This is a genomic window from Pseudomonas sp. CNPSo 3701 (assembly GCF_028674975.1).
Lineage (GTDB): Bacteria > Pseudomonadota > Gammaproteobacteria > Pseudomonadales > Pseudomonadaceae > Aquipseudomonas > Aquipseudomonas straminea.
In genome coordinates this window covers 342371-397296 of sequence record NZ_JAQZSI010000001.1, presented here as the reverse complement: position 1 = coordinate 397296, position 54926 = coordinate 342371, and the positions used below count along the sequence as shown (strand labels likewise).

60 protein-coding genes (2 of these 60 running past the window's edge) are annotated in these 54926 nt (G+C 64.6%); 34 read left to right on the top strand and 26 right to left on the bottom strand.

Annotated features, from left to right (window positions below; genetic code table 11):
* The 14 genes from tssA to PVA39_RS01735 form a co-directional block, all read left to right on the top strand.
* Positions 1–1028 carry the 3' portion of a type VI secretion system protein TssA gene (tssA, locus tag PVA39_RS01800; RefSeq protein WP_274123406.1) on the top strand. It extends 10 nt beyond the left edge of the window, so the window shows 1028 of its 1038 coding nt (coding positions 11–1038); its start codon lies beyond the left edge, outside the window; its stop codon occupies positions 1026–1028.
* 231 nt (positions 1029–1259) lie between these two features.
* Positions 1260–1778, top strand: a complete 519-nt coding sequence (gene tssB / locus PVA39_RS01795; protein ID WP_013789379.1) for a type VI secretion system contractile sheath small subunit — start codon at positions 1260–1262, stop codon at positions 1776–1778.
* Positions 1779–1790: 12 nt separating this feature from the next.
* Positions 1791–3284, top strand: coding sequence for a type VI secretion system contractile sheath large subunit (gene tssC, locus PVA39_RS01790; protein WP_027904019.1), 1494 nt, complete (start codon positions 1791–1793; stop codon positions 3282–3284).
* Between the two features lie 73 nt (positions 3285–3357).
* Complete coding sequence (locus PVA39_RS01785; protein WP_013789377.1) at positions 3358–3846, top strand: Hcp family type VI secretion system effector; 489 nt, start codon at positions 3358–3360, stop codon at positions 3844–3846.
* 166 nt (positions 3847–4012) lie between these two features.
* Positions 4013–4813 carry a type VI secretion system accessory protein TagJ gene (locus PVA39_RS01780; RefSeq protein WP_274122540.1) on the top strand — a complete coding sequence of 267 codons (801 nt, stop codon included), beginning with the start codon at positions 4013–4015 and terminating at the stop codon, positions 4811–4813.
* Positions 4801–5316: a type VI secretion system baseplate subunit TssE gene (gene tssE, locus PVA39_RS01775; RefSeq protein ID WP_013789375.1), complete on the top strand. Its 516-nt coding sequence runs from the start codon at positions 4801–4803 to the stop codon at positions 5314–5316. The genes PVA39_RS01780 and tssE overlap by 13 nt, the downstream gene beginning before the upstream one ends.
* A complete protein-coding gene (gene tssF / locus PVA39_RS01770) occupies positions 5313–7172 on the top strand; it encodes a type VI secretion system baseplate subunit TssF (RefSeq protein WP_274122539.1) in 1860 nt (619 codons plus the stop codon). The genes tssE and tssF overlap by 4 nt, the downstream gene beginning before the upstream one ends.
* On the top strand, positions 7154–8167 hold the full coding sequence (gene tssG, locus PVA39_RS01765) for a type VI secretion system baseplate subunit TssG (protein WP_443200929.1): 1014 nt from the start codon (positions 7154–7156) through the stop codon (positions 8165–8167). Before tssF ends, tssG begins: the two co-directional genes overlap by 19 nt.
* A gap of 11 nt (positions 8168–8178) precedes the next feature.
* Entirely contained in the window at positions 8179–10881 is a 2703-nt protein-coding gene (gene tssH, locus PVA39_RS01760) for a type VI secretion system ATPase TssH (protein ID WP_274122538.1), read from the top strand.
* A gap of 16 nt (positions 10882–10897) precedes the next feature.
* Positions 10898–12868, top strand: a complete 1971-nt coding sequence (gene tssI / locus PVA39_RS01755) for a type VI secretion system tip protein TssI/VgrG (RefSeq protein WP_274122537.1) — start codon at positions 10898–10900, stop codon at positions 12866–12868.
* 155 nt (positions 12869–13023) lie between these two features.
* Positions 13024–13269 (top strand): hypothetical protein, encoded by a 246-nt coding sequence (locus tag PVA39_RS01750; RefSeq protein WP_274122536.1) that lies wholly within the window; start codon positions 13024–13026, stop codon positions 13267–13269.
* Positions 13266–13730: a DUF6386 family protein gene (locus tag PVA39_RS01745; RefSeq protein ID WP_274122535.1), complete on the top strand. Its 465-nt coding sequence runs from the start codon at positions 13266–13268 to the stop codon at positions 13728–13730. Before PVA39_RS01750 ends, PVA39_RS01745 begins: the two co-directional genes overlap by 4 nt.
* A complete protein-coding gene (locus PVA39_RS01740) occupies positions 13727–14359 on the top strand; it encodes a hypothetical protein (RefSeq protein ID WP_274122534.1) in 633 nt (210 codons plus the stop codon). Before PVA39_RS01745 ends, PVA39_RS01740 begins: the two co-directional genes overlap by 4 nt.
* A gap of 23 nt (positions 14360–14382) precedes the next feature.
* Positions 14383–14970 carry a hypothetical protein gene (locus PVA39_RS01735; protein WP_274122533.1) on the top strand — a complete coding sequence of 196 codons (588 nt, stop codon included), beginning with the start codon at positions 14383–14385 and terminating at the stop codon, positions 14968–14970.
* Here PVA39_RS01735 and PVA39_RS01730 read toward each other — a convergent pair.
* Positions 14958–16019 (bottom strand): ankyrin repeat domain-containing protein, encoded by a 1062-nt coding sequence (locus tag PVA39_RS01730; protein ID WP_274122532.1) that lies wholly within the window; start codon positions 16017–16019, stop codon positions 14958–14960. The two genes, PVA39_RS01735 and PVA39_RS01730, sit on opposite strands and share 13 nt — an antisense overlap.
* A gap of 94 nt (positions 16020–16113) precedes the next feature.
* On the opposite strand from PVA39_RS01730, the gene PVA39_RS01725 reads away from it, so the two are divergent.
* From PVA39_RS01725 to PVA39_RS01710, 4 genes are all read left to right on the top strand, one after another.
* Complete coding sequence (locus PVA39_RS01725; protein ID WP_274122531.1) at positions 16114–16653, top strand: CbrC family protein; 540 nt, start codon at positions 16114–16116, stop codon at positions 16651–16653.
* A gap of 30 nt (positions 16654–16683) precedes the next feature.
* Complete coding sequence (locus PVA39_RS01720; RefSeq protein ID WP_274122530.1) at positions 16684–17232, top strand: hypothetical protein; 549 nt, start codon at positions 16684–16686, stop codon at positions 17230–17232.
* A 59-nt stretch (positions 17233–17291) separates the two neighbouring features.
* The gene (locus PVA39_RS01715; RefSeq protein WP_274122529.1) at positions 17292–18254 is read left to right on the top strand and encodes a hypothetical protein; all 963 of its coding nucleotides are present in this window, start codon (positions 17292–17294) and stop codon (positions 18252–18254) included.
* 63 nt (positions 18255–18317) lie between these two features.
* Complete coding sequence (locus tag PVA39_RS01710) at positions 18318–18965, top strand: HAD family hydrolase (RefSeq protein WP_274122528.1); 648 nt, start codon at positions 18318–18320, stop codon at positions 18963–18965.
* A gap of 20 nt (positions 18966–18985) precedes the next feature.
* Here PVA39_RS01710 and PVA39_RS01705 read toward each other — a convergent pair whose 3' ends face one another.
* Entirely contained in the window at positions 18986–19240 is a 255-nt protein-coding gene (locus tag PVA39_RS01705; protein ID WP_147175312.1) for a DUF1161 domain-containing protein, read from the bottom strand.
* A 33-nt stretch (positions 19241–19273) separates the two neighbouring features.
* Positions 19274–20350 (bottom strand): aminopeptidase, encoded by a 1077-nt coding sequence (locus PVA39_RS01700; RefSeq protein ID WP_274123403.1) that lies wholly within the window; start codon positions 20348–20350, stop codon positions 19274–19276.
* Between the two features lie 104 nt (positions 20351–20454).
* Here PVA39_RS01700 and PVA39_RS01695 point away from each other — a divergent pair, with 104 nt between their 5' ends.
* Positions 20455–20874 carry a PA0061/PA0062 family lipoprotein gene (locus PVA39_RS01695; RefSeq protein ID WP_147175308.1) on the top strand — a complete coding sequence of 140 codons (420 nt, stop codon included), beginning with the start codon at positions 20455–20457 and terminating at the stop codon, positions 20872–20874.
* A 62-nt stretch (positions 20875–20936) separates the two neighbouring features.
* Here PVA39_RS01695 and PVA39_RS01690 read toward each other — a convergent pair whose 3' ends face one another.
* The 8 genes from PVA39_RS01690 to tauA all read right to left on the bottom strand — a co-directional run bounded on the left by PVA39_RS01690 (position 20937) and on the right by tauA (position 26872).
* Positions 20937–21362, bottom strand: coding sequence for an OsmC family protein (locus tag PVA39_RS01690; RefSeq protein ID WP_274122527.1), 426 nt, complete (start codon positions 21360–21362; stop codon positions 20937–20939).
* Between the two features lie 85 nt (positions 21363–21447).
* On the bottom strand, positions 21448–22443 hold the full coding sequence (locus PVA39_RS01685; RefSeq protein WP_274122526.1) for an LLM class flavin-dependent oxidoreductase: 996 nt from the start codon (positions 22441–22443) through the stop codon (positions 21448–21450).
* 159 nt (positions 22444–22602) lie between these two features.
* On the bottom strand, positions 22603–22827 hold the full coding sequence (locus tag PVA39_RS01680) for a DUF1161 domain-containing protein (protein ID WP_093500659.1): 225 nt from the start codon (positions 22825–22827) through the stop codon (positions 22603–22605).
* Positions 22828–22935: 108 nt separating this feature from the next.
* On the bottom strand, positions 22936–23151 hold the full coding sequence (locus tag PVA39_RS01675) for a dodecin (protein WP_013789361.1): 216 nt from the start codon (positions 23149–23151) through the stop codon (positions 22936–22938).
* Between the two features lie 218 nt (positions 23152–23369).
* Positions 23370–24224 (bottom strand): taurine dioxygenase, encoded by an 855-nt coding sequence (gene tauD, locus PVA39_RS01670; RefSeq protein WP_274122524.1) that lies wholly within the window; start codon positions 24222–24224, stop codon positions 23370–23372.
* 4 nt (positions 24225–24228) lie between these two features.
* Positions 24229–25044, bottom strand: coding sequence for a taurine ABC transporter permease TauC (gene tauC / locus PVA39_RS01665; RefSeq protein ID WP_274122523.1), 816 nt, complete (start codon positions 25042–25044; stop codon positions 24229–24231).
* Complete coding sequence (locus PVA39_RS01660; protein WP_274122522.1) at positions 25034–25822, bottom strand: taurine ABC transporter ATP-binding protein; 789 nt, start codon at positions 25820–25822, stop codon at positions 25034–25036. Before PVA39_RS01660 ends, tauC begins: the two co-directional genes overlap by 11 nt.
* A 66-nt stretch (positions 25823–25888) precedes the next feature.
* Positions 25889–26872: a taurine ABC transporter substrate-binding protein gene (gene tauA, locus PVA39_RS01655; RefSeq protein WP_443200928.1), complete on the bottom strand. Its 984-nt coding sequence runs from the start codon at positions 26870–26872 to the stop codon at positions 25889–25891.
* Positions 26873–27155: 283 nt separating this feature from the next.
* On the opposite strand from tauA, the gene PVA39_RS01650 reads away from it, so the two are divergent.
* Positions 27156–28529 (top strand): uracil-xanthine permease family protein, encoded by a 1374-nt coding sequence (locus PVA39_RS01650; RefSeq protein WP_443200927.1) that lies wholly within the window; start codon positions 27156–27158, stop codon positions 28527–28529.
* Between the two features lie 61 nt (positions 28530–28590).
* On the opposite strand, the gene PVA39_RS01645 is transcribed toward PVA39_RS01650, so the two are convergent.
* Positions 28591–29115, bottom strand: coding sequence for a dihydrofolate reductase (locus PVA39_RS01645; RefSeq protein WP_274122520.1), 525 nt, complete (start codon positions 29113–29115; stop codon positions 28591–28593).
* A gap of 101 nt (positions 29116–29216) precedes the next feature.
* Here PVA39_RS01645 and PVA39_RS01640 point away from each other — a divergent pair, with 101 nt between their 5' ends.
* The 6 genes from PVA39_RS01640 (at position 29217) to PVA39_RS01615 (ending at position 33903) form a co-directional block, all read left to right on the top strand.
* Entirely contained in the window at positions 29217–30323 is a 1107-nt protein-coding gene (locus PVA39_RS01640) for a glycerophosphodiester phosphodiesterase (protein WP_274122519.1), read from the top strand.
* A 68-nt stretch (positions 30324–30391) separates the two neighbouring features.
* On the top strand, positions 30392–31768 hold the full coding sequence (locus tag PVA39_RS01635; RefSeq protein ID WP_274122518.1) for a DUF2868 domain-containing protein: 1377 nt from the start codon (positions 30392–30394) through the stop codon (positions 31766–31768).
* Positions 31769–31915: 147 nt separating this feature from the next.
* The gene (locus PVA39_RS01630) at positions 31916–33301 is read left to right on the top strand and encodes a GTPase/DUF3482 domain-containing protein (RefSeq protein ID WP_274122516.1); all 1386 of its coding nucleotides are present in this window, start codon (positions 31916–31918) and stop codon (positions 33299–33301) included.
* Positions 33298–33570: a hypothetical protein gene (locus tag PVA39_RS01625; RefSeq protein WP_274122515.1), complete on the top strand. Its 273-nt coding sequence runs from the start codon at positions 33298–33300 to the stop codon at positions 33568–33570. Before PVA39_RS01630 ends, PVA39_RS01625 begins: the two co-directional genes overlap by 4 nt.
* 15 nt (positions 33571–33585) lie before the next feature.
* Complete coding sequence (locus PVA39_RS01620) at positions 33586–33738, top strand: hypothetical protein (protein ID WP_274122514.1); 153 nt, start codon at positions 33586–33588, stop codon at positions 33736–33738.
* Positions 33739–33744: 6 nt separating this feature from the next.
* The gene (locus PVA39_RS01615) at positions 33745–33903 is read left to right on the top strand and encodes a cupin domain-containing protein (RefSeq protein WP_274123400.1); all 159 of its coding nucleotides are present in this window, start codon (positions 33745–33747) and stop codon (positions 33901–33903) included.
* Between the two features lie 199 nt (positions 33904–34102).
* Here PVA39_RS01615 and PVA39_RS01610 read toward each other — a convergent pair whose 3' ends face one another.
* Positions 34103–34984: a DMT family transporter gene (locus PVA39_RS01610; RefSeq protein WP_274122513.1), complete on the bottom strand. Its 882-nt coding sequence runs from the start codon at positions 34982–34984 to the stop codon at positions 34103–34105.
* 90 nt (positions 34985–35074) lie between these two features.
* Between PVA39_RS01610 and PVA39_RS01605 the strand changes: the two genes are divergently transcribed.
* Together PVA39_RS01605 and PVA39_RS01600 are read left to right on the top strand one after the other, a co-directional pair.
* A complete protein-coding gene (locus PVA39_RS01605; RefSeq protein ID WP_274122512.1) occupies positions 35075–35998 on the top strand; it encodes a LysR family transcriptional regulator in 924 nt (307 codons plus the stop codon).
* Positions 35995–36312: a hypothetical protein gene (locus tag PVA39_RS01600; protein ID WP_274122511.1), complete on the top strand. Its 318-nt coding sequence runs from the start codon at positions 35995–35997 to the stop codon at positions 36310–36312. Before PVA39_RS01605 ends, PVA39_RS01600 begins: the two co-directional genes overlap by 4 nt.
* Positions 36313–36407: 95 nt before the next feature.
* Here the strand turns inward: PVA39_RS01600 and PVA39_RS01595 are convergent, their stop codons facing one another.
* Genes PVA39_RS01595 through PVA39_RS01585 form a run of 3 tightly spaced genes read right to left on the bottom strand, consistent with a single transcriptional unit; the run spans position 36408 to position 38791 of the window.
* Entirely contained in the window at positions 36408–37202 is a 795-nt protein-coding gene (locus PVA39_RS01595) for a thymidylate synthase (protein WP_274122510.1), read from the bottom strand.
* Positions 37199–37999 (bottom strand): prolipoprotein diacylglyceryl transferase, encoded by an 801-nt coding sequence (lgt, locus tag PVA39_RS01590; RefSeq protein ID WP_147176319.1) that lies wholly within the window; start codon positions 37997–37999, stop codon positions 37199–37201. The genes PVA39_RS01595 and lgt overlap by 4 nt, the downstream gene beginning before the upstream one ends.
* A gap of 9 nt (positions 38000–38008) precedes the next feature.
* Entirely contained in the window at positions 38009–38791 is a 783-nt protein-coding gene (locus tag PVA39_RS01585; protein ID WP_274122509.1) for a sulfite exporter TauE/SafE family protein, read from the bottom strand.
* 196 nt (positions 38792–38987) lie between these two features.
* Between PVA39_RS01585 and PVA39_RS01580 the strand changes: the two genes are divergently transcribed.
* The gene (locus tag PVA39_RS01580; RefSeq protein ID WP_274123398.1) at positions 38988–39734 is read left to right on the top strand and encodes an NRDE family protein; all 747 of its coding nucleotides are present in this window, start codon (positions 38988–38990) and stop codon (positions 39732–39734) included.
* 128 nt (positions 39735–39862) lie between these two features.
* Here the strand turns inward: PVA39_RS01580 and ptsP are convergent, their stop codons facing one another.
* Positions 39863–42142 carry a phosphoenolpyruvate--protein phosphotransferase gene (ptsP, locus tag PVA39_RS01575; RefSeq protein ID WP_274122508.1) on the bottom strand — a complete coding sequence of 760 codons (2280 nt, stop codon included), beginning with the start codon at positions 42140–42142 and terminating at the stop codon, positions 39863–39865.
* A gap of 12 nt (positions 42143–42154) precedes the next feature.
* Positions 42155–42634 carry an RNA pyrophosphohydrolase gene (locus PVA39_RS01570; RefSeq protein WP_013793353.1) on the bottom strand — a complete coding sequence of 160 codons (480 nt, stop codon included), beginning with the start codon at positions 42632–42634 and terminating at the stop codon, positions 42155–42157.
* 165 nt (positions 42635–42799) lie between these two features.
* On the opposite strand from PVA39_RS01570, the gene PVA39_RS01565 reads away from it, so the two are divergent.
* Both PVA39_RS01565 and PVA39_RS01560 read left to right on the top strand, forming a co-directional pair.
* Positions 42800–43456, top strand: a complete 657-nt coding sequence (locus PVA39_RS01565) for an HAD family hydrolase (RefSeq protein WP_274122507.1) — start codon at positions 42800–42802, stop codon at positions 43454–43456.
* Positions 43457–43496: 40 nt separating this feature from the next.
* Positions 43497–44723 (top strand): MFS transporter, encoded by a 1227-nt coding sequence (locus PVA39_RS01560; protein WP_274122506.1) that lies wholly within the window; start codon positions 43497–43499, stop codon positions 44721–44723.
* Here PVA39_RS01560 and PVA39_RS01555 read toward each other — a convergent pair whose 3' ends face one another.
* Both PVA39_RS01555 and ilvA read right to left on the bottom strand, forming a co-directional pair.
* Entirely contained in the window at positions 44724–45155 is a 432-nt protein-coding gene (locus PVA39_RS01555) for a DUF2269 family protein (RefSeq protein ID WP_274122505.1), read from the bottom strand.
* 90 nt (positions 45156–45245) lie between these two features.
* The gene (gene ilvA, locus PVA39_RS01550) at positions 45246–46760 is read right to left on the bottom strand and encodes a threonine ammonia-lyase, biosynthetic (RefSeq protein WP_274123396.1); all 1515 of its coding nucleotides are present in this window, start codon (positions 46758–46760) and stop codon (positions 45246–45248) included.
* 131 nt (positions 46761–46891) lie between these two features.
* Here ilvA and rpiA point away from each other — a divergent pair, with 131 nt between their 5' ends.
* Positions 46892–47563 (top strand): ribose-5-phosphate isomerase RpiA, encoded by a 672-nt coding sequence (rpiA, locus tag PVA39_RS01545; RefSeq protein WP_274122504.1) that lies wholly within the window; start codon positions 46892–46894, stop codon positions 47561–47563.
* Positions 47564–47599: 36 nt separating this feature from the next.
* Here the strand turns inward: rpiA and PVA39_RS01540 are convergent, their stop codons facing one another.
* The 4 genes from PVA39_RS01540 to PVA39_RS01525 all read right to left on the bottom strand — a co-directional run bounded on the left by PVA39_RS01540 (position 47600) and on the right by PVA39_RS01525 (position 51295).
* Complete coding sequence (locus tag PVA39_RS01540) at positions 47600–48514, bottom strand: SdiA-regulated domain-containing protein (RefSeq protein WP_274122503.1); 915 nt, start codon at positions 48512–48514, stop codon at positions 47600–47602.
* 99 nt (positions 48515–48613) lie between these two features.
* Positions 48614–48961, bottom strand: coding sequence for a NirD/YgiW/YdeI family stress tolerance protein (locus PVA39_RS01535; protein WP_274122501.1), 348 nt, complete (start codon positions 48959–48961; stop codon positions 48614–48616).
* A 251-nt stretch (positions 48962–49212) separates the two neighbouring features.
* A complete protein-coding gene (locus tag PVA39_RS01530; protein WP_274122500.1) occupies positions 49213–49878 on the bottom strand; it encodes a fumarylacetoacetate hydrolase family protein in 666 nt (221 codons plus the stop codon).
* 25 nt (positions 49879–49903) lie between these two features.
* Positions 49904–51295, bottom strand: a complete 1392-nt coding sequence (locus PVA39_RS01525; RefSeq protein ID WP_274122499.1) for an FAD-binding oxidoreductase — start codon at positions 51293–51295, stop codon at positions 49904–49906.
* 184 nt (positions 51296–51479) lie between these two features.
* Here PVA39_RS01525 and serA point away from each other — a divergent pair, with 184 nt between their 5' ends.
* Positions 51480–52709 (top strand): phosphoglycerate dehydrogenase, encoded by a 1230-nt coding sequence (gene serA, locus PVA39_RS01520; protein WP_274122498.1) that lies wholly within the window; start codon positions 51480–51482, stop codon positions 52707–52709.
* 64 nt (positions 52710–52773) lie between these two features.
* On the opposite strand, the gene PVA39_RS01515 is transcribed toward serA, so the two are convergent.
* Positions 52774–53397: a 2OG-Fe(II) oxygenase gene (locus PVA39_RS01515; RefSeq protein WP_147176309.1), complete on the bottom strand. Its 624-nt coding sequence runs from the start codon at positions 53395–53397 to the stop codon at positions 52774–52776.
* Positions 53398–53479: 82 nt separating this feature from the next.
* On the opposite strand from PVA39_RS01515, the gene PVA39_RS01510 reads away from it, so the two are divergent.
* Entirely contained in the window at positions 53480–54211 is a 732-nt protein-coding gene (locus PVA39_RS01510) for a hypothetical protein (protein ID WP_147176308.1), read from the top strand.
* Here the strand turns inward: PVA39_RS01510 and PVA39_RS01505 are convergent.
* A protein-coding gene (locus tag PVA39_RS01505) for an alpha/beta hydrolase (protein ID WP_093501218.1) crosses the window boundary here: on the bottom strand, positions 54205–54926 show its 3' portion. Its footprint extends 220 nt past the window's final position; the window shows 722 of its 942 coding nt (coding positions 221–942); the start codon falls outside the window, past its right edge — the gene reads right to left on this strand; it ends in the stop codon at positions 54205–54207. The two genes, PVA39_RS01510 and PVA39_RS01505, sit on opposite strands and share 7 nt — an antisense overlap.

The window sequence follows — 54926 nt, the reverse complement described above, 5'->3', positions numbered from 1 at the left end:
TGTCGCACCTGCTCAACCCGGTATCCGACGAGACGCCGCACGGCGAAGACCTCGAATACGACGCCGAATTTCTCGAGCTCGAGCGTCTCGCCCTGGGCCAGCCTGAGCGCCAAATGGGCCAGTCGGTCATCGCTGCCGAGCCGCCGGACTGGCGCCAGGTGCGCGAGCGCGCCAGCGACCTGTTCGTCCGTAGCAAGGACCTGCGCCTGGCCAGCCTGTACCTGCAGAGCGCCATCGCCCTCGAGGGCCTGAATGGCCTGGCCCAGGGCCTGACCCTGGTGCGAGAGCTGCTGACCCAGTACTGGGAAGGCGTCTACCCGCAGCTCGACGCCGACGATGACAACGACCCGACCATTCGCATCAACGCGCTCAATGCACTGAGCGCCGAGCCGGTGATCGTGCTGTTGCGCGAAGCCAGCATCACCCGCTCGCGGGCCTTCGGTGCGGTAAGCATCCGCGCAGCCCTGAATGCCGCCGACCTGCAGCGCTTCGCCAGCGAAACCCTGTCGCCCGAACAACTGCGTGGCGCCTTTCTGGATACCGACGCCGAGCTGCTCGACAGCACCCGCGTAGCCCTTGACGAGGCCGCAGCGGCCCTGGCCGATATCGAAGGTCTGCTCAGCGATCGCGTCGGCTCGGCGCAAAGTGCCAACCTCGAATCCCTCAAGCAGGTGCTGCGCCACACCCGGCAGATCTTCAACGACCAGGCACCGGTGGCCGGCGATGACTCGTCCTACAGCGAAGAGATGTCCGCCTACAGCGACGCCGCTGATGACGCGAGCAGTGCGCCACCAGCAGCGCGCCAGGCGCCTGCCGCACCCGGTCGCATCGCCAGCCGCGACGATGTGCTGCGCACCCTCGACCGCCTGCTCGAATATTACGCCCAGCACGAACCTTCCAGCCCGGTCCCGGTCTTACTGACGCGCGCGCAGAAGCTGGTCACCGCGGATTTCGCGGAAATCGTGCGCAATCTGATTCCCGACGGTATGTCGCAGTTCGAAAACCTGCGCGGCCCCGAATACGACTAACAGGCCGTTGAAAAACGTAGGCGAGGCAGCCGACGCTAGGCGAAAACAGCCGAAAAAGCGGAGTGTACGAGTTGTACATGAGCATTTTGAGGCTGTTTTCAACGACGCGGCGGCAACGTAGGTAGTTTTTCAACAGCCTGATAACGTGCGGCGGATCTTCAGGGAAGCCCCACGCACATAGCTACCGGCCATTGGCCGCAGAAGCCAGTGCCCATGCACAGGAGGAGCAACATGAGTAACACCACCAGCAGCCAGAAATTCATCGCGCGCAACCGCGCCCCGCGGGTGCAGATCGAGTACGACGTGGAGCTGTACGGCGCCGAGAAAAAGGTGCAGTTGCCCTTCGTCATGGGCGTGATGGCCGACCTCGCCGGCAAGCCGGAAGAGCCGTTGGCCGCCGTCGCCGACCGCAAGTTCCTGGAAATCGACGCTGATAACTTCGACTCGCGCCTCAAGGCCATGAAGCCGCGCGCGGCCTTCCACGTACCCAACGCGCTGACCGGTGAGGGCAACCTGAGCCTGGACATCACCTTCGAGAGCATGGACGACTTCAGCCCGGCGGCCATCGCCCGCAAGGTTGATTCGCTCAACCAGTTGCTCGAAGCGCGCACCCAGCTCGCCAACCTGCTGACCTACATGGACGGCAAGACCGGCGCCGAAGAGCTGATCATCAAGGCGATCAAGGACCCGGCCCTGCTGCAGGCCCTGGCCAGTGCGCCCAAGCCCCAAGACAACGAGCCGCAAGCCTAAGAGGACGCCACGATGAGCCAACAGACCCAGGCGTCCGAACAGTCGCTTGCCACCTCCGAACAGACCAGCGAATTCGCCTCGCTGCTGCTGCAGGAATTCAAACCCAAGACCGAGCGTGCCCGTGAAGCGGTGGAAACCGCTGTGCGCACCCTGGCCGAGCATGCCCTGAGCAAGACCGACCTGATCTCCGACGACGCCATCAAGTCGGTGGAATCGATCATCGCCGCGATCGACGCCAAGCTCACCGCTCAGGTCAACCTGATCATGCACCACCCGGACTTCCAACAGCTGGAAAGCGCCTGGCGTGGCCTGCACTACCTGGTCAACAACACCGAGACCGACGAGCAGCTGAAGATCCGCGTGCTCAACATCTCCAAGCCCGAACTGCACAAGACCCTGAAGAAATTCAAGGGCACCGCCTGGGATCAGAGCCCGATCTTCAAGAAGCTCTACGAAGAGGAATACGGTCAGTTCGGTGGCGAGCCCTACGGTTGCCTGGTGGGCGACTACTACTTCGACCAGTCGCCGCCCGATGTCGAACTGCTAGGCGAAATCGCCAAGATCTCCGCGGCCATGCATTCGCCGTTCATTTCCGCGGCCTCGCCGACGGTCATGGGCATGGGCTCGTGGCAGGAGCTGTCCAACCCGCGCGACCTGACCAAGATCTTCACCACGCCCGAATACGCCGGCTGGCGTTCGCTGCGTGACTCCGAGGATTCGCGCTACATCGGCCTGACCATGCCGCGCTTCCTGGCGCGTCAGCCTTACGGTGCGAAGACCGATCCGGTCGAAGAGTTCGCCTTCGAGGAAGAAACCGACGGCGCCGACAGCAGCAAGTACACCTGGGCCAACTCGGCGTACGCCATGGCGGTCAACATCAACCGTTCGTTCAAACTGTACGGCTGGTGCTCGCGCATCCGTGGCGTGGAGTCGGGCGGTGAAGTGCCGAACCTGCCGGCGCATACCTTCCCCACCGACGACGGTGGCGTGGACATGAAGTGCCCGACCGAAATCGCCATTTCCGACCGCCGCGAAGCGGAACTGGCGAAGAACGGCTTCATGCCGCTGCTGCACAAGAAGAACACCGACCTGGCCGCCTTCATCGGCGCCCAGTCGCTGCACAAGCCCGCCGAGTACGACGACCCGGACGCCACCGCCAACGCCAACCTGGCCGCGCGCCTGCCGTACCTGTTCGCCACCTGCCGCTTCGCTCACTACCTGAAGTGCATCGTGCGCGACAAGATCGGCTCATTCAAAGAGCGCGACGAGATGCAGCGCTGGTTGCAGGACTGGATCCTCAACTACGTCGACGGTGACCCGGCGCACTCCACCGAAACCACCAAGGCCCAGCACCCGCTGGCCGAAGCGGAAGTGGTGGTCGAGGAAATCGAGGGCAACCCGGGTTACTACAGCTCCAAGTTCTATCTGCGCCCGCACTACCAGCTCGAAGGGCTGACCGTGTCGCTGCGCCTGGTATCCAAACTGCCTTCGGCCAAGGGGGCCTGAGGCTCGTCACTGTGGCGCCCGCATTGGCGGGCGTAGCTGAAACAGAGTGGCAGAAGCCACGAAAGGAGGAATGATGGCTGTTGATATGTTCATCAAGATTGGCGACGTCAAGGGCGAGTCCAAGGACAAGGCCCACGCCGACGAAATCGACGTACTGGCCTGGAGCTGGGGCATGAGCCAGTCCGGTTCCATGCACGTTGGCGGTGGCGGCGGTGCCGGCAAGGTCAATATCCAGGATCTGTCGCTGACCAAGTACGTCGACAAATCCAGCCCCAACCTGATGATGGCCTGCTCCAGCGGCAAGCACTATCCGGAAGCCAAGCTGACCGTCCGCAAAGCCGGCGGTGACTCCCAGGTCGAGTACCTGATCATCACCTTGAAAGAAGTGCTGGTGTCGTCCATCAGCACCGGCGGCAGCGGTGGCGAAGATCGCCTGACCGAGAACGTCACCCTGAACTTCGCTCAGGTGCTGGTCGACTACCAACCGCAGAAAGCCGACGGCGCCAAAGACGGCGGCCCGGTCAAGTACGGCTGGAACATCCGCCAGAACGTCAAGGTGTAACACCACCCGCCTTGCGGGTACACAGCGATGCCCGGCACTGCGCCGGGCATCGCTGGTTCTGACCAGAACGAATTTTCGATGATGCGCTGCTCACTGCCAACGCAGGCGCAGCGCCTCGAAGGATCACCGCACGTACGCGGTGACCGCGCCAGTACAGGGACCGACAATGACTGCCGAACAATACCTGCGTAACGCACAGCTCGACGATGCGCTGAAGGCGCTGCAGGACCAGGTTCGGGCGCAACCCGCCAAGGCCGAACTGCGCGTGTTCCTGTTCCAGCTGCTGGCCGTGATGGGCCAATGGGGCCGCGCGCAGAATCAGTTGAAGGTCGCCGGCGAGCTGGATGCCGCCTGCCTGCCGATGGTGCAGACCTACAGCACGGCATTGAACTGCGAAGCCCTGCGCGAGCAGGTGTTCGCCGGCAAGACCACGCCTGTGGTACTCGGCCAGCCGGCCGAATGGGTCGCGCCGCTGATTCTCGCCCTCGAACAGGACGCCCAGGGCAACGCCGCCGCAGCCCAGAGCCTGCGCGACCAGGCCTTCGAAGCCGCTGCCGCGGTGCCGGGCAAGCTCGATGACACCGCCTTCACCTGGCTGGCCGACGCCGACCCGCGCCTTGGCCCGGTGCTGGAGCTGATCGTCAACGGCCGCTACGTCTGGCTGCCCATGGAAAATATCGCCAGCCTCAGCGTCGAAGCGCCCAGTGATTTGCGTGACCTGGTCTGGCTGCCGGCCCAGCTGACCCTGACCAATGGCGGCAGCACCGTGGCGCTGATCCCCAGCCGCTACCCGGGTACCCACGCCAGCAGCGACGGCGCGCTGCGCCTGGCCCGCAAGACCGAATGGCAGGACGACGGCGTGCCGCTTGGCCAGCGCCTGCTGGCCTTCGATGGCGGCGACCAGGCGCTGTTCGATCTGCGCACGCTGAGCTTCGAGCACGGGAATGCAGCGGCATGGCCGACCTGAAACGTCAGGAGCGCCTGCAGCCCGCCCTGCTCGATCGTCTGCTCGACGACGACCCGAGCAACCCGGCAGAGAGCGTCGACAAGCGCGTGCTGACCCTCAACCAGCTGCGCGCCTCGGTGCTGCGCGACCTGGCCTGGCTGTTCAATACCATCGCCCCGCTGACCAGCGACGACGAGGCCCTGACCCGGGCCGGCAGTTCGGTGGTCAACTTCGGCCTGCCGCCGCTGGCCGGGCATAGCGCCTCGAGCATCGACATTCCCGCGGTCGAGCGCCTGCTGACCAAGGCCATCGCCGACTTCGAGCCGCGCATCGTGCGCTCGTCGCTGCGCGTGCGCGCCCGCCAGGAGGCCGAGGAAATGAACCACAACTCCCTGAGTTTCGAGATCGAGGGTGATCTCTGGGCCCACCCGATGCCACTGCGCCTGCTGCTGACCACCGAACTGGATCTGGAAACCGGGCACGTCCAGGTGCTGCCCGCCGACGCCTCACGGAGACGCCGATGAACCCGCGCCTGCTCGGTTACTACAATCAGGAGCTGCAGCACATCCGCGAAAGCGCGGAGGAGTTCGCCCGTGAATTCCCGAAGATCGCCAGCCGCCTGAGCCTGTCCGGCGTCGAGTGCGCCGACCCCTACGTGGAACGCCTGCTCGAAGGTTTCGCCTACCTGACTGCGCGGGTGCAGCTCAAACTCGACGCCGAATACCCGACCTTCACCCACAATCTGCTGGAAATCGCCTATCCGCACTACCTGGCACCAACGCCGTCGATGACCGTAGTGCAGTTGTGCGCCGACCCCAACGAAGGCTCGCTGAGCAGCGGCTTCACCCTCGAACGCGGTGCTTCACTGCGCGGCGCCCTGGGCAGCGAGGCGCAGACCGCCTGCGAATACCGCACCTGCCAGCCAGTCACTCTGTGGCCGCTGGAGGTCATCCAGGCCAGCTATTTCGGCAACCCGAGCACCCAGCTCGGCCGTCTGGCGGCCAGCGAACCGGGCGCCAAGGCCGCCGTGCGAGTGCGTCTGCGTACCGGTGCCGGGCTGCCGTTCAATGCGCTGGATCTGGATAACCTGACTTTCTTCCTGCATGGCGCCGACGAGCAGCCGTTCCGCCTCTACGAACAACTGATGGGCAACGTCTGCGCACTCTTCGTCCGTGCCGTGGATGGTTCCTGGGTCGAACGCCTGCCGCCGGACAACCTGCGCGCGCGTGGCTTCGATGACCAGGACGCCGCCCTGCCGGTAGTGCCGCGCGCCTTCCAGGGCTATCGCCTGCTACAGGAATACTTCGCCCTGCCCAACCGCTTCCTGTTCGTCGAGCTGACCGGCCTCAAGCGCGCCGTGCAGCGCAATGCCAGCCAGGAGATGGAGCTGGTAGTGCTGTTCAACCGCCTCGACAACAGCCTGGAAAACAGCATCGGTGCCGAGCAGTTTCGGCTGTTCTGCACCCCGGCGATCAACCTGTTCGCCCGCCGTGCCGACCGCATTCACCTGAGCGACCGCGTGCACGAGCACCAGATCATCGCCGACCGCACCCGACCGCAGGATTTCGAGATCCATTCGGTCACCGAGGTCAGCGGCCATGGCAGCGGCCCCGAACAGCCGTTCCAGCCGTTCTACGCGGTGCGCGACCCGTCGCGTTATGGTCGCGAACAGGCCTGGTACAGCCTGCGCCGCGAACCGCGGGTGCTGTCGAGCAAGCAACGGCGCAACGGCCCGCGCTCGACCTACGTGGGCAGCGAGACCTTCATCTCCCTGGTCGACGCCAACCAGGCGCCCTACCGCCATGACCTGCGCCAATTGGGCATAGGCACGCTGTGCACCAACCGCGACCTGCCGCTGTCGATGCCGATCGGCGGCACGCGCAGCGACTTCACCCTCGAAGACAGCGCCCCGGTGGTCGCCGTGCGCTGCCTGGCCGGCCCCAGCCGCCCACGGGCCAGCCGCGCCCACGATGCCAGCGCCTGGCGCCTGATCAGCCAGCTGTCGCTCAATTATCTGTCGCTCAGCGAGCAAGGCCAGGGCGCCGCAGCGCTGCGCGAACTGCTGCGCCTGTACGGTGATGTCGGCGACAACGCCCTGCAGCTGCAGATCGACGGCCTGCGCAAGGTCACCGCCCAGCCATGCACGCGGCGCCTGCCGATGCCGGGGCCGATCGTATTCGGGCGTGGCCTGGAGATCGGCCTGGAGTTCGACGAGAACGCCTTCCGCGGCACCGGCGTGTTCCTGCTCGGTTCGGTGCTGGAGCGCTTCCTGACCCGATACGTGTCGATCAACAGCTTCACCGAGACGGTGCTGCGCACCACCGAACGTGGCGAAGTGATGCGCTGGAGGGCCAAGCCCGGATGTCGGCCGACGCTGTGAACACATTGGCGGCGATGGCCGAAACGCCCTGGAACTACGACTTCTTCCAGGCCATGCGGCGCATCGAGTGCGAATACCCGCAAAGTCCGCGCCTGGGCCATTCCGTGCGCCTGGTCGACGACCCGCTACGCTTGGGCCAGAAGCCGGACTGCGGCTTCGCGCCCTCGACCCTGGCCAGCGTCATCCATGAGAGCACCAGCACGCCGCGTATCGAGCAGTTTTTCTTCGGCCTGACCGGGCCCAACGGGCCGCTGCCGATCCACCTCACCGAGCACGCCCGCGAGCGCCAGCGTCACCACGGCGACGCCACCTTCAAACGCTTTCTTGACGTATTCAACCACCGCCTGCTGACCCTGTTCTACCGCGCCTGGGCCGAGGCCCGGCCAACGGTGGCCCAGGATCGCGCCGCTGACGACTACTGGTCGCCGCGCCTCGGCGCGCTGTCGGGCCGCGGCATGGACAGTCTGCTTGGGCAGGGCCCGATCCCGGACGCCGCGCGCTACTACTTCACCGGTCACTTGGCCGCCCAGACCCGCTACCCCGATGGCCTGCAGGCGATCCTCGCCGAATACTTCGGCGTGCCGGTAGCGCTCGAGGAATACGTCGGCCAGTGGCTGCCGCTGCCGGAATACAGCCGCCTGGGCGCCAGCACCTGCACCCTGGGCATGGACCTGTGCCTGGGCACCCACGTGTGGGACCGGCAACACAAATTCCGCCTGCGCATCGGCCCGCTCAGCCTGGCGCAATACCGCCGGTTCCTGCCCGACCAGCCGCTGCTCGCCGAACTGGCGGCGTGGGTGGCCGAGTACGTCGGCATGGAACTGGACTGGGACACCAACCTGGTGCTCAAACAGGAGGAGGTACCGCCCGCATCGCTGGATGGCGGCTGCCGACTCGGCTTCGATACCTGGCTCGGCAAGCCGAGCGAGGATGCAAAGGATCTGCTGCTGGATAGACACCACGTCGTTACCCAGCCGCTCACTACCCCGAATTAGAGGACAGGAAAATGAGTGAAATCAGTCGCGCCGCGTTGTTCGGCAAGCTCAACAGCGTCGCCTACAAGGCCATCGAAGCCGCCACCGTGTTCTGCAAGCTGCGTGGCAACCCCTATGTCGAACTGAGCCACTGGCTGCACCAGATCCTGCAATTGCAGGATTCCGACCTGCACCAGATCATCCGCCAGTTCAGCATCGAGCCGGCGCGCCTGGCCAAGGACATCACCGAAGCCCTGGACCGGCTGCCGCGTGGCTCCACCTCGATCACCGACCTGTCCTCCCATGTCGAGGAAGCGGTCGAGCGCGGCTGGGTATACGGCAGCCTGATGTTCGGCGAAAGCCAGGTGCGCACCGGCTACCTGATCGTCGGCATACTCAAGACGCCGAGCCTGCGCAACGCGCTGCTGGCCATCTCCCGTGAGTTCGACAAGCTCAAGGTCGAGACCCTGACCGAGCGCTTCGACGAAGTGGTCGGCGCATCGCCGGAAAACGCCCTGACCGCTACCGACGGCTTCCAGGTGGGTGCGGCACCAGGCGAGGCCAGCGGCGCCATCGCGCCGAGCGCCATGGGCAAGCAGGAAGCGCTCAAGCGCTTCACCGTCGACCTCACCGAACAGGCGCGCAGCGGCAAGCTCGACCCCATCGTCGGCCGTGACGACGAGATTCGCCAACTGGTCGATATCCTCATGCGCCGCCGCCAGAACAACCCGATCCTCACCGGCGAAGCCGGCGTGGGCAAGACGGCGGTGGTCGAAGGCTTCGCCCTGCGCATCGTCGCCGGCGATGTACCGCCAAGCCTCAAGGACGTCGAGCTGCGCAGCCTGGACGTCGGCCTGCTGCAGGCCGGCGCCAGCATGAAGGGCGAGTTCGAGCAGCGCCTGCGCCAGGTCATCGAGGACGTGCAGAGCTCGCCCAAGCCGATCATCCTGTTCATCGACGAAGCCCACACCCTGGTCGGCGCTGGCGGCGCAGCCGGCACTGGCGACGCCGCCAACCTGCTCAAGCCAGCCCTGGCCCGCGGCACCCTGCGTACCGTGGCGGCCACCACCTGGGCCGAGTACAAGAAACACATCGAGAAGGACCCGGCCCTGACCCGTCGTTTCCAGGTGGTGCAGGTCGACGAGCCTTCCGAGCATCGCGCCATCCTGATGATGCGCGGCGTCGCCTCGACCATGGAAAAGCACCACCAGGTGCAGATTCTCGACGAGGCCCTGGAAGCCTCGGTCAAGCTGTCGCACCGCTATATCCCGGCGCGCCAGTTGCCGGACAAGTCGGTCAGCCTGCTCGACACCGCCTGCGCACGCGTGGCCATCAGCCTGCACGCGGTGCCCGCCGAGGTGGACGACAGCCGTCGACGCATCGAAGCCCTGGAAACCGAGTTGGCGATCATCGGCCGTGAAGAGGCCATCGGTGTGAACATCGGTAGCCGCCGCCGCGACAGCGAATCGGCGCTGGCCGAGGAGCGCAGTCGCCTGGCGGGCCTGGAAACGCGCTGGAGCGAGGAAAAGGCGCTGGTCGACGAGCTGCTGGCCACCCGCGCCAGCCTGCGCGCCGCCGCCGAACCGGTGGACGACACCAGCCGCGAGGCCGGCGCTGCCCGCCTGAGCGACGAGGAGCACGCCGCCCTGCGCAGCACGCTCACCGATCTGCAGAGCCGCCTGAGCGCCCTGCAAGGCGAAGACCCGCTGATCCTGCCGACCGTCGATTACCAGGCCGTGGCCTCGGTGGTCGCCGACTGGACCGGCATCCCGGTCGGGCGCATGGCCCGCAACGAGATCGAGACCGTTCTCAAGCTGGATGCGCACCTGAAGAAACGCATCATCGGCCAGGACCACGCCCTGGAGATGATCGCCAAGCGCATCCAGACCTCCCGCGCCGGGCTCGACAACCCCAACAAGCCGATCGGCGTGTTCATGCTCGCCGGCACCTCCGGCGTGGGCAAGACCGAGACCGCCCTGGCCCTGGCCGAAGCCCTATATGGCGGTGAGCAGAACGTCATCACCATCAACATGAGCGAGTTCCAGGAAGCCCACACGGTGTCCACCCTAAAGGGCGCGCCACCGGGCTACATCGGCTACGGCGAGGGCGGCGTACTGACCGAAGCGGTACGCCGTCGTCCCTATAGCGTGGTGCTGCTCGACGAGGTCGAGAAGGCGCATCCGGACGTCCACGAGATCTTCTTCCAGGTATTCGACAAGGGCGTGATGGAGGACGGCGAAGGCCGCCAGATCGACTTCAAGAACACCCTGATCCTGCTGACCACCAACGCCGGCACCGAGATGATCGCCGGGCTGTGCAGCGACCCCGAGCTGATGCCCGAGCCCGAAGGCATCGCCAAGGCGCTGCGCGAGCCGCTGCTGAAGATCTTCCCGCCGGCCCTGCTCGGCCGCCTGGTGACCATCCCCTACTACCCGCTGTCGGACGACATGCTCAAGGCCATCACCCGCCTGCAGCTGGAGCGCATCAAGAAGCGCATCGAAAGCACCCACAAGGTGCCGTTCAGCTACGACGATGCGGTGGTCGACCTGGTGGTGTCGCGCTGCACCGAGAACGAGAGCGGTGGCCGGCAGATCGACGCGATCCTCACCAACAGCATGCTGCCGGACATGAGCCGCGAGTTCCTCGGCCGCCTGCTCGAAGGCAAGCCGCTCGCCGGCGTGCAGGTGAGCGTGCAGAACCAGGATCTGCACTATGAGTTCGCAGCTGCGCAGTAATCGGTAGGAGAAGACGATGGCAATCACCCAGGCAGCGCGCATGGCGGTGATCACCAGCCCCCTGGGCGGTGACACCTTGGTACTGGAGCGGCTCGAGGGCCACGACGAGCTGGGACGGCCATTCAGCCATGAGCTGGCGCTGATTTCTGAAGATGACGGCCTGTCGCTGGACGCATTGCTCGGCAAGCCCATGGGCCTGGCCGTGCAATTGGCCGACGGCAGCGACCGCTACTTCCACGGCATCGTCGCGCGCTGCAGCCAGACCGCCCACCGTGGCCAGTTCGCCAGTTATCAGGTGACGCTCAAGCCCTGGCTGTGGCTGCTGTCGCGCACCTCCGATTGCCGGATCTTCCAGAGCAAGACGGTGCCGGAGATCATCAAGCAGGTGTTTCGCGACTTGGGCTTCTCCGATTTCGAGGATGCCCTGACCGGCTCCTACCGCGAGTGGGAGTACTGCGTGCAGTACCGCGAGACCAGCCTGGACTTCGTCAGCCGGCTGATGGAGCAGGAAGGCATCTACTACTACTTCCGCCACGAGAAATCCCGTCACGTGCTGGTGCTCTGCGATGCCTACGGCGCGCACCACACGGCGCCCGGTTATGCCAGCGTGCCCTTCTACCCACTCGACGACCAGATGCGCGAGCGTGACCACATTCACGACTGGCGCATGGCGCGCGAGGTGCAGCCCGGCTCCCTGGAGCTCAACGACTACGACTTCCAGCGCCCCAGCGCGCGCCTGGAAGTACGCTCCAGCATCGCCCGCGCCCACAGCAACGCTGACTATCCGCTCTACGATTACCCGGGCGAATACGTGCAGAGCAAGGACGGCGAGCAATACGCCCGCAACCGCATCGAGGCCATCCACACCCAGCACGAGCGGGTGCAGCTGAAAACCAATGCGCGCGGCCTCGGCGCCGGCAACCTGTTCAGCATGACCGGCTACCCGCGCGAGGATCAGAACCGCGAATACCTGATCGTGGTCGCCGACTACCTGATCACTCAGGAACGTTACGAGAGCGGTAGCGAAAGCGTGGCGTTCCAGTTCGACAGCGCGCTGACCTGCATCGACGCCAGCCAGGTGTTCCGCCCGCTGCCGCTGACCACGCAGCCCATCGTGCAGGGCCCGCAGACCGCCATGGTGGTCGGCCCCAGGGACGAAGAAATCTGGACCGACCAGTACGGCCGCGTGAAGGTGCACTTCTACTGGGACCGCCACGATCAGTCCAACGAGAACAGCTCTTGCTGGATTCGCGTCTCGCAGAACTGGGCGGGCAAGAACTGGGGCGCGATCCAGATCCCGCGTATCGGCCAGGAAGTCATCGTCAGCTTCCTGGAAGGCGATCCCGACCGGCCGATCATCACCGGTCGCGTCTACAACGCCGAGCAGACGGTGCCTTACGACCTGCCCGCGCTGTTCATCCATGCCGAGAAGAACCAGGACATCGAGGTCGAGAACGACGAGACCCACTGGGTCGGCCACGACCGCACCAAGACCATCGACAACGACGAGACCGTGAAGGTCAAGCGCGACCGCACGGAGACCGTGGATCGAAACGAGACCATCACCGTGCATGGCAACCGAAGCAAGACGGTGGACAAGAACGAGACGGTCAAGATCGGCATGAACAAATCCGAGACCATCCTCATGGCCTCGCTGCAGAACGTCGGCATGGGGCGCATGGAAAACGTCGGTCTGGGCTACAGCCTCAACGTCGGCATGATGATGAACACCCTAGTGGGCCTCAATCAGAGCACCCAGGTGGCGAAGAAGAAAACCACTTCAGTGGGTGAACAGTACGCCATCAGCGTTGGCGGCAACGACGCGGGCTCTAGCGTCACCCTGGACGGCAAGAGCATTCGCCTCGGCGCCCAGACCATCGAACTGACTGCCGACCAGGAAATCCGCCTGAGCTGTGGGCAGAGCACCATCCGCATCACCGCCGGCGAGATCGAGATCCTCTCGCCGAAGGTGGATATCAACTGTTAGTGCAGGGCATCGCAGCGGATGGGTAGCTTGGGTAACCGAAGCGCAACAATCAGCGTCAGGCCGCAACGCCATCAAGCAGACCAGGGCAGCCAGTCGCTATGGCAAACAGGCAAGACCCAGGTCAAGTGAAAGACGAGCGAGAGGCGTGCTCCCCAGTGATCGAACGCTACCTGATCTACACCGCGCTGTTCATTCCCGTGGCGCTGCTCTACATAGTACTGGAGCACTATTGCGGTGAAAGCTGGCCGACGGTTGGCTCCTTCGTTCTGCTGCTGGCGTCCAGGATCGCGCTGCAGTTGTACCGGCCCCGCAAAGGCATCCACGACAGCTGGCTGGACGGCGAACAACGCGCCGGGATGGCGCCCTCACCCCACGCCTTGACCCAGGTTCCTTGCACATGAGTAGTCAGCCCTACGCCAGCACGACGTTCGACACCGACACCGCCACACTGGCGATCTTCGATCCCGCCGCTCTGGCCCATCGCATTACCGATACTGCGGACTGGTGGTCGATCGCCGAGGACGCGCTCGCCGAGATCAACGCCGGCAACGTCCTGTTCGTCGACCTGGGCCGCGACGGTAGCCACGCAGTGGAGATCCGCCGCGGCATCGATGCCGCCACGGACGACGCCCTGGTGGCGCGCCTGCGCATCACCTCGGGCTGTCTGTATGTCGGCGCAGGCGAGCAGGTGCCGGCCGGCGACCTTGGCCCGGAAACCGTCTACGGCGGTGTACTGCTGTTCGCCGAACGCGGCACCTGCGAGGTTCGCCTGCAACGCCAGAGCGAACACCTGCTCCTCGCCTATGGCGCGACCACGCTCGAGGCCACCAACCACTTCGACGACGGCCCACGCGTGCCATGACCAGGGACGAACACCTCGCCGCACTCCGCGACTGGCACCTGCAACACGCTCCCCGCCGCTGGCGCCTGGTGCACTATTGCGGCGTCGAATGCTTGGCGGCCCACGACCTCGCTGCAGACGAACTGCTGCAACGGGCCAGCACGCTACTCGCCGAGGGCTTTCATATCGCCTGGCAGCGCAGGGGCGAGGATGCAGTGCTGCGGGTGCGAGAGGGCGAACCGACCCCGAGTTGGGCGGCGACCTTTGCCGAGCGCGACCTGATCGGCGGCCTGCACTCTGCCCTGCCCGAGGAACACGAGCCACTGGACGCCGGTCGCTTAGTCGCATGCTGGCAACGGGAAAGGGCCGAGCAGCTGTTGCGTCTATTGCAGCCTGAAAGCGGCAGCACGGCCACGGCGAAACTCCAGGCGCTGCAGCTGTCTTCGGAGCAGACGGGGCTGGTGCTGGAACTGCTCGATCAGGTTCTTGGCGACACCCTCTACACACTGCTGCTGGGCCTCGACGGCGAGGCGCAGGTAGGCGGCGAACAGCAGCGCGTCAGGCTGATCAACGAAGCCGGCGTGGAGATATCGCCCTGTGGCGAACTGGAAGCCGAAGCCTACGCGCAACTGATCGAGGGGCGCCCGTGACCGGGCTATACGAATGGAGTCCGATGCCCTATCAACTGGCGGTACGCTGCCCCCGGTGCAGCCGCGAAGCCTCGTTCGAATTCGCCGAAGCACGGGTGATACGACGCAAGCTGGAGGTGCCGCTATTTAAGGCTCATTCGGCCTTCGAGTACCAGTTACGCCCCAGCCGCGATGGTCATTTCCAGCACATGGCCGTGTACTTCCAAGGGTTGCACGGTGACCCGCGGCAGGCGCTACATGATCTACCCGAGGGCTACCAGGCAGCGGACTGGTGCCATTCGCGCTACCTGCGCCAACAGTACGGCCATACGCTCGGTGCCCTGATCTGTTCCCCCTGCGGCCTGCGCAGTCGCCACCAGCTGGCCTGGCCAGGCGAGGCGTATTACGCCGTAGACTACAAGCACCATCTGCTCTGGGCCTACCACCGCGAGTCGGCTCTGGAGTTGCGCGACTATCTGCTGTCCAGCGACCGCAAGCTGCGTGAATACCGCTGGGCCGCCATGCTGCTGCACGTGCCTGGCGTGTTCAAAACCCGCAAGGCCAGCGCTCCTCTGACGCAACGCTTGAGCCGGCTACTCGCCGGTCAGTCCAGGACCGTTCAGCGGCGGTAAGCCGGTAGAGGCAACGACAAAGGCTGCGGGTTGGCGATTACCCATTGCACTGCCAGCGCACTGAGCCGATCTGTGCGTGCAGCATCATCGTCACCGCCGCGCAGCGCGGCCGCCAGCGCCTGGGCTTCGGCCAGCTCGCCGGGCGACAGCGGCACGGCACTGCCCAGATGACGGACCAACGCCGTCAACATGGCCTTGAAGTCGGCATCCCAGTTGGCCGCACCGTTGTGATGTATTTCTCGGGAAATACGCCCGCTGAGGCGAATCACCTCACCCTGCACGGTGGCGGCCGGGCCGTTAGATGGCACCAGCAGTTGCCAGAGTTGCTGGTGCTGGTTGTGCCAGGGGCCGTCCGCGACACTGATGGCAGCCTTGCCATCGTGAAGCTGGCGCGAGGCGACAGGCGTGACGCCGAACAGGCCATACAGACTGGCCAGTCCTGCATCCGTCGCCTCGAGATAGTCCGGTTTGAAGCCTGCGCGGTGAAATTCGAATTCACGGCCAATACGCTGCACCTCGGCCAGCATGGCATCGTCTACCGGCACGCCTGCATCCAGCAGGATCTGGGCAATCTTCGCGGTTGCCTCGATGTCGGCGTTGCTGGTGGTGGCCAGCGCGATCTGCAGCACGCCATGCCCCTGACGATTCCTGGCATCGATGTCAGCGCCACGACGAATCAACGCAGCGAGCGCTTGCACCTTGTGACTTTTGGCTGCTGCATGCAGTGGCGTATCACCCTGGTAGTCCTGCGCCTCTATATCGGCACCCAGATCCAGCAACAGATCAACGCCGCCCTTCCAGCTGGAGCTGCGATGGTGCAACGCCGTACGCTGATAGGTGTCGCGGGCATCAATGCCCGCGCCCTGTTCAACCAGCCAGCGCACCAGCTCATCAGGGCAGTTGTAGAAGCCCAGTGCCGTGCTCTTGCTGTAGCCGCCGGTAGCCTCGAGTTCGCACTGGTCGAACACGGCAATCAGCTCCTCGAGTGAGGCCTGCTCAAGCAGTTGGCCGAAATCCTTGGGCAAGGTCTTGCGCTTACGCTTGGCCATCAAATCCAATACTCCAGAAATACCGGTACAGTGCTTACCTTCATGGCTTTCGCCGAGGCCTGTCAACGATCCAATACCCAGCGGGAAATGACCAGTGACACAGGATCTACCCACCTTCCGCCTGCATCCCAATGTTTATCAGCTGGACCTGTTCGAGCGAGAAGCCGGCACCTGCGCGTGCTGCGGCGAGCAGCGCGACTGGAAGTACCAAGGTCCGTTCTACGCCATACAAAAACCCGACTACCTCTGCCCTTGGTGCATCGCCGATGGCAGCGCCGCCAGGTATTACGAAGGGCAATTCAACGACGAGTTGTGCATCGAAGGCTGGGAACCGGACCCATCGGCCTCGGCTAACGCCCTGGGTGAAGAATTGATCGCCGAGGTGTGTGACCGCACGCCGGGTTACCTGGCCTGGCAGCAGGCCGAATGGCTGGTACATTGCGGGCAGCTGTGCCAGTTCATCGGGTATGTCGGTGCCGCCGAGATAGAACAGCTTCGCCCGCAACTGACAGGTGATCTGCAGGATCTTTCTCCTGCCTATGTGCAGGCGCTGAGCGCGGATGACAGCCCGACCGGCTACCTGTTTCGCTGCGTGCAGTGCGGCACCCACCGGCTGCATACCGACGGCACCTGAACCACTCGGCCCTGCGCTAGAATCGCCCCCATGAAAAAACCACGCTCCAATTTCCTGACCGTTCTCTACATCTTCGCCATCGCCACCGCCGTGATTGGCGGATTCTGCCTGGTCGGCCTGGCTTTCTACCTGTTCTTCACGGGGGCGATCTTCATCGATGGCGTGGCCAGCGCGTCGGTATTGCTGATATTTACCGCCATTGCCTGGAAGGCGCGCATCACCTGGGCGAAGCCGGTGGCGGCGGCGGTGCTGATAGCCATCACCGCCTATGTCGGTATGTTCCTCGATGCCCGCGGCAATCCGGTCTACAACAAGCCGCTGGAGTGGCTGTTCGCCCCGGGTGGTGCGCAATTGGAGACCCAGGAGATCGTCTCCCATGGCGGCGCCAGTACCGGGGTGAATTATGATTTCCACTTCGTCGATGCCAGCGGCCAGAAGGTGGATGAGCTGAGCAGCTGGATCGTGGTGCCCTTTCGCTTCTTCGAGTATCTGCTGATCCTGTCGGCCTTCATGTGGCCGCTCACCTGGCTGCGCGATCGGTTCGGCCGCTCGCAATGGCTGCCGCCACCGCCGCGATAAGGCACCGCCTGAATTGCCATACCGTCAACCGTAGCTCTCCAGTCTAATCAGGAACCTTCATGGTCAATCCCTACGCGATTAATCCGGCCGAGCCAGGCGCTTCCCATGAAGCTCGCCAAGGGTCGCAACTGCCCATGCGCCTGCTGTTCACGGCGCTCGCGTGCTGCACGGCCAGCATCGTCATTCGCTGGGTCATCATGTGGCTGACCCTGGAGCCGGAGTATTTCCAGGCCTACCTGAACAACCTGTGGCAGCTGGGCGGTTATTGGCTCAGCGCTCTGGCCGTCGACGGCTGCAGTGCGCTGCTGCTCGCCCGCTATTACCTGCAGCGCCACAGCCTGGTGGATGTCAGCCGCCCGGCTTTGCTTGTCGCGCTGTTCGTGGGCCTGTATCTGATTGCCATTTTCGTGGTCGGTCTGCTCTACAACCTGCTGTGGGCTCAGCTGGCGCCTTCACTGTATGAAAACGCCAGCGGCCTTTCGCCCACGCTGCTGATGCTGCCGCTGAACCTGGTTTCGTTCATGCTGGCGACGCTGCTGCCGCTGTGGCTGAGCCTTTATCTGATGCGCCGCGCGGGCCAGTTCCAGAGCGGCCTTACCCAGGTGAGCCGCGGTGAAGCCGCCTTGGCCTTCGGCCTGCTGTTCATCGTGTTCTACACCAAGCTGCTGACGCTACTGCCCACCCACATGATCAGCCCTTACGGCATGGAGTGGCTGCTGGGGCTTAGCAGCGTGGTCGGCCTGGTGTATGGGCTGGTGGCGATGATTGCTGCCTACCGCTCGCTGCCGGCGCAATTAGCAAGGCTGGCCGTTGGCCGTCTGCTGGCGAGCGTACTGTTGTGCATGGCGATCTGGCTGCTGGTGGCCGCCGTGCTGGCGTTCGTCTTGCTGGTAGCGCTGTATGCCGGCTCGGAGTTTCTGGTGCTGGTGTTGATGGTGCTGTTCGGCGTTCTGTTGCTGGCGATGCTCTGGCCGCTGACCCACCTGAGCCTACGCTGGGTCTACCGTCCACTCGCTGCCTGATTTGCCCCTGCGCCTTGCGGTGCGAGACAATCCGCACCGATTCAGGCCAGCGAATACCCCGACATGCAGCAGCGCACCGTTCTCTTCGACCTCGACGGCACCCTCACCGACCCGCGTGAGGGCATCACCCGCTCGGTGCAATATGCGCTGTCGAAACTGGATATCCACGAGCCCGACCTGGTGGCGCTGGAGCACTTCATCGGCCCACCGCTACTGCAGTGCTTCATGCACACCTACAGCCTCAGCGAAGCCCGCGCCTGGGAGGCGGTGAACCACTACCGCGATCGTTTCCGTGAGGTAGGCCTGTATGAAAACCAGCTGTTCGACGGCGTGATCGAGCTGTTGCAGCTGCTGCAGTTGCAGGGTCGCACCCTGTACATCGCCACCAGCAAGCCCACCGTATTCGCCAGCGAGATCGCCCGTCACTTCGACTTCGCCCGTTACTTCAAGGCCATCTACGGCAGCGAACTGGACGGCACGCGCACCAACAAGGTGGAGCTGATCGCCCACCTGCTCGAACAGGAAGGTCTGGATGCGGCGGATACGCTGATGATCGGCGATCGCAAGCATGACCTGATCGGCGCCCACAGCAATGGCTTGCAGGCGGTGGCGGTGGGTTACGGGTTCGGCAGCCTGGAAGAGCTCGCTGGCGAGCGCCCGGCTTACCATGTGCAGACACTGGCGCAGCTGCACCAGGCGTTCGTCGGCTAAAACGATAGCGGGCCAGGCCGCTACATCATCCGCGAGCCGGTCAGGTCGTTGCGCTGGTAGATCACTTTGTTGCTGCCGCCGTCGCAGGTGCCGATCACCATGGCGTCATCCTCGACCTCTTCGTTGGGCACGATTTCCAGCGTATAGCTGGTCACGCCCGCGGCCTGGATTTTGACCTCGATTTCCTTCTTGAGCTCCTCGCACGATTTGGGCGACGCCCAGGCACTGCTGCTGAGCATGCCTAGCAACAGCATCGCTACCATCCATCCTCTCATCACGACCTTCCTCTGCGTCTGATTGTTCGGACCCTACTCTCGGACAACGGACAACGCCTGCAGTTGTATCTGCCGTTGCGTTTGCGGCAAGGCGCCCAGTTCGGCGACCCGCCGGTAGAACGTCGGCCAGTCGTCATTCACCTCGGCGAACAGCCCGGCGAAGGCTGAAACCCACTGATCATAGAGGCCGAAAGGCAACAGCTTGGCGTTGTTCAGGGGCCCGTCGATCCAGCTGTCGTAGTAGCCGACGCCGTTCCACTGGCTGGCGCGCAACTGTCGGTACTCGGCGCGCAGGCGCTCGAATTCGGCCTGCTTGCCGGCGCGCATCGCCTCGGCATCCAGGCCGCTGGCGTAGAGTTTTTCCAGGCGTGCACGGCTGGCCAGCACCAGCGCGGTGAACTGCTCGCGGGGCTGCACGCCGACCTCCTTGGGAGCCGGCAGCCCGCGCGCCGTGCGCCATTGCCGAAAACCTTCCTGCTCGACGAAGGTGGCGTAGGACTCGTTGAACGCCGTGTCGCCGGCCAGGTAATACTGCTGGTGCGCCAGCTCATGGAAGATCACCGCCACCAGGCGCTCGTCGCTCCAGCGCAGCATGGTGTTGAGGATCGGGTCATCGAACCAGCCCAGGGTCGAATAGGCCTCCACGCCGCCCAGATAAGTATCCAGCCCCTGGGCGTTGAGCAGAGCCGCCGCGCCACGGGCCCGACTCTGCTCGTAGAAGCCGCGGTAGGCCACGCAGCCGGCAATGGGAAAGCAGTGCAGCTGGGGCTGCAGCGAGAACTCGTCGGTGGCGAACAGGTTCCACACCACGAAGGGGCGGTGCAGATCGGCATACAGTCGGTAGCTGCGGTTATCCGGCAACGCCAGCTTCTCACTAGCGAAGCGCCGCGCCTGCTGGGACAGCTCCAAGCGCTCGCGCAACTTCGGCTCGGTGGCCGGATCCTCGATCAGCGCCTGCACCGGCTGACGCGCGCTCAGCAATTGCAGCTGCCCGCGGGCCAGTTGCCCGTAGTAATCGATCGTACTGCAGCCGGCCAGCGCCAAGGCCAAAAGGGGAACCGCGGCGCGGCGCGAGAGGTCGACAGCTAGGGAAATGCACTGCTTGAACATGGCGGTCGTCATGCAAAGGGGATCGGCTCATCCTACCGCGAAGTCGCGGCCGCTTTGCGCGATACTGCCGTCATCTATGAATCGTCTCACCGGGAGACACTACCATGCGCCAGCCCCTCCTGCTTGCCAGCCTGCTGCTGCTCGGCGCCTGTGCGTCGCCACTGCCGGCTGCCGATCCGAACATGGCCTGGATCGATCTCAAGGGCGAAGGTATCGACCTGCTGATGGCAGAGCGCCTGGATCGCGAGCGCGTCAATGACGGCCGCTATTTCCAGGTAACCCCTGGCGCCCATGAACTGGAGATGCGCTATCGCTTCGAGATTGCTGGCGGCGGTGGCGTGTCGATGATCTCAGAGCCGCAGCAGCTGACCTGTGATGTACGAATTCGCTATGACGACTTCAAGGCCGGCCAGCGCTATCGCGTTGAGGCCCGCTCGGCAGCGATGCGTGCTTATACCGTGCTCTACGATGCTGACCGCAACGCGTTGGCGCAGGGCAAGAATCTGCGCTGCGGCACTTTTTGAGCTGAGGGGATAAAAGCGACTGAGCCGCGCAATGCGGCTCAGGTGTTGCAAGCAGGTGCCAATCAGGCTTCCAGCACGGCTTCCAGGGTGATCTCGGCGTTCAGCACCTTGGATACCGGGCAACCAGTCTTGGCGGTTTCCACTGCTTTCTCGAAGGCAGCGCGGTCAGCACCCGGGATCTTGGCTTTCAGCGACAGATGCACGGCGGTGATGGCGAAACCGCCGCCCTGCTTGTCCAGGGTCACTTCGGCCTTGGTGTCGATGCTCTCGGCAGTCATGCCCGCCTCGCCCAGTTCCTTGGACAGTGCCATCGAGAAACAGCCGGCATGGGCCGCGCCGATCAGCTCTTCGGGGTTGGTGCCTGGCTTGTCTTCGAAGCGGGTGTTGAAGCCGTAAGGCTGTTCGGAAAGCACACCGCTCTGGGTGGAAATGGTGCCCTTGCCGTCTTTGATGCCGCCCTGCCAGTGGGCCGATGCTGTCTTCTTCATCTTTACGCTCCTGTTAATAAGGGGTACAGAATTCAGAGAGACAGCGGCCGGGCAAGTTCGAGTTTTTTGCCGGGTGACCGGCTGCTCAGCGCAGGCCGGCGAGGATATCGAAGGCGTGCAGGCGGTCGGCGAAGTCGTAGTGGTCGCAGGTGAAGATCAGCTCGTCGGCCTCGGTCTGCTCCAGCAATACCTCCAGGCGCGCACGAATCTTCTGCGGCCCGCCGATCACCGCCATGCCCAGGAAGCTGCCCACCGCATCGCGCTCATGGGGCAGCCACAAACCTTCCATCGACTCCACCGGCGGGCGCTGCACCAGGCTCTGGCCGCGGATCAGCGAGAGGATGCGCTGATAAGCGGAGGTCGCCAGGTACTGCGCCTGCTCGTCGGTATCGGCGGCCAGCAGTGGCACGCCGAGCATCACGTAGGGCTTGTCGAGCACCTCGGACGGTTTGAAAGCGTTACGGTAGACGCGGATCGCCTCATGTACGTAGCGCGGCGCGAAGTGCGAAGCGAAGGCATAGGGTAAGCCGCGCTCACCGGCCAGCTGGGCGCTGAACAGGCTGGAGCCGAGCAGCCAGATCGGCACGTTGGTGCCACTGCCAGGCATGGCGATCACCCGCTGATCCGAAGTGCGCGGGCCGAGATAGCGCTGCAGTTCGGCAACGTCCTGCGGGAAGTCGTCGGCGCTGCCGGAGCGCTCGCGGCGCAGCGCATGGGCGGTGAACTGGTCGGCGCCGGGTGCGCGGCCCAGGCCCAGCTCGATGCGTCCCGGATACAGGGTCGCCAGGGTGCCGAACTGCTCGGCGACCACCAGCGGCGCGTGGTTGGGCAGCATCACCCCGCCCGAGCCCAGGCGGATGCGCGAGGTGCCGGCGGCCAGGTAGCCGAGCAGCACGGCGGTGGCCGAACTGGCGATGCCATCCATGTTGTGGTGCTCGGCGACCCAGAAGCGGTTGAATTCCAGCGACTCGACGTGCCGGGCCAGCGCCAGCGAATTGTGCAGCGCCTGCTGGGCGCTGCCGGTGTCGCGAATCGGCGCCAGGTCGAGAACGGAGAAAGGAAGTTTGGCGAGTGCGGACATGAGAAAATCCTTGCTGATGGATAACGCCGGGGCCTTATCCGAGTAAAACAGTAGGTCTTATCCTACGCCTCCCGTCCAGCTCAGGCCACCTCATGGCAAATTGCAGGCAATAAAAAGCCGGCACCGCAGAGGCTGCGAGCCGGCTTCAGGCCATCGTCATCAGTTGCGCTGGTAGACGATTTCTTTGGTGTCACCACCGCAGGTGCCCACGACCTGACGGTCGGTTACGCTGCCTTTATCAACGATTTCCAGGGTGTAGGACGCAACGCCCTTGGCCTGGAGCTTCGCATCGATCTCGCCTTTCAGCGTTTCGCAGTCTTTGGCCGCCGCGAAGGTCGAGCCAGCGAATGCCATCAGGGCTGCTGCAAACAACACGTTCTTCATCACAAACGCTCCCTCGTACCAGTGAACAACGCCGGGCTGAAATTGGCCCGGCTCAATGAAAGCCGCTGATTGCCGGTCTGGCAAGTCCTGCGGCTGCGATGCCCGCGATCAGCTGTTGGCGATGCGGAAGCCAACCTTCAGGGTTACCTGATAGTGAGCCACTGCGCCGTCGGCGATGTGACCACGGGTTTCGGTGATTTCGAACCACTCCAGATGCCGAATGCTCTTGCTGGCCTCGGCCAGGGCATTGTTGATGGCATCTTCGATACTCGAAGTGGACGAGCCAACCAGCTCGACCTTCTTGTAGGTGTGATGATCCGACATATTCGCCTCCAGGGCTGTGAATTCAGGTGGGCTGATCGCCCTTAATCAATCAGTCACTGGAGGACGCTGCTAAGTTCAGGTTTTCGCTTGCGAGGGCGAGCGGTATTGAGCACGGCGTCACTACGCCAGCATAAACAGGCGTGGCGGCACGGCATCATCGCTTACTGATGGGCCCTCGGGAGTGACGCTTACGACGCGGCCAGGGATTGGCGGACGGCTCAGGCCGACGCGGCGCCCGAGCCGAACGGCCGATCGCCGAGGATCGTCGCGCGGTGCATGATGCGCCGCTGCGGGCGGTAGTCGTCGCAGGCGTAGTGCTGGGTCAGGCGGTTGTCCCAGAAGGCCAGATCGCCCTGGCGCCATTGCCAGCGCACGGAAAATTCCGGCCGGGCGATCTGTTTGAACAACATCTGCAGCAGCGCCGTGCTTTCGCCTGGCTCCAGCTCATTGATGCGCGTGGTGAACGCTTCACTGACGAAGATGCCCTTGCGCCCGGTTTCCGGGTGCACGCGAATCACCGGGTGGGTCACCGGCGGGTTGGCGGCGCGGGCGGCGTTCCATTTCTCCAGGGCGTCCGACGTGGTGCCGAAGCGCTCCAGCGGAAACGACAGGGCCAGGTCATGCACCGCGGTCAGGCCGTCGAGCAGCCCGCGGATCGGCGCGGAAAGCGCTTCGTAGGCTGCCGAGCAGCTGGCCCACAGCGTGTCACCACCGTGGGGCGGCACGTGCCGCGCACTGAGCAGCGAGCCCAGCGGCGGCGACTGGATGAACGACACGTCCGAATGCCACAGTGCGTTGTCTCGCAGGTCGTTGAGGTCGGTATCCAGCACCAGGATTTCCGGCTGCTCCGCGATCTTCGGGTAGATCGGGTGAATGTGTAGGTCGCCGAACAGCGCGGCAGCATTGCGCTGCTGCGCGGGCGTCAGCAACTGATCGCGGAAGAACAGCACCTGGTGTTCGAGCAAACCCTGATGCAGCGCCTGATGGTCGGCGGGTGTCAGCGGCTGCGCCAGATCGATACCGGTGACGCGGGCGCCCAGGGCCTGGCCGATCCGCTCGAATTGGATAGTCATGTGCTCAACTCCAGGACGCGAAACGTTTTTGCAGAGCCCGCAAACCGAGCTCGATAGCCAGGGCGATGCCGGCGATCAGCAGGATGCCGACCACCACCACGTCGGTAGCGAGGAACTGCGCAGCGGACTGCACCATGAAACCCAGGCCCTGATTGGCGGCGATCAGCTCGGCAGCCACCAGCGTCGACCAGCCCACCCCGAGGGCGATGCGCAGCCCGGTGAGGATGTCCGGCAACGCGCTGGGCAGAATCACGTGGCGCACCACCTGCAGACGGCTGGCCCCCAGGCAGCGCACCGCCTGGATACGCGCCTTGTCGACGCGGCGCACGCCGCCCACGGTGGCGATCAGCAGCGGCGCGAACAACGCCAGGTAGATGAGCAGCACCTTGGACAGCTCGCCGATACCGAACCAGATCACCATCAACGGCAGATAGGCCAACGGAGGAATCGGCCGGTAGAACTCCACCAGCGGGTCGAGCGCGGCGTTGAGGGTCGGGTTCAGGCCCATGGCGATGCCCAGCGGCACGGCGGTGATCACCGCCGCCAGCAAGGCCACCAGCACGCGCCACAGGCTGGTGCTCAGGTGCTGCCACAGGGTGGCGTCCAGGTAGCCGTCGTGCAGCAAGCCCTTGAGCGCCATCAGCAGTTGCTCGGGCGCCGGCAGGAAGATGGTATCGATCCAGCCCAGGTGCGTGGCCAGCCACCACAGGCTCGCCAGCGCGGCCAGGGTGCCGAAGGCGGCCACGCGGCGGCGGTCGAGGCCGATGACAAGGCGGCGACGGCGGACGTTCAGAGTGCTGCGTAGCGCTTCAGTAGGCATGGTCGGCGGGCTCCTGCAGGAAGATATCGAGCAACTCCTGGCGCAACTGCGCGAAAGCCGGATCGCCCTTGATCGAACGTACCGGCTCGCCGGCGGTGTAACGGCGCGCGAACGGCAACTGCCGGCGCAGCACCGCACGGGCGGGCGGGCCATCCAGCACGATCAGGTCGGTGGCCAGGAACAGCGCCTCGTCGACGCTGTGGGTAATCAGGAACAGGCCCTTGCCGGTGCGCTTCCAGACGTCGAGCAGCAGCACCTGCATGCGCTCGCGGGTCAGTGCATCGAGGGCGCCGAAGGGTTCGTCGAGCAACAGGAAATCCGGATCAACTGCCAGCGCCCGGGCCAGGCCGAGGCGCTGGCGCTGGCCGCCGGACAGCTCGCCGACCTGATGGTGGGCATGGCTGGCCAGGCCGACCAGCTCCAGCACCTGCCGCGCCCGCGCATGGCGCTCGGCCTTGTTCAGGCCACGCAGGCGCAGTCCCAGGGCAACGTTGTCGAGGGCATCGAGCCAGGGCATCAGCGCGTCGTCTTGGAACACCACGCCGCGCTCGCCGCCCGGGCCTTGCAGGGTTTTGCCGTCGATATGCACACGGCCGCTGTCCGCTGGCTGAAAACCGGCCAGCACGTTGAGCAGGCTCGACTTGCCGCAGCCCGACGGGCCGAGCACGACCACCGACTCACCCTTGTCGATCTGCAGGTCGAAGTTATCCAGGATCACCTGCGCAGCACCGCGGCGCTCGAAGCTCAAGCTGACCCGCTCGGCATTCAGTCGGCTCATGGTCGACTCCTCAATTAAAAAAGCCCCTCCGAAGAGGGGCAAACCTGTCGTGAAGGTGATTCGGGTTCACTGCGCCTTGGGCACGTACTCGGCGCTCACGTAGGGCGAGTAGTCCGGCAGGACGGCGGGAATGCGCTTCTGTTCCTTGAGGAACTCGGCAGTGCGCGCAGTGGCCTTGGCGGTACCACCGCCCAACAGCTCGGCGCTCACCTGCTGCTGCGCATCGGGATAGGTCGAGCCGGCCAGCAACTCGGGAACATCGGCAGCATTGGCGCCGATCAGCTTGGCGATCTTTTTGGCCTGCTCGGAATCGGCCGTCCACTTGGCGGCGTTGGCCTGGTAGTCGGCAAAGGCGTCCAGGGTCACGCCGGCGAACTCGGCGAGCACCTCGGGGTGCTTCTCGGCGAAGTCCTTGCGAGCGACCCACACCTCGAAGGTGGGCGCGCCCCACTTGCCGACTTCGGCGGCATCGGTCAGCACCTTGCCGCTGCGCTTGATCTCGCCCAGGGCCGGCGACCAGACGAAGGCGCCGTCGATGTCACCGCGCTTCCAGGCCGCGTTGATCTCGGCGGGGTTGAGGTTGACGATCTTCAACTTGCTCGGGTCGATGTTCCAGTGCTTGAGGGCACCGAGCAGGCTGTAGTGGGACGTGGACACGAACGGCGTGGCGATGGTCTTGCCAACCAGTTGCTCGGGTGTGTCGATGCCGCTGCCGTTACGCACCACCAGCGCCTCGGCGGCGTTGATCTGCGCCGCTACCAGAAAGGTCACCAGCGGCAGCTTTCGCGAAGTGGCGGCGGCCAACGGGCTGGAGCCGAGATTGCCGATCTGCACGTCGCCGGAGGCCAGGGCGGTCACCACTTCGGGGCCGGAATTGAAGCGTCGCCAGTCGAGCTTCTCGCCGATGGCTTTCTCGTAGGCACCGTCGGCCTGGGCGACCTTGGACGGGTCGACACCGGTTTGGTAGCCGATGACGATATCGGCCGCCTGGGCCTGCAGGCTGGTGGCAGCCACGACGGCGAGCAGCAGGGTCTTCAAGGCATGTTTCATCAGCAACTCCTCGCAATGGGCACCGAGCCATCCCGGCTGCCTGCGCCTCGGCGGCGCTGTTGCGAGAAATTTATGGTTATAAAAAATATCCTTCCAATAACATTTAATGATTAGCTTAGAGCCGCCTGTCACAGCCGTGAGCCAGAGCGGCAGCGCTTGCACAAGGCAATGCCGGTTACAGCAAAATGCGCCGATGGCCGGACCTCGATCACCCGGTCGCCAGCCACTTGGGATTGCCGTTTGCAGGCAGTAGAATCCGCCGTTTTTCCAGGCGATCACAACCATGCAACCAGGTGACTCCCCGCGTAACGGCGAACTGATCTACGGCCTCGAAGACCGCCCGCGCCCGCTGGTGGCCATCCTCGCCGCCCTGCAGCATCTGCTGGCGATCATCGTGCCGATCGTCACGCCGGGCCTGCTGATCTGCCAGGCGCTGGGCGTGTCGGCCCGCGACACCAACCTGATCGTGTCCATGAGCCTGGTGATTTCCGGCATCGCCACCTACGTGCAATGCCGCCGCTTCGGGCCGCTGGGTGCGGGCCTGCTGGTGGTGCAGGGCACCAGCTTCAACTTCGTCGGCCCACTGATCGCCGGTGGCGCGCTGATGGTCAAGCAGGGCACGCCGGTGGAAGGCGTGATGGCGGCGATCTTCGGCGTGGTGATCGCCGGCTCGTTCGTGGAGATCGGCATCTCGCGCATCCTGCCGTTCGTGAAGAAGCTGATCACACCACTGGTCACCGGCATCGTAGTGCTGATGATCGGCCTGACGCTGATCAAGGTCGGCCTGATCAGCATGGGCGGCGGCTACGGCGCCATGGCGGGTGGCACCTTCGCCAACGGCGAGAACCTGCTGCTGTCCGGCGTGGTGTTGGCGGTGATCGTGGTGCTCAACCGCATCCCGGTGGTGTGGCTGCGCAGTTGCGCCATCGTCATCGCCCTGCTGGTCGGCTATGCGCTGGCCGGCTACCTGGGCCGCCTGGACTTCACCGGCATGCATCAGGCCGAGTTGTTCCAGGTGCCGACGCCGCTGCACTTCGGCCTGGGCTTCTCGTGGAGCCTGTTCATCCCGATGCTGGTGATCTACCTGGTGACGTCCCTGGAAGCCATCGGCGATGTGACCGCCACCAGCAAGGTATCCGGCCAGCCGGTGGAAGGCCCGGTGTGGATGCAACGCATCAAGGGCGGCGTGCTGGTCAATGGCGTCAACTCGCTGCTGGCCGGCGTGTTCAATACCTTTCCCAGCTCGGTCTTCGCCCAGAACAACGGGGTGATTCAGCTCACCGGCATCGCCAGCCGCCACATCGGCGTGTGGATCGCTCTGGTGCTGGTGATTCTCGGCCTGTTCCCGGCAGTCGCCGGCGTGATCCAGGCCGTGCCCGAGCCGGTACTCGGCGGCGCGGCGATGGTCATGTTCGGCGCCGTGGCGGCGTCTGGCATCAACATCCTCGCCGGTATCGAGCTGGATCGCCGCGCGCTGCTGATCATCGCCGTATCCCTGGCCCTTGGCCTCGGCGTTTCCCAAGTCCCGGAGTTCCTCGCTCACATGCCGGCGGCGCTGCGCAATGTGCTGGAATCCGGCGTAGCCACCGGCGGCATCTGCGCGCTGGTACTCAACTGGTTCCTTCCGGCAAGCCCGGCCAAGACGGATGCGGCCTAGATGCTCAGAAGCATGAAAAAAGGCCGCTGATGCGGCCTTTTTTCATGCTGATGCCAGCGGGTTAGCGGCGCGCCCAGGTTTCGAACGAATGCGCAGGCGCCACGTCGGTGGCGGCCTGCTCGTCGCACTCGACGCGCTGCCACTGTGCTTCGTCGAAGGCCGGGAACAAAGCGTCGCCCTCAGGCTGCAGCGCCACGCGGGTCAGATACAGGCGATTGGCAACGGGCAGCGCTTGCTCATAAAGCTGGGCACCGCCGATCAGCATCACTTCATCGACGCCCTGCTCGCGGGCCCAAGCTTCGGCGCGCTGGTGCGCGGCCTCGACGCTGGTGAACACTTCCGCGCCTTCGAGTTGCAGGCCGGCCTGGCGGCTGACCACCAGATTAAGGCGCCCCGGTAACGGCCGGCCGAGAGAGTCCCAAGTCTTGCGGCCCATGATGATCGGCTTGCCGAGGGTCTTGGCCTTGAAGTGCTTGAGGTCCGCCGGCAAGTGCCAGGGCAGTTGATTGTCGCGGCCAATCACGCGGTTTTCGGCGAGGGCGGCGATCAGGCAGAGGGGGAGTCGATTCGTCATGGCGGCGAGCATAGCAGAGGGCCGCGTCAGGTCGCATGACTTGCTGCATTGTCATGCGCGCGCCATGGTTGCTGTTGCAGGCTAACCCTTCAAATCGCCAGGAAGCTCTCTCCATGCCGACCCACCAGCCCCGCGCGCTGCTGCTCAGCGCCCTGCTCGCCCTGCCCTTCACCGCCAGTGCGGAACAACCGACGGCCCCCGCCGCCAAGCGCGCCGACGACGGCAAGCCACTGGTCATCGCCCATCGCGGCGCCAGCGGTTATCTGCCCGAACACACCCTGGCCGCCTATGCGGTCGCGGTGCTGCAGGGCGCGGACTACATCGAGCCCGACCTGGTGATGAGCAAGGACGGCCAGCTGTTCGCCCGCCACGACAACGAACTGGGTTTGACCACCGACGTGGCCAGGCACCCGGAGTTCGCCGACCGCAAACGCAAGCAGCGTATCGATGGGGTCGAGCTCGATGGCTGGTTCAGCGAGGACTTTACCGCCGCCGAACTGAAACGCCTGCGCGCCATCGAACGCATCCCCGATATTCGCCCGGGCAATACGCGCCTGGATGGCCAGTTCGAGATCCCGACCCTGCAGGAAATCATCGACCTGGTGAAGGCGCTGCAGGTCAGCCAGGGCCGCGAGATCGGCCTGTATATCGAGACCAAGCACCCTGCACACTTCCAACAGCTCGGGCTGGCCATGGAGAAACCTCTGGTCGAGGCGCTGGCCCGAAATGGCTACCGCGATGCCAAGGCGCCGGTGTATCTCCAGTCGTTCGAAGTGAGCAATCTCAAGGCGTTGCGCAAGCTCAGCTCGCTGCGCCTGGTGCAGTTGTACGGCAATGGCCAGCCACAGGATCAGGTCGAGTTGGGTAATCCGCTGACCTACGCGCAGATGGCCAAACCTGCTGGATTGAAGGCAGTGGCCGAGTACGCCAACGGCGTCGGCCCGGACAAGGGATACGTGATCCCACGCCAACCAGACGGCAGCCTGGGTGAGCCGACACGCTTCGTCGCCGACGCCCACGCCGCCGGCCTGGTGGTGCATCCCTACACCTTCCGCGCCGAAAACCAGTTCCTGCCTACCGATCTGCAACGGGGCAGCGACCCGGCTGCGCGTGGCGACATCGACGCCGAGCTGCGTGCTTTCCTGGCTACGGGCATCGATGGCCTGTTCATCGATCAGCCGGATATCGCCGTGCGCCTGCGCGACGCCGCCAGCCGGTAACTGCGAGCTGTTGTCATTCACCACGCAGCGGGTATGCTCCCGGAGACTGACACTCACCGGGAGATCGCGTGTCCCTACCCAAGCTGCAACGCCTCTGGCTCTGCGAGGCCGTGCGCCTGCGCGAAGAACATGCCGGCCTGCTCGAAGACAGCGAAGCCAACCGCCGTGCCCAGGTAGCCGGCGGCGACCTGGCCGCCCGCATCGAACACCGCGCCCTGCACCTGGCCGAACGCGACGGTCAGGTACAGGCGCAGCGCCACTGGCTGCAAGGCGCGCGCCTGGCCCTGCTGCTGCTCGGCCTGCTGGCCCTGGCCAGTGGCGCCGGCCTGGCGGTAGCGGCCCTGGGTGACGGGCAGACGCCGGTCAACGTGTTCTGGGCCCTGGGCAGCCTGCTCGGCCTGCATGTTCTGATGCTGCTGGGCTGGTTGCTCGGCCTGCTGTTCGGCGGCGGCCATGGCGCGGTGCTCGGCCGCCTGTGGCTGTGGCTCAGCGAGAAGCTGGCCCGCGATGCCAGCGCAATGCATACCGGCCCGGCCCTGGTTCTGCTGCTGCGCCGCCAGCGCCTCAATCGCTGGCTGGTCGGCATGGCCGTACACGGCCTGTGGCTGGTGGCGTTGACTACCGCCCTGGTGATGCTGCTGGCGCTGCTGTCCACCCGCCGCTATGGCTTCGTGTGGGAAACCACCCTGCTCGGCGGCGACACCTTCGTTGCCCTGACCCAGGCCCTGGGTGCAGTGCCTGGCCTGCTCGGTTTTCCCGTGCCCGATGCCGCCACCATCCGCGCCAGCGGCGACAGCCCGCTGCCCCTGGAGGCGGCTCGCCATGCCTGGGCCGGCTGGCTGATCGGCGTGCTGGTGATCTACGGGCTGCTGCCGCGCCTGCTGCTGGGCCTGGTGTGCCTGGTGCGTTGGCGAGCCGGCACGGCCAGGCTGACCCTGGACCTGTCGCAACCCGGCTACGACCTGTTGCGTGACCGCCTGCAGCCCAACAGCGAACGCCTGGGCGTATGCGATGCCGAGCCGGCGCAGCTTTATCAGGTGCAGTCCGCCGCTGGCGTCGACACCAGCAGCGGTGCGCTGCTGGTCGCCATCGAACTGGATGACCGCCGCCCCTGGCCGCCGGCGCTGCCCAAGTCGGTGGCCGACGCCGGGATCATCGACAACCGCGAACAGCGCCGGCAATTGCTCGACCAGCTGACCCGCTTTCCGCCGGCACGCCTGGCCATCGCCTGCGACCCCCGGCGCTCGCCGGATCGCGGCAGCCTGGCACTGCTCGCCGAACTGGCTGGTTGCGCCGGCCAAACCCGCATCTGGCTGCTGCAGCCGCCCCAGGGCGAAACGCTCGACAGCGAGCGCCTTGGCGACTGGCACAAGGCGCTGGACGACTTGCAGTTAGCCCACCGCGGCAGCTCGCCGCTGACCTGGCTGGAGACCGGCCATGACTGAAGAGAACCGCTGGATGGATAGCAGTCTTTTCATCCGCCGTGCAACTGTAGAGCGCGGTGGATGGGTGAAGCGTCATCCGCCCTACGCCGGCCATAGGCATCGCTTAGAAACCGCCCGCTTGCGGCGAGCCTTGGGAGGCCACAGACCATGACCCAGGCCCTTAAACTCGCCGTGGTCGGCCACACCAACGTCGGCAAGACCTCGCTGCTGCGCACCCTGACCCGTGACGTCGGCTTTGGCGAGGTGTCCCATCGCCCCAGCACCACCCGTCACGTCGAAGGCGCGCGCCTGTCGGTAGACGGCGAGCCGCTGCTGGAGCTCTACGACACACCCGGCCTGGAAGATGCCATCGCCCTGCTCGACTACCTCGAGGGTCTGGACCGCCCAGGCGAGCGCCTCGACGGCCCGGCGCGGCTGGCGCGTTTAATGGAAGGCAGCGAGGCGCGCCAGCGCTTCGAACAGGAAGCCAAGGTGCTACGTCAGTTGCAGGCCTCCGACGCCGGCCTGTACGTGATCGATGCCCGCGAGCCGGTGCTGGCCAAGTACCGCGACGAGCTGAACGTGCTGGCCATGTGTGGCCGCCCGCTGCTGCCGGTGCTGAATTTCGTGGCCAGCGCCAACCACCGCGAAGATGACTGGCGCGAAGCCCTGGCGCGCCTGGGGTTGCACGCCCTGGTGCGTTTCGACAGCGTGGCGCCGCCGCTCGATGGTGAGCGCCGGCTGTACGAGAGCCTGGCGTTGATGCACGAGAAATCGCGCCTGCAACTGCAACGGCTGATCGACGATCACGAAGCCCAGCGGGTAGCCCGCCACCGCAGCGCCAAGCGGCTGATCGCCGAGCTGCTGGTCGACTGCGCCGCCTGCCGGCGTAGCGTCGCCAACCAGCCGGAGCTGGAAAAAAACGCCATCGAGGATTTGCGCGCCCAGGTGCGCCAGCGTGAACAGCGCTGCGTGGAAGCCCTGCTGCGCCTGTATGCCTTTCGCCGCGAAGACGCGCGCGCCGACGATCTGCCCCTGCTGGACGGTCGCTGGGGCGACGACCTGTTCAACCCGGAAACCATCAAGCAACTGGGCATTCGCCTGGGGGGCGGCGCGGCTGCCGGGGCAGCAGCCGGGGCGGGCGTGGATCTGCTGGTCGGCGGCCTGACCCTGGGCACCGCGGCACTGGCCGGCGCACTGCTCGGCGGCGGCGCGCAGACCCTGCGCAACTACGGCGCGCGCCTCAAGGGCAAGCTGCAGGGCCAGCGCGAGCTGACCGTCGACGACGCCGTGCTGCGCCTGCTCGCCCTGCGCCAGGAGCACTTGCTGGCCGCTCTGGACCAACGTGGCCACGCGGCCGTCGAAGCGGTGCGCCTCGGCGCCCTGCAGGACAGCCAATGGCGCGAAGGCAAGCTGCCGGGCGCCCTGCGCGTCGCCCGCGCACGGCCGGAGTGGTCGTCGCTGAACCCGGGAGCCAGGGTCGATCAGGTCGAACGCCAGGAACAGGTCGAACGCCTGGCTCGGGAAATCGGCTCGATGCCGACTGCGAAATGAGCCTGTGCAGCGAACTGGCCGCCATCCTCGAACGCGAACTGCGCTTGGGCAACAGTCTCGGCCAGGCGCCCCATCGCGCCGGCTGGCCGCAGGCGGACTCACTGTTCGCCGCCCTGCGCCAGGACTTCAAGAGCGACCTGAGCCAGTTGCCGCCGTCGCTACGACACGGCCACTGCAACGACCCGCACTACGGCTGGTACGAAGAACTCTACTGCCGTGATCACCACCACCTGCTGGTCGCCGGCGTGCCCAAACCCGGCCGCCGCTGAACCCGAGTACGCCCGATGCCCATCGCCAACCTGTTCCATGACAGCCAACCGCCCGCCCAGGGCGAGCGCTTCGACACCCTGCTCAGCCATCGCAACCTGCAGATCGAACGGATCCTCAGCTCGTCGCGGATCGAATCGGTGGACTACGTGCAGGAGCAAGATGAATGAGTACTACTGGCCCGAGGCGAGGCGAGCATGACGATTGCCGGAGAACCCATCGAACTGACTGCCGGCGATCACTTGTTCCTGGCAGCCGGCACGCCACACCGGGTGGAGCGCACCAGCGAAGGCGCCCTGTGGCTGGCCATCCATTTGCACTCCAGCAACCCGTAGCCCGGGTTGAGCGCAGCGATACCCGGATTTTTTCATACCCTTGCTCAGGGGGTTGCACCTTTGGCTAACCCGGGCTACAGAGCCGAGGCCACAGGTAGACTCAGACTGTGGGAGCGCGCCATGCGCGCGACAATTGGCGGGCCCAATCCCGGAGGGTGGAAGACGCTTCCCTCTTCTGCCACAAAATAACCACCACGACTCAGCGCCTGAGCAGACTTGTCCACAACGTAGCCGCGACGATCAGAAAGCCGCCGATCCACGCCTGCACGCTCAATTGCTCGCTGAGCCAGAGCACCGCGAACAGCGCGCCGAACAGCGGCTCGCTGCCCATCAACAGCGACACCCGGGTCGGGCTGCTGCGCCGCAGCGCGTAGTTCTGCACGAAGAATGCGAACAGCGTGGCGAACAGAACCAAGTACAGCGTGCCGATCCAGAACGCCGGGGCTGTCGGCAAGGCAGGCAAGCCGCCTGGCAGGATGATCGCCCCGAGCAACAGGCAGCCGAAACCGATCACTCCGGTCTGTACCGCGGTCAGCGCCAGGGCCGGCACCTGGGTGTGTGCGGTCAGCCGGCCGGTCAGGCATACCAGCACGGCGCGCAGCAACGCCGCCAGCAGCATCAGGCCATCGCCGAGATTGAACTGCAGGTCGACGCCGCCGCTGAGCAGCCAGGTGCCGAACAACGACAGCGCGACGGCCGGCAGCAGCCGCGAGTCGGGACGGCGGTCGAACATCAGCCATTCCACGAACGGCGTGATGACCACGCACAGGCTGATCAGAAAGGCGGCATTGCTCGCCGAGGTGTGCAGCACGCCGTAGGTTTCGCACAGGAAGATCGCCAGCATCACGCCGCCCAGCGGGATGCCGGGTGCCCAGGCCTGGCGCCCCTCGCCGCGCAGCTGTGGCAGCAGGATCACGAAGGTCAGGCAGAAACGCACGGCGAGAAAGCCCAGCACCGGGTAGAACACCAGCGCCTCCTTGGCCACGCCGTAGCTGGTGCCCCAGACCATGGCGACCAGCAACAGGAGCACATCACTGGCCTGCAGCAGGCGCGAGGGGGAACGGCTAACCAAGGTAGACATGTGGGTACTTCCTGCAATCGGTGAGGAGCGCATTGTCCATTGCGTCCCTGAGCGTGATAATCCGCCAACCCCGAACAAGACCTGTTCTCCATGCGCACGAATCTAACCCCGCAGCTGCTTCCCTATCTGGCCATCTTCGTACGCGTGGTCGAGGCCGGCAGTTTCTCTGCCGCGGCCCGCCAGCAGGGCAGCACGGCGTCGGCAGTGAGCCGACAGATCGCCCATCTCGAGCAGACGCTCGGCGTTCGTCTGCTCGAGCGCACCACACGGCGCCTGCGCATGAGCGAAGCGGGCAGCGAAGTCTTCGAGCGCTGCAAGGACATGCTCGACGCCGCCCAGGCCGCCCTCGATGTTGGTGAGCGGCTGATGAGCCAACCGCGCGGCCGGGTGCGTCTGAGCGTGCCAAAGGCCTTTGGACGTTTCCTGGTCATGCCGCTGATTCAGGATTTTCTGCAGCGCTACCCGGAGGTGGACGTCAGCCTCAACCTCAGCGATCGCAGCCCGGATCTGATCAGCGAGCAGTTCGACCTGCTGGTGAGCATCACCGACCAGCCGCCACCGACTCTCGCGGGTCGGCCGCTGTGCAATGTCCAACAGTTGCTGTGTGCAAGCCCCACCTATCTGCAGCGCCACGGCACGCCCCAGCATCCGAGCGAACTGGTGCGCCATGCCTGCCTGTACCTAGACGAAACCCCGGACGACCACCGCTGGCACTTCAGCAACGGGCCGGAGCAATGCGTGGTGACGGTGGGCGGCCGCTTCGCCAGCAACCACAGCGAAGTGCGCCTGAACGCCGTGCTCGGCCACCTGGGCATCACCTGCCTGCCGCACTTCACCGCCGCCGCGGCACTGGCCAGCGGCGAGCTGGTAAGGGTACTGCCGCAATGGCGCTACACCGGCTCGTACCAGGGCACCGCGTGGATTCTCTATCACCCCACCCGCCACCTGCCGCCCAAACTGCGGGTGCTGATCGATCACCTGGCCGAGGGGCTAGGCAAGGGCCCATCGCGATGACCCGGCTCTGGCAGTGGCTGAAACGGCGGCGCCTGGAACGGCAGCCGGTGGATACCGCCAAGTACATCACGCTGGAGAACATCGATACGCAGGTGGGCAACCGCCTGCTGGAAACCCTCAAGGCCGAGGGTTGGCGGCAGGTCGAGCAATACAGCCCGCTGGCGTTCGACAAGGGCATCGATTACGACAGCTATCGCCTGCGCCGTGGCCTGGATGAGCTGAGGCTGGAGTGGGACAACTGGTTCGAGTGGAAGCTCAGCGGCCCTGCAGAGCTCGTCGAAGAGATCGCCGAGCGTTTTTCGTTACCCAAGTGAGCGATTGCATTCCCGGGTTACGCCTTCGGCTAACCCAGGCTACGAGGTTATTCGAACGTAGCCCGGGTTGAGCGAAGCGATCCCCGGGAAATGCATCAGACCGCCACCGGCGCCTTGATATGCGGGTGCGCTTCGTAGCCGACCAGCTCGAAGTCCTCGAACGTGAAGGCGAACAGGTCCGTCACTTCGGGGTTGAGCTTCATGGTCGGCAGGGGCAGCGGTTCGCGGGTCAGCTGCAGATCGGCCTGTTCCAGATGGTTGGCGTACAGATGGCAGTCGCCGCCGGTCCAGATGAACTCGCCCGGCTGCAGACCACAGACCTGCGCGACCATCAGGGTCAGCAGCGCATAGCTGGCGATATTGAAGGGCACGCCGAGGAAGATATCGGCCGAACGCTGGTACAGCTGGCAGCTCAGCTTGCCGTCCGCCACGTAGAACTGGAACAGCGCGTGGCACGGCGGCAGGGCCATCTGCTCGACCAGGGCCGGGTTCCAGGCCGAAACGATCAGGCGGCGCGAGTCCGGGTTCTTCCTGATCATCTCGATCAGCTTGCTGATCTGGTCGACCGACTCGCCATTGGGCGCCGGCCAGTTGCGCCACTGGTAGCCGTAAACCGGGCCGAGATCGCCGTTCTCGTCGGCCCACTCGTCCCAGATGCGTACGCCGTTGTCCTTCAGGTACTTGATGTTGGTGTCGCCCTGCAGGAACCACAGCAACTCGTGGATGATCGACTTGAGGTGGCACTTCTTGGTGGTCACCAGGGGAAAGCCGTCAGCCAGGTCGAAGCGCATCTGGTGAGCAAACACGCTGTAGGTGCCGGTGCCGGTGCGGTCTTCCTTGAAAGTACCGTTGTCGCGCACGTGGCGCATCAGGTCGAGATACTGTTTCATCGGGCCACCTCCACAGCAGCTTGGCGCTTGTAGGCGTAGACCATCAGGCCCAGGCCGGCGAGGACCATCGGCACGCACAGCACCTGCCCCATGGTCAGCCAGCCCCAGGCCAGGTAACCGAGCTGGGCGTCCGGCACGCGCACGAACTCGACGATGAAACGGAAGATGCCGTAGCACACCGCGAACAGCCCGGAGACGGCCATGGTCGGCCGCGGCTTGCGCGAGTAGATCCACAGGATGACGAACAGCGCCACGCCTTCCAGGGCGAACTGGTACAGCTGCGACGGGTGACGCGGCAGCGGCCCGCCAGTCGGGAACACCATGGCCCACGGCACGTCGCTGACCTTGCCCCACAGCTCGGCATTGATGAAGTTGCCGATGCGCCCGGCGCCCAGGCCGATCGGCACCAGCGGCGCGATGAAGTCCATCAGCTCGAAGAAGCTCTTGCCGTTGCGCCGGGCGAACCACAGGGTGGCCAGCATCACGCCGATCAGGCCGCCGTGGAACGACATGCCACCCTTCCATACTTCCAGGATCAGCAGTGGGTTGGCGATATACGCCGGCAGGTCGTAGAACAATACGTAACCCAGGCGGCCACCGACGATCACACCCATGGCCACCCAGAACACCAGGTCGGAGAGCTTCTCCTTGCTCCAGGTCGGGTCGAAGGCGTGCAGCCGCCGCGAGGCGAGGAACCAGGCACCGCCGATGCCCACCAGGTACATCAGGCCGTACCAGTGGATCTGCAGGAAGCCCAGGTCGAGAGCGACCGGGTCAATATTCGGGTAAGGCAGCATCAGGATTCCTCACAACAGAAAATTCAGGCCGACGATAAACAGCAACAGGGCGAACAACCGCTTGAGCACCCGCGGCGACAGGCGATGGGCCAGCCGCGCGCCGGTACGGGCGAAGAACACGCTGGTCAGCGCGATGCCGAGCAGCGCCGGCAGGTACACGTAACCCAGGCTCCAGTGAGGCAGACGCGCGTCGCCCCAACCCAGCCACAAGTAACTCAGGGCGCCGGCGGCAGCAATCGGCCAGCCACAGGCCGACGAGGTCGCTACCGCCTGCTGCACGGACACGCCGCGCCAGGTCAGGAACGGTACGGTCAGCGAACCGCCGCCGATACCGATGATCGCCGAGGCCCAGCCGATCACGCCACCGGCAGCGCTCAGCCCCGCCTTGCCCGGCACCTCGCGGCTGGCCTTGGGTTTCAGATCCAGTGCCAACTGCAGCGCCACGCACAGGGCGAACACACCGATGATCTTCTGCAGCACCAGGCCGTCGATGGAATCAGCCGTCAGCGCACCGAGTGCCGAGCCCAGCACGATGCCCACGGTCAGCCAGACGAAAAGCCCCCAGCGCACCGCACCGCGGCTATGGTGCTCGCGCACGGCATTGACCGAGGTGAACAGGATGGTCGCCAGCGAGGTGCCCACCGCCATGTGGGTCAGCACGGATGCATCGAACCCCTGGGCAGTGAAGGCGAAGATCAGCACCGGCACGATGACCATGCCGCCACCGACGCCGAACAACCCGGCCAGCAGGCCTGCGGCGGCACCGAGCAGGATGTAGAGAAGGAAGATCATGGTGTGCTCTGTGAAGCGATGCGGCATGGTAGCGGAAGCAGCCCCCAGCCTCTAGTTTTGGCGATGGATGCCACACGATGCTTTGCGTAGAGTGGGGGCTCTCCCAGACAGCGAACCGCACCGTGGCCAATACCTTTTACCTGTATCTGAGCACCTGCAAAGCGGCCCCGCGCGAAAATCGCAGGCGTATATCCGCATGTGCCTGATCGCTCTCGCCTGGCGACCCGGTCACGCCCTGCCGCTGCTGGTTGCCGCCAACCGCGATGAATTCCATGCCCGCCCGACCGCCACCATGGCCGAATGGTCGGATGCGCCGGGCGTGATCGCCGGGCGCGACCTGCAGGCGGGCGGCACCTGGCTGGGCATCGGTCCTGGCGGTCGCTTTGCCGCCCTCACCAATATCCGTGACCCGCAGGCCCAGCAAGGTTCGCGCTCGCGCGGCGAGCTGCCGCTGCGCTTTCTGCAGACGACCCTGGGGCCTGAGGTCTTTCTTGAAAAGCTGCAAAGCAAGGCGGATGAGTACAGCAGTTTCAACCTGCTGATCGGTGACCGTCAGGCGCTGTGGCATTTCAATTCGCAGAGCGGTCAGGCCACGGCGCTGGCGCCTGGTATCCATGGTGTTTCCAACGCGGGATTGAATACACCCTGGCCAAAGCTCGAACGCGCCAAGGCGGCGCTTGCCGCCACGCTGCCGGCTCCGGATGAGCAGGCGCTGTTCGCACTGCTGGCCGACGCTAAAAAGCCCGAGGATGCGGCGTTGCCAGCTACCGGCGTGGGGATGGAGCTGGAGCGACTGCTCGGTAGCGTATTTATCGCCAGCCCGACCTATGGCACCCGCGCCAGCACATTGCTGTTCGAGTATGGCGATGGGAGGCGGCGGATCATCGAGCGCAGTTTTGGGGCTGAGGGAAGGCCGATTGGTGAGATGCGGTTCGAGCGATAGGCCGGCGCTTTAGTGGCGGGAGCGAGTACTTCTCAATACCGTGGTAACGGACCATGCCCGAGATTCTTTCGCGGGCATGGACTAGGCGTCCCCGCCCGCTCCCACAGATGAACCAGCAATGGCTGACGTTAAGCCTGAATATCCGAAGCTGGATTGATCATCCGCCCCAGGCCCAGGTTACGCAGGGCCAGTTGCAGGGTGCTGTGGATAACTTGCGGGTTGTCGAAACGCATGGCTTGGCCGAGCAGGTCCTTGGCCTTGCTCAGGCTGATCTGGCGCAGCAGCCATTTCACCTTCGGCAGGTTGGTGGCGTTCATCGACAGACTGTCGAAGCCCATGGCCATCAGCAGCACGGCGGCGCTCGGGTCGCCTGCCATCTCACCGCAAATGCTCACGGGCTTGCCTTCGGCATGGGCGTCGTCGACCACCTTGGTCAGCGCCTGCAGCACCGCCGGGTGGAGGAAGTCGTAGAGATCGGCCACTCGCGGGTTGTTGCGGTCCACGGCCAGCAGATACTGGGTCAGGTCATTGGAGCCAACCGACAGAAAATCCACCTGACGGGCCAAGTCGCGGGTCTGGTAGACCGCGGCGGGAATTTCGATCATCACGCCGATGGGCGGCAACGGCACGTCGGTGCCTTCGTCACGCACTTCGCCCCAGGCGCGGTGAATCAGGTGCAGGGACTCTTCCAGCTCCTGGATGCCGGAAATCATCGGCAGCAGGATGCGCAGGTTGTTCAGGCCCTCGCTGGCCTTGAGCATGGCGCGCACCTGCACCAGGAAGATTTCCGGGTGGTCGAGGGTCACGCGAATACCGCGCCAACCCAGGAAGGGGTTTTCTTCCTTGATCGGGAAGTAGCTCAGGCCCTTGTCGCCACCGACGTCCAGGGTGCGCATGGTTACCGGCAGCGGGTGGAAGGCGCTCAGTTGCTCACGGTAGATGGCCAGCTGTTCCTTCTCGCTGGGAAAGCGGTCCTTGACCATGAACGGCACTTCAGTGCGGTACAGGCCGACGCCCTCGGCGCCGCGCTCCTGAGCGCGCACCACGTCAGCGAGCAGACCGGTGTTGACCCACAGCGGCATATGGTGGCCGTCGAGGGTTTCACAAGGCAGCTCGCGCAGGGCTGCCAGGCCTTCGTTGAGCTGGCGGTCCTCCTCGACCACATCGAAATACTGCTTGCGCAGGATCTCGCTGGGGTTGGTGAATACTTCGCCGTGGTAGCCGTCGACGATCAGCTGGATGCCATCGATCTTCGAATACGGCAGTTCGACCGCGCCCATCACCGTGGGAATACCCATGGCGCGGGCGAAGATCGCCACATGGGAGTTGCCCGAGCCCTGCACCGACACCAGGCCGACCAGCTTGCCTTCCGGCACCTCACCGAGCATGGCCGGCGACAGTTCTTCGGCGACCAGGATGCAGTTGTCCGGATAAACCAGAGTCTGCTGACGGGCTTGCTGCAAGTAGGCGAGCAGACGGCGGCCCAAGTCGCGCACATCCGAGGCGCGCTCACGCAGGTAGGCGTCGTCCATCAGCTCGAAACGGTTGATGTGCTCGCTGACCACGTGGCGCAGGGCGCCCTGGGCCCACTGGCCGGTCTTGATGACGTTGACCACCTCGTTACCGAGAGCGGCGTCTTCGAGCATCATCTGATAAACGTCGAACAGCGCGCGCTCTTCGGGGCGCAGCTGGGTGGCCATGCGCTCGGACAGGTTGCGCATGTCGGCACGCACGCCTTCCAGCGCGTCCTGGAACAGCTTCAGCTCGGCATCGATGTCGTCGATGGTCTTGTCCGGCACCACCTCCAGATCGGCCGGCGGCAATACCACCACGGCAGTACCGACCGCGGCACCGGGCGAGCCCGGCACGCCGACGAACTTGGCTTCCTGAATGCCCTTGCCCTGCTTGCCCAAGCCGCGGATCGAACCGGTGGCTTCGGCGTGGGCGATCACCCCGGCGAGCTGCGCGCTCATGGTGACCAGGAAAGCTTCCTCGCCCTCGTCGAACTGTCGGCGCTCCTTCTGCTGCACCACGAGCACGCCCATCACCCGCCGGTGGTGGATGATCGGTGAGCCGAGGAAGGAGGCGTAGCGCTCTTCGCCGGTTTCGGCGAAGTAGCGGTAACGGGGGTGTTCAGAGGCGTTCTCGAGGTTCAGCGGCTCCTCGCGGGTGCCGACCAGGCCGACCAGGCCTTCGTTGGGCGCCATGCTGACCTTGCCGATCGAGCGCTTGTTGAGGCCATCGGTGGCCATCAGCACGAAGCGGTTGGCCTCCGGGTCCAGCAGATAGACCGAGCACACCTGGGTGCCCATGGTCTCCTTGACACGCTGCACGATGATGCCCAGCGCCGCTTTGAGATCCTTGGCGGCGTTCACTTCCTGGACGATCTTGCGCAGCGTGTTGAGCATGCTTGCCCCTGTCTAATCCCGTGCCAGCAGGCGCGGTGCGAGTTCCTTGAGTGCGCGACGATAGACTTCGCGCTTGAATGTAACCACCTGCCCCAACGGGTACCAATAACTGACCCAACGCCAGCCGTCGAACTCCGGCTTGCCGGTCAGGTCCATACGCACCCGTTGCTCGTCGGAGGTCAGGCGCAGCAGGAACCACTTCTGTTTCTGGCCGATGCACAACGGCTGACTGTGCGTGCGCACCAGGCGCTGCGGCAGACGATACCTCAACCAGCCCCGGGTGCAGGCGAGAATTTTCACGTCCTGCTCTTCAAGGCCCACTTCTTCGTTCAGTTCGCGGTACAACGCTTCTTCCGGCGACTCGCGGTCATTGATACCGCCTTGCGGGAACTGCCAGGCATCCTGGTTAATTCGACGCGCCCAAAGCACCTGGCCAACATCATTGGTGAGAATGATGCCGACGTTGGGGCGAAAACCATCAGGATCGATCACGGCACACAACCTCGTAAACGCATGTCACCGCATTGTTCCACAAAGCTCGCGACAGCGGCAACGCGCTCGGTGGGCGCTTTACGGTGGCCCGTCGCGCGGTTTTCCCCGGGCCGGCAAAGTCGCTATTCTGGCCGCCTCCATGGCCCTGTATGAAGAGGTGATTCTGTGCGTTTGGCTTTATTCGATCTCGACAACACCCTGCTTGGCGGCGACAGCGACCATGCCTGGGGCGACTGGCTGTGCGCACGCGGCATCCTCGACGGCGCCACCTACAAGGCGCGCAACGATGCCTTCTATCAGGACTACCTGGCCGGGCGCCTGAACATCACCGACTACCTGAATTTCACCCTGGCTATCTTCGGCCGCACCGAGATGGCCCAACTCGATGCCTGGCACCGTGAATTCATGGCCGAATGCATCGAACCGATCATTCTGCCCAAGGGCCTGGCGCTGCTCGACAGGCACCGCGCGGCTGGCGACAAGCTGGTGATCATCACCGCCACCAACCGCTTCGTCACCGCGCCTATCGCTGCCCGCCTGGGCGTCGACACACTGCTGGCCACCGAATGCGAGATGGTCGACGGCCGCTATACCGGGCGCACCACCGACGTGCCGTGCTTCAAGGAGGGCAAGGTCACCCGCCTCAATCGCTGGATGCAGGAAAACGGCTTCACCCTGGACCGCTCGACCTTCTACAGCGACTCGATGAACGACCTGCCGCTGCTCGAGCAGGTCAGCTATCCGGTTGCCGTTGACCCGGATCCCAAGCTGATGGCCGAGGCAGAGGATCGCAACTGGCCGATCATGTCACTGCGCGACTGAAATCGATCTCGAACAGGCCGCAAAGCGCCTCTGGAGCCGTATGCCGCACCCCGTCGACCAGCCAGCCTCGCGGCCACTCGTGGTCGTGGCATTGGCTACCGCGCTGTGCCTGGCTGGCGACTCCATGCTGTACATCGCGCTACCGGTCTACTGGCGCGAAGTGGGCCTCGATGCGCTCTGGCAGGTTGGCGTACTGCTGTCGGTAAACCGCCTGATTCGCCTGCCTTTCAACCCCATGATCGGTTGGCTTTACCAACGCATCAGCCTGCGCACCGGGTTGCTGCTGGCCACCCTGATCGGCGCGGCCACGACTCTGGGTTACGGCATAGCCCAGGGTTTTATCGCCTGGCTCGTATTGCGTGCAGCCTGGGGGGTCGGCTGGTCGTTCTTTCGCATCGGCGGACTGTCGGCAGTGGTCTACTGCTCGACAGGGCAGACGCGCGGCCAAGCCATGGGCCTTTACAACGGGCTCTACCGGCTCGGCAGCCTCGCGGGGATGCTGCTGGGCGGGCTGCTGGTGCCGCTCTATGGATTACCCGCACTGGCGCTGAGCTTCACCGCCATGGCCCTGCTCGGCCTGCCGCTGCTGTTGCGCTATTTTCACCTGCCTGCCGGCTACGGCGAACAGCAGATCGCTCCGGCAAAACGCATCAGCAGCGTAGATCACGCGCGGCCGACGGCCGGGGTCTACGCCGTGCTCATCAACGGTTTTAGCGTCGCCTTCCTGATTCAGGGTGTACTGGCCGCGACACTGAGTGCCTTGATCGCCCATTTCTACGGCAGCGAACTCGATTTATTCGGCCTGCTGCTCGGCGCCACTGCACTGTCGGGCTTCCTGCAAGCGCTACGCTGGTCCTGGGAGCCCTGGCTGGGCAAGCGCGTCGGCGCCTGGTCCGATCGCCCGACAGGTCGCTCGCGGCTCTACGGATGGACACTGGTGGGCGCCGCGGCGAGCTTTGGCCTGATGGCCAGCGGCCTGCCATTGGTCGCCTGGATTGCCGTGACCGTCGTGGTGATGCTGTTGGCGACCGCCCTGACCACCCTCTCCGATGCGCTGGCCAGTGACGTGGCCAGCACCGGCAACGTGCTCGCCTTCATGACACGTTACTCCGTAGCCCAGGACCTGGGCGCCGCGCTGGGCCCACTGTTCGCCTACTTATTGATCGGCTTGAACAATGGTTTCGCCTGGCTGTACTGGGGAGGCTCGTTGATTTACCTGCTACTGGCCTTCACCTGGCTGCGCCCGGCCAGGCCAGTGCACAGCTGATCAGACCGGCTTGGCGCCCATCACCGCCATGATCACCACCAGCAGCACGACGATCAGCGCGGCGTACATCATCACCAGGCGCAGCGACTTGGCGGGGTCGACCTGCGCCTGCCAGGCGCCCAGGCGGCCGAGCAGCAACAGGCCAACGATCATCAGCACGCCAAACAGGATGCTGCCCAGCAGCAGCCATAGCTGGCTCAGCGGCCAGCCGGCCAGGTTGACCATCCACCAGCCGCTGACCGGCAGGCTCAGCGCCAGCACGGCGAACACCGGCAGGCTGATGGTGCGGGTGCGCTGCAGCTTGCGTTGCAGCACCTCCCGGTCGCCCGCACGCCAGGCTTTCCAGAGCATGAAGGCATGGGCCAGCACGCCCAGCAGCAGGAGAATGCCGGGCAGCGCATGGAGGACTCTGATCAGCAGATAATGCTCCATCACGGTTTCCTTCAACTTTTTATAGAGAGTGGGCACTGGGTATCGCTGCGCTCAACCCAGGCTACCGATAGACCGGATTGAGCAGCACGACTAACCGAGGAACAGCGTGTAGGCCGGGTTGTCGGTTTCATCCCAGTACGGATAGCCGATGGCATCCAGCGCCGGCGTGAGCAGGTGGCGCTCGTCTTCCGGCACCTGCAGGGCTGCCATCACGCGGCCATCGGCAGCGCCGTGATTGCGATAGTGGAACAGGGTGATGTTCCAGCGCCCGCCCAGCTTGTCGAGGAAGTTGAACAGCGCGCCGGGCCGCTCGGGGAATTCGAAGCGGAACACGCATTCGTTCGGCACCGCCGCCGCATGGCCGCCGACGGTGTGGCGGATATGCAGCTTGGCCAGTTCGTTGTCGGTCAGATCCAGCACCGGGAAGCCCTGACTGCGCAGGTTTTCCACCAGCGCTGCACGCGGGTCGTTCTCCGGGTGGGTCTGCACGCCGACGAAGATGTGCGCCTCGCCGTCTTGGTGGTAGCGGTAGTTGAATTCGGTGATCTGCCGCTTGCCGATGGCCTCGCAGAACGCCTTGAAACTGCCGGGCTGCTCGGGGATGGTCACGGCGATGATCGCCTCGCGCTTCTCGCCCAGTTCGGCGCGCTCGGCCACGTGACGCAGGCGGTCGAAGTTGACGTTGGCACCCGAGTCGATGCCCACCAGCGTCTTGCCGGTAACGCCTTCACGCTCAACGTACTTCTTGATGCCGGCCACCGCCAGAGCGCCGGCGGGCTCGGTGATCGAGCGGGTGTCGTCGTAGATATCCTTGATCGCCGCACAGATCTCGTCGGTGCTGACGGTGATTACCTCATCGACATGATCCTTGCAGATATCGAAGGTGTGCTGACCGATCTGCGCCACCGCCACGCCGTCGGCGAACAGCCCGACCTGCGGCAGCACCACGCGCTCACCAGCTGCCAGCGCCTGCTGCAGGCAGTTGGAGTCGTCCGGCTCGACGCCGATGACCTTGGTTTGCGGGTACAGGTATTTGACGTAGGCGGCGATACCGGCGATCAGGCCGCCACCACCGACCGGCACGAAGATCGCGTGCAGCGGGCCCTGGTGCTGACGAAGAATCTCCATCGCCACGGTGCCCTGCCCCGCGATCACGTGGGGATCGTCATAGGGGTGCACGTAGACCAGGCCCTTCTCCTCCACCAGCTTCAGCGAGTAGGCCAGGGCTTCGGGGAAGGCATCGCCGTGCAGTACCGCGTTGCCGCCACGCGAGCGCACGCCCTGCACCTTGAGCTCAGGCGTGGTGCGCGGCATGACGATGGTGGCCTTGACGCCCATATGCTTGGCGGCCAGGGCCAGCCCTTGGGCATGGTTGCCCGCCGAAGCGGTGACCACGCCGCGGGCCAGCTCTTCGGGGCTGAGCTGGGCGAGCTTGTTGTAGGCGCCACGAATCTTGAACGAGTAAACCGGCTGCAGATCCTCGCGCTTGAGCAGAATCTGATTGCCCAGGCGTTCGGAAAGTTGGCGAGCGGGTTGCAGCGGGGTTTCCACGGCAACGTCATAGACACGGGAAGTCAGGGTCTTCTTGACGTACTGTTCGAGCATGGCGGACATCGCAGGCGGCTTCGAGGGGAACGGGTGAGTCTAACCTAGCCATCCGCCGAGCGACCATACGAATTCCGGGGTTTTGCCGGCTATAATCGCGGCCTCGTTTCCTTCCTTCTCGTGGAACCCGCATGACCCAGGATCAGCTCAAACAAGCCGTGGCCCAGGCCGCCGTCGACTTCATCCTTCCCAAGCTCGACGCCAAGAGCGTCATCGGGGTCGGCACTGGCTCCACGGCCAACTGCTTCATCGACGCCCTGGCCAAGCACAAGCTGGAATTCGACGGCGCCGTGGCCAGCTCCGAAGCCACCGCCGCGCGCCTCAAAGGCCAAGGCATTCCGGTGTACGAGCTCAATACCGTCAGTGACCTAGAGTTCTACGTCGACGGCGCCGACGAAAGCGACGAGCGCCTGAACCTGATCAAGGGCGGCGGCGCGGCCCTGACCCGCGAGAAAATCGTCGCCGCGGTGGCGCGTACCTTCATCTGCATCGCCGACGGCAGCAAGCTGGTGCCGGTGCTCGGCGCCTTCCCGCTGCCGGTGGAAGTGATCCCCATGGCACGCAGCCATGTGGCCCGCGAGCTGGTCAAGCTGGGCGGCGACCCGGTGTACCGCGAAGGCGTGGTAACCGACAACGGCAACGTGATCCTCGATGTGCACAACATGAGCATCACCGACCCGGCGAAGCTGGAAGCGGACATCAACGCTATCGTCGGCGTGGTCACCAACGGCCTGTTCGCCGCGCGCCCGGCCGACCTGCTGCTGCTCGGTACTCCCGAAGGCGTCAAATCGCTGCAGCGCTAAGCGCTCAGGCGGGAAAGGACAAGGCCGGGTGAGCGATCACTCGGCCTTCTTTTTGAACACATAGAACAGGTTCGGCTCGCTAGTCAGGTAGAGCACGCCCTGATCATCCATTGTGATGCCTTCGGCCTGGGGCACCGATTTCTTCAGACCGTGCTGACCGGGCAGCAGCGACAGGCTGCTGATCGGTTTGCCATCCTGATCCAGCTCGACGACCAGGCGCGACTCATCCGACAGGGCCAGCAGATGGCCCGTACGGCTGTCGTAATGCAGGCTGGAGAGATCACGCACGAAGATGGCGGCGTCACGCTCGAGGTTTTCGCTGATCTGTACCGAACTGGGCGCCGACGGATCGAGTTTCGGAAAGCCCCGTACCTCGTATATCCGCAACGGATCGCGCTCCTTGGCGACGAAAAGACGCTTGCCCATCAGATCGTAGGCCAGGCCTTCGAAGCCCTTGTTGGCGCGGCCCATATCCAGCGTCACCGACAGCTGCTGGCCATCGCCGGCGTTAACCGAGGTGGTGGCGTCATCAATGCGCACATCGACCAAACGCTGGGGCCGTTCATCGGCGATCACCAGATGCCCGGGGGCGACATACTCCACCGCCTCGGCGTCGCCAAAGCCCACCAGCTCGATCTGCCTGAGCACCTCGCCCTCGAGCGAGAGCTCGATCAGGCGGGAGTTCTGGTTGGTAACGGTAAACAGGCTCTTGCGATCCGGGTCGTAGGTGAGCGCTGACACATCTTCCTTGACGCCCTCGAGGCGTTTGCCTTCGATCACCACCTCGTAGTCATTCAGCCACAGTGAGTGATCCGGCGCCCGCGTGGGCTGGTTGACGTTGAACCACAGCCGCTCGAAAAGTCGAAATTCGTAACCCACGACAGCGATAGCTGCCAGAGACAGAACGACCAGCAGCAGAACGACTCGCTTGATTGAAAACACAGGGCCCATGGCGACTCACATATGCAACGACAGAAATGACAACGCCGCCCCTCGGTGTAGCGAGAGGCGGCCATTCAGTGCAGTGACGGGAAGCTAACAGCGTGGCGATTATTTCACCAGTTCGACGATGTCGACGTCGATTTCACGGCTGGTCAGGTCCTTGTCGACCTCACCGGTAAGCTTGACGGTGGCCTTCTCGGAGATGGCTTGCGGCGGCCAGTCTTCATTGTCGATCTCGACGTGGATGGTGCCGGTGGCGTCCTTGAACTCGTAGAGCTCGTCCTGCAGACGCTGGGTGATCTGGCCCTGCAGCACCACCGGGGTGTCGTCACCGGCCTTCAGCGCCTGTTCAACGGTAGTGACCTGAGCGACCTGACCCGGGCCGGTGTAGCCGGCAGCCAGAGCGGCGGTGGAGAACAGCGGAGCGAGCAGCAGTGCGATAACGGGAGCTTTCATGGGGATGACCCTCTATCTGTAAATGACGGGGTCAGGTTAAGACGCCTAGCTGAAACGAGGCTTAAAGGCGGCTTAAGCGAAGCTTAATTGGAATATGAAGAGCTGGGACGCCAAGTGAGCAAATGTGGGAGCGGGCCGCGCCCGCGAACGGCTCATCGCCAGCAGAGTTCTGCAACAGCGAGCCACACGAATAGGTGTTTATACGCGCGAATCGCGAGCATGGCCCGCTCCCACAAAAATCAGCTAGCGCCTTACAGCACCTGGCTGGCGAAGCTCGAATGGCCAGGCAGCTCCAGCACCAGCTCGTCGCCCTGGTTCAGCGGGCCGACACCCACCGGTGTGCCGGTGAGGATCACATCGCCGGGCTGCAGGTTGAAGTGGCCGGCCATCGCCTGGATCACCCCCACGATGGGGAAGATCATGTCCGCGCTGCTGCCATCCTGGCGCACTTCGCCGTTGATGGTCAGGCGGATGCCGATAGCGGCCAGGTCGCTGATCGCGTCACCCGGCACGAAGGGCGCCAGCACACAGGCGCCATCGAACGATTTGGCGATTTCCCACGGATGCCCCTTGTCCTTGAGCTTACTCTGCACGTCGCGCAGGGTCAGGTCCAGAGACGGCGCGAAACCGGAGATGGCGTCGAGCACTTCTTCTTCGTTGGGCGTGCGCGACAGCGGCTTGCCAATCAGCACGGCGATTTCCGCTTCGTAATGCACCGACCCGCGGTCGACCGGAATGCTGAAGCCGCCTTCGAGGCCGACCACGCAACTGCCTGGTTTGATGAACAGCAGCGGCTCGGTCGGCACCGGGTTGTTGAGTTCCTTGGCATGCTCGGCGTAGTTGCGGCCGATGCACACCACCTTGCCCAGCGGGAAATGGATACGGGTGCCGTCGATGTACTGGTGCTGGTAGCTCATGGTCGCTCCTGTTGTTGTATTGGCTTCAGGCGAAAATCTTGCCCGGATTCATGATGCCGTTGGGGTCGAAGACCGCCTTGATCGCCTTCATGTAGGCGATTTCCGCCGGCGAACGGCTGTACTGCAGGTAATCGCGCTTGACCAGGCCCACGCCGTGCTCGGCGGAGATCGAACCGTTGTAGCGCTCGACGGTCTCGAACACCCACTTGTTGACCCGTGCACAGGAGGCGAAGAACGCTTCCTTGTCCATATGCTCGGGCTTGAGGATGTTCAGGTGCAGGTTACCGTCGCCGATATGGCCGTACCAGACCACTTCATAGTCGGGATAGTGCTCGGTGACGATGGCGTCGATATCGCGCAGAAATGCCGGCACCTTCGAAACGGTAACGGAGATATCGTTCTTGTAGGGCGTGTGGTGCGAGATGGTTTCCGACAGGTACTCGCGCAGCTTCCACAGGTTTTTCAGCTGGGTCTGGCTCTGGCTCATCACCCCGTCCAGCACCCAACCCTGTTCGATGCAATGCTCGAAGGTGCTCAGCGCCTCGCTGGCCACTTCCTCGCTGCTGGCTTCGAACTCCAGCAGGGCGTAGAACGGGCAAGGCGTATCGAAGGGCGACGGCACGTCACCGCGGGCCATGATCCGCGCCAGACCTTTGTCGGAGAAGAACTCGAAGGCGGTGAGGTCGAGCTTGCTCTGGAAGGCGTGCAGCACCGGCATGATCGAGTCGAAATCCGGTGTGCCGAGCACCATGGCGGTGAGGTTGCGCGGCGCGCGGTCCAGGCGCATGGTCGCCTCGACCACGAAGCCAAGGGTGCCTTCGGCGCCGATGAACAGCTGGCGCAGGTCGTAGCCGGTGGCGTTCTTGATCAGATCCTTGTTCAGTTCGAGCAACTCGCCGGTGCCGGTGACCACTTTCAGCCCCGCCACCCAGTTGCGGGTCAGGCCGTAGCGGATCACCTTGATACCGCCGGCATTGGTTCCGATATTGCCGCCGATCTGGCTGGAGCCGCTGGAGGCGAAATCCACCGGGTAATACAGGCCCTTGTCCTCGGCGAACTGCTGCAGCACGCCGGTGACCACGCCCGGCTGACAGACCACGGTGCGGTTGGATTCGTCGAAGGCGAGGATCTGGTTCATGTAGTCGAACGACACCACCACTTCGCCGTTGGTGGCGACTGCCGCTGCGGACAGGCCAGTGCGGCCACCCGAGGGCACTAAGGCGACCTTGTGGACATTGGCCCAACGCACGATGGCCTGCACCTGCTCGACCGTCTTGGGAAACACGATGGCGCTAGGCGCCGGCGCGTATTGCCGGGTCCAGTCCTTGCCGTAGGTTTCCAGGGAGGCGGCGTCGGTCAGCACCTTGCCGGGGTCGACCAGCGTTTTGAGTTCGTCAATCGGCATGAGATCGGTCATAGCAACTCTCGAATCGTTCATGGTCGCCCTGAGAACCGTTCAGGTCGCAACCGAGCCAGGAAAAGGCAAGCCATGCTAGCATATGCCCCCCGCGAATCGCCCTGAACAGCGACTTGCCGGCCCGATTGGCGAATGCGCCGATCCTTCTCCTGACACCTAAATTAGTGGGGCAACAGGTACTCCGATGAGCACGACCTCTCTCGACAAGAGCAAGATCAAGTTCCTTCTTCTCGAAGGCGTCCACCAAAATGCCGTGGATACCCTGAAGGCGTCCGGTTACACCAACATCGAGTACCTCAAGACCGCACTGTCCGGCGATGAGCTGAAAGAGAAGATCGCCGATGCCCACTTCATCGGCATCCGTTCGCGCACCCAGCTGACCGAAGAGATCTTTGACTGCGCCAAGAAGCTGGTCGCCGTCGGCTGCTTCTGCATCGGCACCAACCAGGTCGACCTGGACGCTGCCCGCGAGCGCGGTATCGCGGTCTTCAACGCACCCTACTCCAACACCCGCTCGGTGGCCGAGCTGGTACTGGCCCAGGCCATCCTGCTGCTGCGCGGCATTCCCGAGAAGAACGCTTCCTGCCACCGCGGTGGCTGGATCAAGTCGGCAGCCAACTCCTTCGAAATCCGTGGCAAGAAGCTGGGTATCGTCGGTTACGGCTCGATCGGCACCCAGCTGTCGGTACTCGCCGAAGCCCTCGGCATGCAGGTGTTCTTCTACGACACCGTGACCAAGTTGCCATTGGGCAACGCTCAGCAGATCGGCAAGCTGCATGACCTGCTCGGCATGTGCGACATCGTTTCCCTGCACGTGCCGGAACTGCCGTCGACCCAGTGGATGATCGGCGAAGCGGAAATCCGCGCCATGAAGAAGGGCGGCATCCTGATTAATGCCGCACGCGGCACCGTGGTCGAGCTCGATCACCTGGCTCAGGCGATCAAGGACGAGCACCTGATCGGCGCCGCCATCGACGTATTCCCGGTCGAGCCCAAGTCCAATGACGACATCTTCGAAAGCCCGCTGCGCGGCCTGGATCGCGTGATCCTGACCCCGCACATCGGCGGTTCCACCGCCGAAGCCCAGGCCAACATCGGCCTGGAAGTGGCCGAGAAGCTGGTTAAGTACAGCGACAACGGCACCTCGGTATCCTCGGTCAACTTCCCGGAAGTGGCCCTGCCGGCGCACCCGGGCAAGCACCGTCTGCTGCACATCCACGCCAACGTGCCGGGCGTGATGAGCGAGATCAACAAGGTGTTCGCCGACAACGGCATCAACATCTCCGGCCAGTACCTGCAAACCAACGACAAGGTCGGCTACGTGGTCATCGACGTCGATGCCGACTACTCGGACCTGGCGCTGGAGAAACTGCAGCAGGTCAGCGGCACCATCCGTAGCCGCGTGCTGTTCTAAGCCGTTCGCGGTAACGAAAAAGGGAGGCTTCAGCCTCCCTTTTTTCATGTCTGCACTATGAGACTCAGAACACGCCGTCGCCACGACGGCGGAACCAGCCGGTCAGGGACAGCCGATCGCGAGTGGCTGGCAGCACCTCATGGGGCACATCGGCAGACAGAAACACCACCAGCGTGCCGGCCTCGGGCAGCACGTCACGCACCTGGCCGTCAGCCAGATACAGGCGCAGCTGGCCGCCCTCCTCCACCTGCCAGCCGTCGTTGAGGTACAGCACGGCAGACACCGCGCGACGATCATCGTCGCGGAAGCGATCCAGGTGCTTGAGGTAGAAGCCGCCCGGCGGATAGAAGGCGAAGTGGCTCTCGTAGTCCACCAACCCCAGATACAGACTCTGGTTGATGGCCACGCGCAGCTCGTCAAGCAACTGCAGGTAACCGTCACAGGCCGGCGACTGGCCTGCTTCAAGCCACTGGATGTGGTCACTGCGGGTGCCTTCACGCACCGCCACTGCGTGGCCACGGCCGGTGCCGGCCGGCGCCAAAGTGCCCTGGGCGATGCGCTGGCGGCACTCCTCGGCCAGCTCGCGGGTCAGCGAAGCGGGGGCGAACTGGGTTTGCAACGACCATCCGAACTCGGCAAGGTCATCGATGATGCGGCTTAGCAGCGAATCGGAGAGGTCTGTGGTCATGGCACGATTCTACCCTGTGTCGCGTACACCTCGACAAGCTCCGCCTGGCTGCCGAAAATAGGCGCCCCAGACAGGAGTTCGTATGCGCGCGTTGTGTTGTTTCTTGCTGTTGCTCCTGAGCCTGCCCGCCATGGCCGACACCTATACCGAGCTGTATGAGAAAGCCGGCTGGCCGCAGCAGCGCGCGCATTTCAGCGACGCTCTGAGCGCCGCCCAGGCGCGTTACAGCAAGAGCCTGCCGCCGGCGGTTTACCAGGCGCTGGTCGACAACAGCAACCGCCGCTTCGCCGCCCGCGCCATGGACGAGCGCGCCGAAAGCAGCCTGCGCGCCAACCTGCCCGACCCAGCGCCTGCTCTGCGCTTCTTCGAATCGCCCTTGGGCCGCAAGATCGTCAGCGCCGAACTGCTCGCCACCCGCCCCGACCAACTGGCCAAGTACGCCGATGGCCTGCCGCTGAGCCAGGCCGATGCCACCCGCCGCCTGCTGATCCGCCACCTGGCCCAGGCCATTCCGGCCAGCCAGGCCGGTGCGGAAATCAGTCTGGCCCTGGCCGGCGTGGCGGCCGACAGCCTCAGCCAGATGATCCCGGGTCTGCTCGGCGGCGGTACCGCCCAAGGCCTGCTCGATGGCCAGCGCCAGCGTCTGATGGCACAGATCGACAAGGACCTGGATAACACGATGCTGCACGTCTATCGCGGCCTGTCGGATCCCGAGCTGGAAGAGTTCGTCACCTTCGCCCAGTCCAGCGAAGGCGCGGCCTATTACAAGGCCGCCCTGGCCGCAGTCCGTGCAGGGCTGGCAGTCGGTCAGTAAGCGCGATCCAGCTGCTCGCCGAGATAGGCGAAATAGCGCTGGCGCAGCGGCGCCACTTCGTTGGCCAGGTGATGCCGCGCTTCGGGCAGGCGCAGGATACGCGGCGCGCTGAACTTGTTCTCCAGCACCGCCAGGTTGTGTCGCCAGTCCACCGTCATGTCCGCCTCGCCCTGCACGACCAGCGGGCTGCGCGTGCTGCGCGGCGCTTTTTCGATACGCGGCACCCACTGGCTCAGGGCGCCGACCCAGAGGGTCGGCACGATCCGTGGCTGCAGCGGGTCGCGGTTACGCAGAAAGTCGAGGAACTCCGGGTCGCTGGAGTTCTCACTGAAGCGCCGCGGAATCTCCTGCACGAAGCGGTGCAACAGGCGGTAGCTGAGTTGCGACCAGTTCCAGCGCCGCGGCCGCACCAGCGGCGCCAACAGAATGGTTTCGCCCACCTCGGCCAGCGGCTGGTCATTGAGCAGGTAGTCGATCAGTATCGCACCGCCAGTACTCTGCCCACACAGATGCCAGGGCGCCGGCAGGCCCAGGGCATCGGCCTGCTGCAGCGCGGCGCGCAGTACCGCCTGGTACTCGGCAAAATCCTTGATGCTGGCCCGCGCTCCACTGGACAGCCCGTGGCCTGGCAGATCCACGGCAAGCACCGCGAAACCGGCCTCCAGCGCCCACTCGATTACATGACGGTACAGACCGCTGTGGTCGTAGTAGCCGT

Coding starts and splice junctions, on each gene's coding strand:
- PVA39_RS01675 (WP_013789361.1), bottom strand. CDS start 23,151: ATGTCGGATCATCACACCTACAAGAAGGTCGAGCTGGTTGGCTCGTCC.
- PVA39_RS01515 (WP_147176309.1), bottom strand. CDS start 53,397: ATGACCACAGACCTCTCCGATTCGCTGCTAAGCCGCATCATCGATGAC.
- ptsP (WP_274122508.1), bottom strand. CDS start 42,142: ATGCTCAACACGCTGCGCAAGATCGTCCAGGAAGTGAACGCCGCCAAG.
- PVA39_RS01730 (WP_274122532.1), bottom strand. CDS start 16,019: ATGGCCAAGCGTAAGCGCAAGACCTTGCCCAAGGATTTCGGCCAACTG.
- PVA39_RS01585 (WP_274122509.1), bottom strand. CDS start 38,791: ATGATCTTCCTTCTCTACATCCTGCTCGGTGCCGCCGCAGGCCTGCTG.
- PVA39_RS01785 (WP_013789377.1), top strand. CDS start 3,358: ATGGCTGTTGATATGTTCATCAAGATTGGCGACGTCAAGGGCGAGTCC.
- tssF (WP_274122539.1), top strand. CDS start 5,313: ATGAACCCGCGCCTGCTCGGTTACTACAATCAGGAGCTGCAGCACATC.
- PVA39_RS01660 (WP_274122522.1), bottom strand. CDS start 25,822: ATGAGCCGACTGAATGCCGAGCGGGTCAGCTTGAGCTTCGAGCGCCGC.
- lgt (WP_147176319.1), bottom strand. CDS start 37,999: ATGCTGCCTTACCCGAATATTGACCCGGTCGCTCTCGACCTGGGCTTC.
- tauA (WP_443200928.1), bottom strand. CDS start 26,872: ATGAAACATGCCTTGAAGACCCTGCTGCTCGCCGTCGTGGCTGCCACC.
- tauD (WP_274122524.1), bottom strand. CDS start 24,224: ATGACTATCCAATTCGAGCGGATCGGCCAGGCCCTGGGCGCCCGCGTC.
- PVA39_RS01595 (WP_274122510.1), bottom strand. CDS start 37,202: ATGAAACAGTATCTCGACCTGATGCGCCACGTGCGCGACAACGGTACT.
- PVA39_RS01745 (WP_274122535.1), top strand. CDS start 13,266: ATGAGTAGTCAGCCCTACGCCAGCACGACGTTCGACACCGACACCGCC.
- PVA39_RS01510 (WP_147176308.1), top strand. CDS start 53,480: ATGCGCGCGTTGTGTTGTTTCTTGCTGTTGCTCCTGAGCCTGCCCGCC.
- rpiA (WP_274122504.1), top strand. CDS start 46,892: ATGACCCAGGATCAGCTCAAACAAGCCGTGGCCCAGGCCGCCGTCGAC.
- tauC (WP_274122523.1), bottom strand. CDS start 25,044: ATGCCTACTGAAGCGCTACGCAGCACTCTGAACGTCCGCCGTCGCCGC.
- PVA39_RS01720 (WP_274122530.1), top strand. CDS start 16,684: ATGAAAAAACCACGCTCCAATTTCCTGACCGTTCTCTACATCTTCGCC.
- PVA39_RS01525 (WP_274122499.1), bottom strand. CDS start 51,295: ATGACCGATCTCATGCCGATTGACGAACTCAAAACGCTGGTCGACCCC.
- PVA39_RS01710 (WP_274122528.1), top strand. CDS start 18,318: ATGCAGCAGCGCACCGTTCTCTTCGACCTCGACGGCACCCTCACCGAC.
- serA (WP_274122498.1), top strand. CDS start 51,480: ATGAGCACGACCTCTCTCGACAAGAGCAAGATCAAGTTCCTTCTTCTC.
- PVA39_RS01705 (WP_147175312.1), bottom strand. CDS start 19,240: ATGAGAGGATGGATGGTAGCGATGCTGTTGCTAGGCATGCTCAGCAGC.
- PVA39_RS01530 (WP_274122500.1), bottom strand. CDS start 49,878: ATGAGCTACCAGCACCAGTACATCGACGGCACCCGTATCCATTTCCCG.
- PVA39_RS01715 (WP_274122529.1), top strand. CDS start 17,292: ATGGTCAATCCCTACGCGATTAATCCGGCCGAGCCAGGCGCTTCCCAT.
- PVA39_RS01740 (WP_274122534.1), top strand. CDS start 13,727: ATGACCAGGGACGAACACCTCGCCGCACTCCGCGACTGGCACCTGCAA.
- PVA39_RS01650 (WP_443200927.1), top strand. CDS start 27,156: ATGCAACCAGGTGACTCCCCGCGTAACGGCGAACTGATCTACGGCCTC.
- PVA39_RS01555 (WP_274122505.1), bottom strand. CDS start 45,155: ATGGAGCATTATCTGCTGATCAGAGTCCTCCATGCGCTGCCCGGCATT.
- PVA39_RS01685 (WP_274122526.1), bottom strand. CDS start 22,443: ATGTCCGCACTCGCCAAACTTCCTTTCTCCGTTCTCGACCTGGCGCCG.
- PVA39_RS01610 (WP_274122513.1), bottom strand. CDS start 34,984: ATGTCTACCTTGGTTAGCCGTTCCCCCTCGCGCCTGCTGCAGGCCAGT.
- tssB (WP_013789379.1), top strand. CDS start 1,260: ATGAGTAACACCACCAGCAGCCAGAAATTCATCGCGCGCAACCGCGCC.
- PVA39_RS01680 (WP_093500659.1), bottom strand. CDS start 22,827: ATGAAGAACGTGTTGTTTGCAGCAGCCCTGATGGCATTCGCTGGCTCG.
- PVA39_RS01600 (WP_274122511.1), top strand. CDS start 35,995: ATGACCCGGCTCTGGCAGTGGCTGAAACGGCGGCGCCTGGAACGGCAG.
- tssI (WP_274122537.1), top strand. CDS start 10,898: ATGGCAATCACCCAGGCAGCGCGCATGGCGGTGATCACCAGCCCCCTG.
- tssH (WP_274122538.1), top strand. CDS start 8,179: ATGAGTGAAATCAGTCGCGCCGCGTTGTTCGGCAAGCTCAACAGCGTC.
- PVA39_RS01580 (WP_274123398.1), top strand. CDS start 38,988: ATGTGCCTGATCGCTCTCGCCTGGCGACCCGGTCACGCCCTGCCGCTG.
- tssE (WP_013789375.1), top strand. CDS start 4,801: ATGGCCGACCTGAAACGTCAGGAGCGCCTGCAGCCCGCCCTGCTCGAT.
- PVA39_RS01535 (WP_274122501.1), bottom strand. CDS start 48,961: ATGAAAGCTCCCGTTATCGCACTGCTGCTCGCTCCGCTGTTCTCCACC.
- PVA39_RS01700 (WP_274123403.1), bottom strand. CDS start 20,350: ATGTTCAAGCAGTGCATTTCCCTAGCTGTCGACCTCTCGCGCCGCGCC.
- PVA39_RS01780 (WP_274122540.1), top strand. CDS start 4,013: ATGACTGCCGAACAATACCTGCGTAACGCACAGCTCGACGATGCGCTG.
- PVA39_RS01625 (WP_274122515.1), top strand. CDS start 33,298: ATGAGCCTGTGCAGCGAACTGGCCGCCATCCTCGAACGCGAACTGCGC.
- PVA39_RS01690 (WP_274122527.1), bottom strand. CDS start 21,362: ATGAAGAAGACAGCATCGGCCCACTGGCAGGGCGGCATCAAAGACGGC.
- PVA39_RS01735 (WP_274122533.1), top strand. CDS start 14,383: ATGCCCTATCAACTGGCGGTACGCTGCCCCCGGTGCAGCCGCGAAGCC.
- PVA39_RS01540 (WP_274122503.1), bottom strand. CDS start 48,514: ATGGGCCCTGTGTTTTCAATCAAGCGAGTCGTTCTGCTGCTGGTCGTT.
- PVA39_RS01640 (WP_274122519.1), top strand. CDS start 29,217: ATGCCGACCCACCAGCCCCGCGCGCTGCTGCTCAGCGCCCTGCTCGCC.
- PVA39_RS01645 (WP_274122520.1), bottom strand. CDS start 29,115: ATGCTCGCCGCCATGACGAATCGACTCCCCCTCTGCCTGATCGCCGCC.
- PVA39_RS01605 (WP_274122512.1), top strand. CDS start 35,075: ATGCGCACGAATCTAACCCCGCAGCTGCTTCCCTATCTGGCCATCTTC.
- PVA39_RS01560 (WP_274122506.1), top strand. CDS start 43,497: ATGCCGCACCCCGTCGACCAGCCAGCCTCGCGGCCACTCGTGGTCGTG.
- PVA39_RS01630 (WP_274122516.1), top strand. CDS start 31,916: ATGACCCAGGCCCTTAAACTCGCCGTGGTCGGCCACACCAACGTCGGC.
- PVA39_RS01695 (WP_147175308.1), top strand. CDS start 20,455: ATGCGCCAGCCCCTCCTGCTTGCCAGCCTGCTGCTGCTCGGCGCCTGT.
- tssC (WP_027904019.1), top strand. CDS start 1,791: ATGAGCCAACAGACCCAGGCGTCCGAACAGTCGCTTGCCACCTCCGAA.
- tssG (WP_443200929.1), top strand. CDS start 7,154: ATGTCGGCCGACGCTGTGAACACATTGGCGGCGATGGCCGAAACGCCC.
- PVA39_RS01620 (WP_274122514.1), top strand. CDS start 33,586: ATGCCCATCGCCAACCTGTTCCATGACAGCCAACCGCCCGCCCAGGGC.
- ilvA (WP_274123396.1), bottom strand. CDS start 46,760: ATGCTCGAACAGTACGTCAAGAAGACCCTGACTTCCCGTGTCTATGAC.